We start from the raw sequence: 57,671 nt of genomic DNA, 5'->3' as shown, positions 1-57,671 counted from the left end.
TGCGGCTGAACTTCTTGCAATATTGATTTCTCTCGGTGCATCTACCAGCAAATGAATGTTATTTGCCGAACCCCCTGAAAATATCACCCGGACATTCTCACCAATATCAATAAACTCACCCGGTCTTAACGTAAGCTTTAACATACAAATCTCCTTGTTTTTCTGTTTTCCCTATTTTTGCTTTGTAAATGCAACATTTTATAAGATAGTGATGTATTTTCATTTATAGAGGAGGAAAAAACATTGAGTACAACAGAACCTATCAGAAACAAAACAGATTTACAGAAATTTATGGACTATTATGCCGCAATACAGCCCAATCCACGCAATCAGGCACTGATTTTGCTGGGACTTTATACTGCACTTAGAATTGGCGACATTTTACAGCTGAAATGGCGCATGGTTTATGATTTTAACAAACATCATTTTTTTGACCATATTTATGTCAATGAACAAAAAACACAAAAGCTGAATGTCATTGCACTAAACCAACACGTCAAAGCTTCTCTTATCGTATATTTTGAAATACGCAATCCTAAACCGGAAGATTATATTTTTACCAAACGGACTACACCGCATCGTCCAATCAACCGTTCACAGGCATTTAGAATTGTGCAGAAAGCTGCTGAATGTACTACGCATTCCCATAATATCAGCTGCCATTCCCTGCGCAAAACCTTTGGCTACCACGCATGGAAGCAAGGCACACAGCCTGCTATGCTCATGGATATTTATAATCATTCATCTTATACAATTACAAAACGTTATCTCGGAATTAACCAGGACGAAAAAGACGAAATTTTTGCAAATTTTGATTTTGGAATACAATGCCGCACAAAAAATAAAAAAAATATCAAAAAGGACTAAAGTATTTGTTCTTCTTTCCGATTTAATATATATAAATGCAACATTATCTTATAAAATGTTGCATTTTTATTATTCTTTATTTATATTTTATTCATTTTATCAGATTTTATTCACTCTCCATGCTGATTCATATTCTTATATTTTACATAAATTTCCTTGTTAGTAATGTCTAACTGTGTTATGATTAAGTTAGATATGTCGTGATAAATATCCTTATTCATTTAAAACATGAAACGATTTGTGTATATTTATGCGATTATCTAAAAATATTATATGAGGAGATTTAGGTTATGGGATTTTTAACAGGAAAAACCGCCATTATTACCGGTGCAGGACGTGCCGTATTAAGTGACGGAAGATGTGGTTCTATCGGTTACGGTATTGCTACCGCTTATGCAAAGGAAGGCGCAAATATTGTCATTACAGGACGTAATGAAGCAAAGCTTTCCGCCGCAAAGGAAGAACTTGAAAAACTTTACAATATCAAGGTTCTTACAATTCAGGCTGATGTCAACGCTTCTGCAGACAACGAAGCCGTTGTAGCCAACGTTGTAAAGCAGACGATTGATACTTTCGGTCAGATTGACGTTTTAATCAATAATGCACAGGCTTCTGCTTCAGGTGTTTCTTTAGCAGACCACACAACAGAGCAGTTTAACCTTGCACTGTATTCAGGACTTTATGCAGCATTCTATTATATGAAGGCCTGCTATCCATATCTTGCAAAGACAAAGGGTTCTGTCATCAACTTCGCATCCGGTGCCGGTTTATTCGGTAACTACGGACAGTGCGCTTATGCCGCTGCAAAGGAAGGTATCCGTGGACTGACACGTGTTGCCGCTACAGAATGGGCTAAAGACGGAATCAACGTCAACATCATCTGCCCGCTTGCATGGACTTCACAGTTAGAGCAGTTCCAGAATGCTTATCCGGAAGCTTTTGAAAAGAATGTACATACTCCACCGGCAGGACATTTCGGTGATGCTGAACTTGAAATCGGACGCGTATGCGTACAGCTTGCTTCTCCGGACTTCAAGTACATGACAGGCGAAACCCTGACATTAGAAGGCGGACTCGGACAGCGTCCATAATAAAAAAGGACAGGCACTGTATATTTACAGCCGCCTGTCCTTTCTTTAATCATTTTTCCGCTACTTTTTCGCTCTTAAAAAAATTTTCCATTTTAAATAAAAATTTTTGGCTTTTATCATATGTCCAAAGCTGATAAAGAAGTCTGCCACCATCACAATCCAAAGTACGGCGCAGATGATTTTTGCCCACTGCGTATTGATACGGCATATCCAGTCCATCAGAACCGGAAAAACATTTCCCATCAGAATTGTAATCATTGCCGCAAATGCTGTACTGGTCGGTATGGACGTATATTTTGTAATGTGCATCGGAATATTGGAATAATTCCAGTATTCAATATGACAAAGTGCCTCCACCACAATGCCCAGCACAATTTCACCTACACAGACAACGGCAAATGAACATAAAAAGTAAACCAGATACCGTTTCCAACGCACCTTTTCCTTTGCAAACATTCTAAGTGCTGCCGGTGTTCCAAACACCGCGTACATAAACAAAATCAGCAGCCCATAGCCCAGTAAAAAAGGCGCATTCATATTCCTGTTATTGATATACCCTTTTGTCATGGCAAGCCAGATATTTTCAACGACGAATCCAAGAAACGATACAACTGCCGCCATAATACCCAGTTGATAATATGTATATTTCATTTTTTCACCCTTTTTCATTTATTGAATGATTCAGCATATCCGGAACCTGTGCCAGAATCACCGCTGCAAACACAAGCATACAGCCGGTCAGTTCTCTCGGACTTAACACCTCATGTAATACAAGCCAGCCCGCAAGTACCGAAAAGACGGATTCAAGGCTCATTACAATCGAAGCTACCGAAGCCTGTGCGTACTTCTGTCCGATAATCTGTAAGGTATAGGCGATTCCGCTCGATAATACACCCGTATACAAAATCGGAAGTCCTGCCGCACATATTCCGGCAAAATCGACATTTTCGGTAAAAAGCATCATCACACCTGACAGTATAGCACATACCGCAAACTGAATACAGGATAATTTTATGCCGTCTTCCTTTGCAAAATGTTCAACTGTAAGAATATGACACATAAAACCGACTGCACACAAAAACTCGCACACATCGCCCATATAAATCCCTGCAAATCCGCCGGACATACACAAAAGATACATTCCGGCAATACAGCCGACAATGGATACCGCAATCAGCGGATGCAGCTTTTTGCCCATCCATACGGAACAGATGGCAACCAGCACCACATACGTTGCCGTAAGAAATCCTGCCCTTCCGGATGCCGCCACACCTGCCGGATAAATACCGATTCCATACTGCTGTAAGGACATTGCCACAAATAAAATTATGCCGCAGAGTACGCCACCCTTTACCGGCCACTTTGTCCGTGAATACGGCTCCTGTAGTGTGTCTTTTCCCCCGCCTGAGGTACGTTTTCCGTAACTGTCCAAAAGCACTATCACCAGCAGTAAAAAAAGCGCTCCAACCACTGAGCGGCAGGTATTAAATGTAAACGTCCCTACCGAATCCGCACCGCTTGTCTGGGCAACAAAGGCCGTTCCCCAGATAAACGCTGCCAGCAGAAGAATCAGGCTTCCTTTAATGTTTTTGATTTTATCCACCATTACTGTACCTTATCCTTCTTATCGCGCACACCGATATTTTTCATCAGATACTTTATGCCGAAAAGCGTGCCAACCATCAATACAATTCCGATTACAAGCGGCAGAACAGGACTCTGTACAAATCCTGCAATAATGTATGTAATACATGAAACAGCTGCTACAACCAACACATACGGCAGCTGTGTCGATACATGGTTGATATGGCTGCACTGTGCACCCGCCGATGCCATAATCGTTGTATCCGAAATCGGTGAACAGTGGTCGCCGCATACCGCACCCGCCATGCAGGCAGAAATGGAAATAATCATCATTGTATGATTCGTTCCCGAAAATGTACTAACTACAATTGGAATTAAAATACCAAAAGTTCCCCATGACGTACCTGTTGCAAACGCAAGGAACGCACCGACAACAAATACAACTGCCGGGAATAATGCCAGCCATGGTCCTGAAATACCGCCTACCAGTCCGGCAACATATTCTTTTGCACCAAGACTATCTGTCATACCCTTTAATGTCCATGCAAAGGTAAGAATCAAAATTGCAGGAACCATTGCTTTAAAACCTTCCGGCAGACAGCCGCAGCTTTCTGTAAAGGTAAGTACCTTACGCAGTGCATAAAATACAATCGTAATTACCAGTGCAAAAAAGCTTCCAAGCATCAGTCCGACAGAAGCATCACTTCCCGAAAATGCCTCTACAAAACCTGTTCCGCTAAAGAAACCGCCGGTGTAAATCATGCCGATAATACAGCAGATAATTAACGTAATAATTGGGAACAGCAGGTCTACTACCGTACCTCTGCCCTTTACCGTATCCGGTGCGGAATTGGCATACGGACGCTCCGGCGTTGTATATAAATCTCCCTTTGCCGCATTGGCTTCATGTACTGCCATTGCACCAAAATCAATTTTAAATAAAACCATTGTCAGCATTGCAATAATTGTAAGCAATGCATAATAGTTATATGGAATCGCATTCATAAAGACCGCAAATCCGTCCTCGCCTTCTACAAAGCCCGTAACTGCCGCCGCCCATGAAGAAATCGGCGCAATAATACAAATCGGTGCTGCCGTTGCATCAATAATATAAGCAAGCTTTGCTCTGGATACCTGATGCTTATCCGTGACCGGCCGCATAACACTTCCGACCGTCAGACAGTTAAAGTAATCATCAATAAAAATAAGCATCCCCAGCAGAACCGCTGAAAGCTGTGCACCGATTCTGGTCTTGATATGACGTCCCGCCCACTGTCCGAAGGCTGCCGAACCGCCTGCCTTGTTCATCATGCTGACCATAATGCCAAGCACTACAAGAAAGATTAAAATGCCGACGTTATACGGGTCTGATAAAACGCCGACCAGTCCGTCTTCAAAAATGTGCAGTACCGATTTTTCAAAACTGAATCCCTGCTGAAAAATGTTGCCGTAAAATAATCCGCCGATTACAATTCCGATAAAAAGGGAACTGTAAACTTCCTTTGTCACCAGTGCCAGAATAATTGCCACCAGCGGCGGTACCAATGCCCAAAATGTTGCATACATATTTGGGACATACTCCATCATCTGTTCCATAAAACTCCTCATTCCTTAGCGGTTTTGCCGCTATTTTTGTATTTCTGTATTATAATGATATCATATTTGTTTTTTCCCACGCATCACCGGCATGGTATAAATTCTTACAACCAGCGGTATGACCATAATAAACCACACCAGCGGCTCTGCAACGATAACGCCGTTGTAACCGATTCTCGGCACAAGTGCCGCTGCAATAACGATTTTTCCTATCATTTCAAGCGAACTCGACACCAGCGGGGTGATCCGCTCGCCAAGCCCCTGCATTGCATTTCTTAAAATGCAGATGACCGCCGTTACACAGTAAAATACGGTATTGAATTTCAGATACACCGTTGCCGTGTGTATCACGACTTCATTTTTACTTCCCGTAACCAGTCCAACCAGCCCTGCACCGATGGTATAACTTGCCACAACGGTCAGCATACACCAGATACAGGTATATAAAAGTGCCAGCCATATACCTTTTTTGACGCGGTCTATACGCCCGGCGCCCATATTTTGTCCGCAGTATGTCGCCATGGTTTGTCCGAATACCGAAAACATAATCATAAACATTTCAGATATTTTCCGCGCCGCCGTATGAGCCACGATAATGTCCTGTCCAAGCCTGTTAATCGCCGTCTGAAGGGTCAGCGACCCGATATTAACCAGTGAACTCATAAAGCCCATGGACAGACCGGAAGCCGCCATATTGCCAAGCATTTCTTTTTCCGGCTGCGTAAAATCCGTCTTTTTTAACTGTAAAATTTCATAGCGGCGGATCATGTAAATCCAGCAGATGACAAATGCCAGTACCTGTGACAGTACCGTTGCCACCGCCGCACCGTACACACCTGCATGTAGTACTAATATAAAAAATAAATCTCCCGCAATGTTTAATCCGACCGATACCGCCAGTATGATAAGCGGTGTGACCGTATCACCCAGCGCCCGCAGCGCCGCTGCACATGCATCATAAAGAAACGTTGCAAGCATGCCCGCCACAATTACTACGATATAAGAGCGCGCCGTCCCAAACAACGCCTCCGGTACATTTAAAAACTGTAATATCTGTTTTAAGAAAATCAGTCCTGCCGCCGTTAAAAGCACTGAAATTCCCGTTCCCATCATCAGAGAGGCGGCAAAGGATTTTTTCACACCGGCAATATCTTTTGCACCGTAACGCTGTGCCGTAATAATCGCAAAACCGTTGGCAAGTCCCAGCAGAAATCCGATAATCAGGTTACTAAGTGTACTGGTCGCCCCAACTGCCGCCAGTGCGTCTTCTCCCAGAAACGACCCGACAATCCGCGTATCCACAAGGCTGTACGTCAGCTGTAACAGATTGGCGAAAAATATCGGTATCGCAAATGACAAAATCAGCCGCGACGGACTGCCTTTCGTTAAATCTTTCATGTATTATTTATCCCGCTGCTTTCTTTTAATATGAATTTCCGGAATTGCTACATTTTCATAGGTAATTTCTTCTTCCGCTTCCGGTTTTTTTGTATCATGTGCCGCCGTATCATCCTCCCTGATATGCACCTCCGGCACCGCCAGGTTTTCACTTTCTACCTCATACACAGCCTTATGGGTCTTTTTCCATCTATCAAACATATTCCTCTCCATTCCGCAGGCATTTTATAAGAAATTAATAAAAAATGTTATCACCAGACTGTTTAAAAAATCCGCAAATAAACTTCCGATTAACGGTACAAGCAGATACGCTTTGACCGAAGGTTCGTACTTTTCACAGACTGCCTGCATATTTGCCATGGCATTCGGGGTTGCACCCATACCGAAACCACAGACACCGGATGAAAGTACTGCCGCATCATAATCCCTGCCCATGACATTAAATACCACAAAATACGTGTATAAAAAGATGAGCAGGCTCTGTCCTGCAAGCAGTACGATAAGCGGCAGTGCCAGATCTGCAAGCTGCCAGAGCTTTAATGTAATCATCGCTATTCCCAAAAACAGCGACAGGCTGATACCACCGATATCATTAATTTCACCCATATAAATAGTAAATTTTCCCGAATATTCCCCGATATTTCTGATACATGCGGCAACAATCATCGCACCGATGTATATCGGAAACGTCATACCGGTCAGCGATAACAGGTGGGATACGATTGTACCGAGTCCCATTGCAATAATTAACTGGAATACCGCTGACGGATACATGCTGGTATGACGTTCATGCTTCTTTTCATCTTCTACCAGAAGGCTGTCATCTTCCGGCACAACCGTATCTAACAGATTTTTCTTCTCAATCAGACGCTTGCCGACCGGTCCGCCCATGATACTGCCCATAATCAGACCAAATGTTGCACCTGCCGTACAAAGTGTTGTTGCACCCATAATACCAAAATCCTCCAGCACCGGGCCAAATGCACCTGCCGTACCGTGACCGCCAACCATCGGAATTGAACCGGTACATAGTCCGACCAGCGGACTAATGTGTAAAAGCTTTGCCAGTCCGACCGCTAAAAAGTTCTGTGAAAGAATCAGGCCGATGACCAGTCCCAGAAAAATAATCAGTGCCTTTCCACCACTTTTTAACACTTTTAAATTCGCCTGAAAGCCTACAGAAGTAAAGAAAAATACCATGCATACTTCCTTTAAAATATCATCAAACGAAAATTCCGCAATACCCGTCACATAACAAATACAGGTAAAAACGGCAAACACCACGCCGCCGATAACCGGTGCCGGAATACAGAACCGCTCTAAAATTCCGAATTTTTTCTTTAAAACTTTACCTAACATTAAGACAAGTACTGCTACAGTAATTGTCTGGTACATATCCAAATATATTTCCACTGATGTCCACCTGCTGCCTATCTGCTTCCTTTCCCTGTCACTACATCAATTCCACATTCCTTGTAATATGCCGCAGCACCCTTGTGAAACGGAATTGTAATTCCTTCTGTCGCCGTCTGCTCATTCATCACAATATTGACAGGCAGTGCATACTGTAACTCCTGCTTGTTTTCAAACAGTGTTTTTGTAAGCGCTTTCACCGTCTTTTCAGGCAACTTATCACTCACAAGCAGCACCGCTTTGACACCGACAGTATGTATATCCTCTGTCTGATTGTTGTACGTTCCCTTTGGAATCACGGATTCCGTATAAAAAGTGTAGGAATTTAAAAGTTTGTCTCTTGTACTTTCATCAAGCTCCAGCAGGCGGATTTCACACTGCTTAGACAGCTCTGAAATCACTGTTGTTTCTGCACCCGCCGTACAAAAAAAAGCATCGATCTTTCCGTCTGCAAGCCGCTCTGCCGCTTCTGTGTAATCCAGATGTACTTTATCAATCAGCTTATCTGTCAGTCCGCTGACAGCTAAAATCTGCTCAGCATTTAATTCCGTACCGGATTCGTTCTCACCGACACTGACTGTTTTCCCTTGCAAACCGTCCATGCTTTCAATGCCGGAGTCCGCACGCACCACAATCTGGCAGCTTTCCGTGTAAAGTGCCGCAACCGCGCTGTATCCGCGGTACTTCCTGCTGTTTTCAAATGTCCCGGCCGCATAGTATGCATCATTGGTTAAATCATTCTGCGCAACCGCCATCTGAATATATCCGTCTGATAAAAGCCGCAGATTCGCCGCCGACCCGGCAGTGGTCTTTACCTCAACCGTGCATTTTTCTTTTCCGGCTGTGATAAGCCCTGCAAATGTATCTGCAAAAGCATGATACGTTCCGCCAAGTCCTGCCGCACCGAACCGGATTCTCGTTCCGGTCAGTCCGCAGCCTGCAAAAACCGCCGCCGACAGAATCAGTACCGTCGCTCCTATTCCCAATATTTTCTTTTTCAAAAAATCACCTCGCTGTTATTCTTCCGCTTTTATGGCAAAAGCTATCATACCATATCTTTTGCCCGCTGGCTATATTACATTCCAATCTCTTTTATGACATGTTTTGCAAATTCCGCATCGTCAATCATGACACCGCCTTCAAACCAGAAATGATATCCCTGAAACATCTCTTTTTCACCGCCGTCATACGACAGTAAATTATAACTTCCAACCAGCGTATACCGTTCATCAATACACAGCACCTTCTCATGTGTGCCGATGTATGTCATGGAGAAATTTTCATATCGTGCAAAACGTTTTTTGAGTTTTTCCGCCATTAATTCGGTCTGCCAGTCTTTGTCCCTTCTCATCGCTGTATCATCATGATTTCTGCTGTACCGGCTTAACCCCGTCCTCATATTCGTGACAGATCTGTTCCAGCTTTTCCAGAAAAATGTCGTTGCAGATAGTTTCCGTAAGCGTTTTTACATATTCTTCAAATTCATTTTTGATATCACTGCTCATCTTTTATTCTCCTGTATCCATATTATGAAGTTTCTTCTCCAATGATTTTTCCGTTAATTTCTTTGACATTTCAGCATCACTTTTCCAGAAAAAATTTGTTTGATCATTTGTTACAACAAAATTTTATCATCATTCCAGCTGCTGTTCAACCAAAACTCTTCCCATTTATACAGTGTAAAAAAAGAAACTGGCCCGACATGATATTCTTACCGACAGCGGTCATATCAGCCATAAGCAGGTCATTGAAACTGTTTGTTGATGAAACAAGAGTTATTTTTTCACAGGAGGCAAATAACTAAAGAGATTAAAACATTCATATATGGCAGCATTGGTGCGGGATTCTTCGTACAAAATGCGATGAGGTCAACTACATCAGGTGTCAAACGATATCTTGTCACCTGTCTTTCATTATAAGGATTGCGAACAAGTACATACCCCTCTTTTATTCGATTCATAAACCATTGGGAATAAAATGCCGGAATATCTGTCCTCATTCCTGTCTGTATAATCATTTCCCCTCACTCCGTTAGAATAATGTTTAAATAAGCCATAAGCGCTAAATAAGATAGTATTATTAAAAAACTCCCTTTTCGGAAAAGTGTTCCTATATGTATTTAGCTTAAACTAACCTGTATATTTATTCATTTCATCACTTTTTATTCATTTTTCACTAAAGCTAGATGAATTTTTTATCATGGGAACACTAAGTGTTTGAGATGGGAATTTGAGAAAAGCCACACCAGATATGACTGATGTGGCTTTGGTTTTTATTTCTTATTTACCAAAAGTACTAGATGCAATCTCTATGTGACCTATTGATGTTCCGTTTGATAACTCCTTTGTAGGACAATATGTACAAGTTATAGAGCTATTTGTCTCATATCCTTCAATCATGTAATCTCCATCATTATTAGTGGTAAAATCAGCAATGGTCTTTTCTATTTCCTCATCAGTAGCACCTAATGTTTTTAAGCAATCAGTAAATACAGAATAGATTTCTTCCTCTGATAAACTGCCAAATGAATATGAAATGCAGAATGCTTCTGCACCAGCGTCTGTTGCATTTATCATTTCAAGATAACAATTATTTGCATATGCAAAGTACTTTGTGCGAATGTTTCCTTTGCTAATGTCCGTCATTTTGTACCCTGCGATTTCTTGGAACTCTGAAATGAATTTATTTACTATTTCATCGTCAGCATAATTTGTTTCTGTCTGCTCAACAACCTCACTATCTGTTTGACTTTCTACAATATTTGTTGTCACATCATCATTTATAGTTTCGTTTTCAGATACTATTGTTTCTGTATTATTTCCCGTTGTAGCTGTATTATCATTTGAATTACCAGATAAACCAATTATAAGATATACTATCCATGCAGCCGCAATAATACCATACTTTAATGCTGGTTTCATATCTTTCTTACGAAGCATTAAAATAGTTAATGGAACTGGAAATACAAATATCCAACCTAGTACCCACAGCCATGTCTTATTCTTTTTCTGTGGCTGTGTAGTGTTAGTGGTACTCCATGTATATCCACAATCTTTACATAAGCCTATTGTAGACCTTACAACAACAGTACCATTTTTCCCTTTAAGTTCTCCCTGCTTTTCTCGGTTAAATGTAACATTGGTGCTACCGCATTTAGGACAGCCAGATTTATTTAGCTGTTCACGTTCTTTTTGCATTTCTACTGTAATTTGTGAACCGCAAAATGTGCAAAATTTTGCATTATTTTCTATTTCTCCACCACAATTGGGACACTTCATTAGTGTAAACCTCCTCATACGTTGACACTACCATTGTACCACGCATGTAGATATTTTTGAACTGCTTATTTTAAAAATATCCTTTTATATCAATTGGAAGTTTTCTAGTAACTGTCCTTGACATTGGGTACACATTATCGGCAGACACTAATTACGCTCCAAATTTAAGATTTTTCATTTTCTGTTAGCAGGAGTTTTCAATGTGATGGCATATACTGTACCTACCTTTAAAGGGTCTGTTTCCATAACATTCCCATCGTAATATACAACAATTTCGTCACCAACAACAGGGTCTGCATAACTATCTTTGCTCTCCACAGTCAATGAAATTGACCACCTTGAACCGTTAGGATAACCCTCTGCCGTTTCTGAATACATAATTACATAATCATCATGCACTTCTTCTACAACACCTACTACGCTTGGCTCATTTTCAATAATGTAGTTCATACTTCTGTTATTGCACCCAGCCAATACCAACACGAATGTTAGCGATAAAATCAATGATATAAACCTTTTCATACCATCACGCTCCTTATCAAACTGCTTTTGCCTTATTTTTTGTCTTGGTTATCCAACACATAGATAATGCAGGCGATACCAGAAATCAAAACACCAAGGATACATCCACCAATAGCATTGTTAATGCGTGGCTCCAAGGAACAATCCTGCAACTCCGCACAAAATCATTATAATTACAGCCACAACCGTTCTAAACTCGCTCATATTCGCCCCTCCATTAAATGTCTTGTTTCTTCTGTTTGTTACGCTTCTTGTTAAACAACGAACCTATCAGCATACCTATTGCAGAAATTATTGCACCAACTACAATCATTCCCCAATCCGGTGCATTCAGTTTGTCAAAAGCAATGTTGTTTGCCATTTTGAATGTTCCGTATTCAGCAAGCATATACATTACTCCGAAGAAAAGGGTAAATGCCCATTTTCCTTTTTCCCAAAAGTCATTTTTGCCGATAACAATGGACACAACGAATGTAGTTACAGGAAGAATAATCCAAAGGAACATCAAACTATAACCCATAGCATCACTTCCGCTTGTAAAGAACCAGAACACAATCATGGCAACCGCCCAGATCAGCAGATAGGACAGTATTGTAATGATTTTATTTCTGTTAGTGTTGCTTTTCACAACATTTGTACTTTCTTCAAGATAATCATAATAGGTCTTCATTTTTTGTTCTCCCTTCAATAAATAGTCAAGAGAGACTTCGTAGCAATCGCTCATTTTAATGACACTGATGATATCTGGGTATGATTTTTCATTTTCCCAATTTGAGATGGTCTGACGACTTACTCCCAATATTTCGGCAACCTGTTCCTGTGTCAGTTTCTTCTCAAGTCTGGCTGCCTTGATTTTACTTCCAATATCATGCTCCATGCCATTGCACCTCCCTTGCACTTTTATTATAGGAAAACCACCACTTGTAGTCTACCAAACGGCTTTGACATCGCAGAAAATACGTGTCAAAATGCTTTTACATTTGCTTTTTTATTACTTCTTCGCCTTTTCCTCTAATTCAAGCAGATACCTGTCATAGTCCGACATGAACAATCTGTCTTGAATGATACGATATTTTTCAAACTCAGTTTCAGCGTGGAGTTTGGCTATTTCAGCAGAAACCTTTCCGGCATCCTGCAAAATGCATTTTGTTTTGAACGGTTGCATAGAACCTTTTCGTTGTTGCCGATGTTTTGTCATAATCTATCGCAGTAGCATACATATCTGTGATTTTCTGATAGAACTTTCTTTCGCTTGCACGAATTTCCCGGATGCGTTCTAACTGCTCATCGAAATACTTGTCCGTAAGATAAGTACCTCGTTTCAGACGCTCATCATCCATAACCCAGCCCTTGATGGTGTAGTCCTTTACGATACCGTTTGCCCACTTACGGAACTGCGCGGCACGTTCATTGTTTACCTTGAAGCCGACAGCAATAATCATCTGCAGGTTATAATGGTTCACTTCTCTCTGAACCTGGCGAGGGCCCTCGGTTTGAACTATCCGAAATTTTCGGATAGTTGCCGTTTCTTCCAACTCGCTATCTGAATACACCTTTTTGATATGGTCACTAATTGTACGCACATCAACATCATAAAGCGTAGCCATCATCTTCTGTGTCAGCCATATATTTTCATCTTCGTAGCGCATTTCAATGCTATCTTCCTGCTCTCCGACAGAAGCAATGTAGGTAAGATATTCTGCTGCACTTGAACGAATGCTTATTTCATTTTTCTTTTTTGCCAACGCAACCAACTCCGATTATTTAGATTGTATCACCAGTGGTGACACTTTTTCGATATGATAACATAGGTACAAACAGGAAGTTATCATACCGCCTTTATTATTTTCTCTACATCTTTTTTTCTTGATAGCCATATAACTTTATCATCATATCTATCTAAAATACTTCTTATTTCTTTCAGATTTTTATCCTGAAAAGTTTCAGTCCATTTCAAAAGGTTATAGACCGATTTCAAAGTTTCTCTTTTTCCTTTTTGTATTCCCAATTTTCTTTTTATAGAGCGCATAATAATTCTACTTTTATATAAATAACCAGGCATATCTAAAACATATATTTTATCAGCTTCATCAAAACTTTGCCGTACCCAGGCATAATATACCCCCTCAACTATCCACTCATCATTATTATATAATATTTCTTGTAATAACGCTTTTCGTTCATCAAGCGTTCTCTTTTTGCCATATTCTTTGGCGTTATTATCCCATTGAATATCATCTAAGTCGAAATGGGAAATATTATACTTTTTTGAAAGTGCATTTGCTAAATAGGTTTTTCCAGAACCACTGCAACCAATAATATGTATTTTCATAAGTCAGTATTCTCCACAATTCAAATTTATTTTACATCTCCAACTTTCAATTCTACAAGCTGGAATTTACTTTAACAAATATTTTTCAAACGCTTTATGATTATCAAAGTGGACTTCCCTAAAAAACAAAACTAACCAAATAATATAGATTGGTATAGCCATATATGGGGTTAAAAAGCAGGATAATAATGCGCCTGCCAACATTATAACAGCCCATATAAAGCACTGATTTCTTATATCACGAGAGATCTGAGCTTTATCATACAATGCCTGTTCTTCTTTAGAAAACGAATTAAATCCTGAAACAAATTTTGCTGCTTTTTCCTTAAAAATCGCAAACAACACACCTATAATTACAAATAGTATAGCCAAAATTATACATGACCAAAATCCTATATTCATAATAATCTCCATTCCGCCGCCTTCGGCTGGCGGCACAAATAGTAATGAAAGTGTTCCAACTCTCTACACTGTGCTGTAAAATAGTTTGCAAGAAGCTACACTACAAAGCATGGGAGGAGGAGTTGTAATAACTTTCTTCGTTTTAGACAGCATAATAATCAGTGTAAGTTCTGCCTTTTCAAGCACAAATAAGTGGCATCATGAATCCGTACACTAAGAATTGTTTAAGCACCTTAGTTTAATTGTGTGGCAGTTCAGTCAATGGCTTCTTGACAATGATTGCCATGATGTCTGTATGGAATCCACAGATAAATACTGGGTTCCTGTCTTTAATCTTCTGGAAGATGAAATCAATGTTGTGCTTGTTCCTACTATATAATGCAGGTGCACAGATTTTCCAATCGCCTCAAGACTTCGCTCTGAGGGAATAAGTCAAAATACCCGCGATTCCCCATCCACTCAACTCTATTGCTGCCGAATACGATTTCTTTTCCTAAAGCCTCTTGTAATTTGCGAACATGCGAAGCGGTCTTTGCTGTAAAATCCTCTTCAATGTTCACTTTTTTATTTTCAATGTTCACTTTTTCCAGAGTCAATGTTCACTTTTTCCGGTTCTTTAAAAGTGCCGCTGATGTGCAATATCCGGTTATGAAGAGGATGATTCTCGTTCAACAGGAGATTGCGAAGGAATACCGCTGTCGTTCCGGTGTTGCCCTCACCGAAAACATGGATCTGCCACAATCTTGAAATAAAAAACGCAAGATGGTGGATGATTTCATCCATCGAAAGGTTCTTATAAGAGAACTTCTTCTCCTCCGAAAAATCATAGTCCAATGTCGCCCGCAGCTCCGTGGCGCTGCCGTAGAGTACAGTCGCGCCATTTAAGACCCATTCCTTCTTCGTGATGTTGTAATCCCTGATACGTCCGGCGTGGGAATAGATACCGGTAAACAGCTTTCTGTGAATAGCAAGGGATTTTTCCCTTGAACCCTTTGTTTATTATATGTGGTGGCGCTTTCCGCCCCCAAATAATGAAAGTGGGGGCACTTTCTACCCCCACTAAGGAAATATTGCTAAAATACAGTTTAGATTTACCATACACACAAATCGTAAGTTGTACTTATGCACAGGCAATCAAGCATCCCGTTTAATCAAAGCGGCATCGGAGTCCGGGCAATCACAATGACTGCCAAAACAGCTCCCGCAAACGCTGCTGCGCCGATAACTGCCGCCGTTTTTTTGCTGAGGTTCTTCTTTACTGCCTTACAGATTAGCATGGCACAAACCACGCAAACAGCCGCAGCCGCAAGCGCAATGACCAGAGTCTCCCATAACCATGAAAGTTCGTATAATATTCTCATTCGCTCACCATACCTTTCTCTGGCAAACTGGGATTTGGAACGTGCTTTATAAATTTTTTCCGATCCCCTCAAGTTCGTTCATGGAATCCTTGTTTTTTTCAAGTTCATCTCTGGCTGTTGCGTAATATGATTTTTTGAAAAGCATATCCCATGAAAGATATTTTGCCATACAGTCAAACTGCTTATCAATCAGCTCATACTGGATACTGTCTACGGGAGAACCGCCTACAACAATCGTGCCAACTTTTTTATTTTTTAACTGCAATCCACGGCAGTAGCACTTATCAATGATAAGTTTCAATTGTGCTGACATTCCCCACCAATAAACTGGTGTAGCAAAAAGAATCATATCTGCGGCAGCAATTTTATCAATTGTAGGATTTGTATCATCCTTATCGACGCATCCCTTAGAGCATTGACAGACACCACATCCCTTGCATGGTGCAATGTTGAGTTTGTCAGGTTCAATGATTTCAATTTCATTCTTTTCTGATGCTCCTTTTATAAATGCATTGATTGCTGTCAGCGTGTTTCCTTTTCTGGCACTTCCATTAATGATTACAATTTTCATGCGTGTATCCTCCAACTTCCAATTTATCAAACTCCTTTTATTTCTGCTGAATCATCTTAAAATGCTTCAATGCCTCCACAATTGCACTTTCTTTATCTTCTGGGCACTGTGGCTGCCTGCTATCTTCTTTATCTCATCATATGTTGCCTTAGTCTCTGCAGATGTTATATCCACATCATCAAGTTCAATCGTGACATTAATATAATCATCCGGCGTTTATTTCAGTTGGGACAAAAGGACAACCGTCTCAATATGAACACTATGTCCAAACTGGTCTACCGGCTGGACTTTCTTTACGGCGTAGCCGTTGGCACTTAAAAATTTTAAATCACGCGCCAGTGTCGCCGAGTCGCAGCTTACGTAGACGATCCGCTGTGGCTGCATTTTCACAATCGTTTCAAGCAGTATTTCCTCGCAGCCCTTTCTTGGCGGGTCTACAACGACCACGTCCGGGTGGATACTCTTACCGGCTTCCGAATCCTGCACCTGCTTTAGGGCTTTTTCATAAAATGCCGGTACGACTTCTTCTGCCTTGCCCACGAAAAACTCTGCGTTGTCGATACCGTTGCGCTTTGCATTATTGCGGGCATCTTCAATTGCCTGCGGCACAATTTCCACGCCGTATACCTTGCGTGCATTTTTTGCAAGGAATAACGAAATCGTTCCGATACCGCAGTACAAATCCCACACTGTTTCATTTCCGGTCAGTCCCGCATATTCAAGTGCCTTTGCATACAGCTTTTCCGTCTGCATCGGATTTACCTGAAAGAAAGACTGCGGTGAAATCTGATATTTTACATCGCCGATAAAATCTTCAATATACGGCTGTCCCCACAGCACCTCGCTTTTTTTGCCGAGAATCACATTCGTCTTTTCCGTGTTGAAATTCACCATCACCGAAGTCATGCCGTCCATTTCACGCAGCGATTCTGTGAGCTGTTCTGCATTTTTTAAGCAGGAAGCCTTGGCCGCATTGACAATCAGACAGACCATAATCTCTTTAGTATGATAGCCGGTGCGGATTAAAATGTGGCGCACAATCCCGCTGTGGTGTTCCTCATTGTACGGGCGAATCTGATTTTTCTGCATATATGCCTTGACTTTGCGAAGCACTTCGCCGTTTTCCGGCGCACCAATACAGCAGTCTGTCTGCTCCACAATATGATGTGTTCTTCCGGCATAAAATCCGATGACAATATTGCCATCCTTATCTTCCCCGACCGGAAACTGTGCCTTATTACGGTATGCATACGGTGTTTCCATGCCGATTACAGGGTACATTTCAAAGTCCGAAAGTCCGCCGATACGCTCTAAATTGTTCTGTACCATTTTCTGCTTAAAAGCAAGCTGGGCTTCATAACGCATTTCCTGTATCTGACAGCCGCCGCACTGCCTTGCGACCGGACATTTCGGCTCTACACGGTCTTTAGATGGTGTAAGCACTTTCATCAGTCTTGCATAGCCATAATTTTTCTTTAATTTCATAATTTTGGCTTCGATAACATCGCCGACAATGGCATCTTTTACAAAAAATGTAAATCCGTCCGCTTTTCCGATGCCTTCGCCACCCGTTCCGATATCCTCAATGTGCAGTGTCACACAATCGTCTTTTTTAAATTCGCTTTTCACATTTACCTCTACAGTGTCTTTTTGATATTTGCATCCAGCCACCGGTTAAAACCAAGCCATTCGTTGGTGTCTTTGGCTTCCAGTGCCTCTTTAAACGTTTCCATTTTGGCATCCATATTATCTGCCATGGACAGTGCTACCGCTTCCATAATACAAGGTTTTTTCGGAGAACCGTATTCAAGCTCGCCGTGATGGGATAAAATACAGTGTCCGACTTCGGAAGCCAGCACCGGCGGAAAACCTTCAATGCCTGCAATCTTTTGCTGAATCATTTCATAACCCATTACAATATGTCCGAGGAAATTACCCTCGTCCGTATAATCGTTCTTTGGGAACGGTGCGAGTTCCTTTACTTTTCCGGCATCGTGAAGCGCCGCACATGTAATCAGTAAATCGCGGTTTAAAAACGGATAATTTTCCGCAATCTTTACACACAGTCTGGTTACACTTAAACTATGCTCTAATAATCCGCCCAAAAAGCCGTGGTGTACCGTCTTTCCTGCCGCAATGCTCTTAAACTTTGCAATAAAATCGGCATCGTCTGTAAAAAAGCTCTTTAACAGTGCCGAAAGATACTCATTCTTCACACTGCCTATATACTGCATGAGTTCTGTATACATTTCTTCGATATCATACTTAGAACATGGAATATAATCAGACGGAACATATTCTCCTTCGTCTGCCTTGCGGATTCTTTCAATCTTTAACTGTAATGCGCCGTTAAAGCTGATAACCTGTCCCGTTACTGCAACATAATCCATGGCATCAAAGTCACAGATACCGCCGGAAGACGGGTCCCATATTTTGGAATCCATTTGTCCGGTCTTATCCTGAAGCATCACATTTTCATATTCTTTTCCTGACTTTGTGAGTGCTGTTGATTTGGACTTACAAAGGTAAACATCGGAGATTCTGTCTCCGTCCTTAAATTTTTCAATAAAATGCATAATCTGCCCTTTCCTTTTCTCATTTCTCCTGCCGCCAGCCGGATTATATACTTTATTTCACCGCAATTACGGCGTTAAATGTCATATCCTTATATTCATCCCCGCCAAACCGTTTGGCTGTAATAGAAATCTGCTGACCGCTTTCACACTGATATAGTTTCTCACTAAATGCCTGAATTGTCAAAACCATATTTCCGTCAATCCCTGTAATAATATCCCCCGGCTGGATTCCCGCCGCATATGCCGGAGAGTCCAGTTCAATATCCGTTACGTAAATTCCCACCGGCAGTCCATAGCGCGTTGCCATTGTACCGGTTACATTCTGCCCTTTAATGCCGAAATATACCGGACTGTTCCCGTTGGATAATTCCTGTATCATTGATTTTAAATCCGAAATGCCAAGCACTGAAAATGTCGTCTTTGTATTCTTCATGGAAATGCCGACAACATTTCCCTTCATATTAAAAAGATAACCGTAATCGCCTTCTATGCCCGCAAGTCCCGTGCTGATAATCTCATAGCTGTTATCGACACCGCTTTTTGTTGAAATGCCTGAAACCATGCCGTAATCAACCGTCTTATTCTGTCCGTAAAGCCTGCCTGCCGCAACGACAATATCCCCCTGCTGTATGCTGTAAGAGTTGTCTAACTGCGCTGTTACAATCGAACTTCTTTCTTTGGACGGAATCTGCGATTCCTTGACACTGACAATCGCAATGCCGGTATCCGTATCGCTTCCAACCAGCTCGGCATCGACTTCTGTCGCTTTTGAAACCTTTACGACCAGTGACGACGAATCACGCACAACCTCCGCATTCGTCAAAATAATATATTCTGAATTGACCTGTCCGATTACAAGTCCGACCGTTTCTGTCGCACTCTGTGTTTCCGTCAGGATATTTCCCATATCGGTCTTATAGACGTCAATTAATACCAGTGATTTAATCGCCGCCGTAGCAACATTTTTTAAAGCTGCCGCATCGGTTGTCTGTAACACTGCCTCATAATTGTCATCGGCTGTCGTTTCTTTTGTTTCCGTATTATCCTGTTCTTCACTCGGATATTCATCCTTTTCAATGGTCAGAATTTCTTTGTCCGTATTCCTCTGAACCATTCTTTTTTCCAATGCCGGATATACGAGAAGCATCACACCGCTTGCAATCAAACCAAACAGCACTGCCGCCACAAAAAACTTTGCCGCGCGGATTAGTCTGCGGTACTTCACGGACGGCTTGGGTACGATTTTTTCCGTATATAAAGCAAAGGAGTCTTCTTCCTTATGTTCTGTGTTTCCCATTTTTTCTGTCACCATAACCTAACTTTTATTGAACTGCAAAATTAATTTTATTATAACGGACAGTTATGAACAATTTATGACCTACTTGTAAATTCTTATATCCATAGTAGAATTTTTGTTTCAAATGCGGTACAATAAAATGGAATCTGTGCCGGAAATGCCACAGATTCCGTGTCTGCAAGACCCTGCATTTCCGGATTGGAGAAATGAATGAATTACAAGTCTTTAACGACTCTTGAATATGATAAAATTATTGACCGCTTAGTATCTTTTGCGGCTTCCGATAAAGCAAAGGAACGCTTAAAAAAGCTGGTGCCGATGACGGACATCCACGATATTAACGCTGCTCTTTCAGAAACCAGTGATGCCCTTTCCCGTGTCTATGCAAAGGGGGCTGTTTCTTTTGGCGGTGTACATGATGTCGGCGCTTCCGTAAAACGTCTTGAAATCGGCAGCTCCTTAAATACGGTAGAGTTACTGCATATCAGTTCCCTGCTGACCGCGGCGGCAAGGGTAAAAAATTATTACGAAGATACCACCGATTCCTTAACGGGATATTTTCATGCACTTGAACCGCTGACACCGTTAAATACAGAAATTAAGCGCTGTATTCTCTCAGAAGATGAAATCAGCGATGATGCCAGTGCAAATCTGCGCAGTATCCGCCGTCAGAAGGTGCTTGCCGCTGAACGGATTCACACCGAATTAAATAAGATGTTAAATTCTTCTTCCGTGCGTAACTGCTTACAGGATTTTGTCATCACCTCACGCTCCGGCAGATACTGTCTTCCAGTCAAAGCCGAATACAAATCGCAGGTACCCGGCATGGTGCATGACCAGTCTGCAACCGGTTCAACTCTTTTTATCGAACCGGCGGCGGTTGTCAAATTAAACAATGATATCCGCGAGCTTGAATTAAAGGAACAGGCTGAAATTGAAGCCATTCTTGCAGAATTAAGCGCAAAGGCATCTGAATTTACCGATGAACTGTTAACGGATTTTCAGGTACTGACTACGCTGGATTTCATTTTTGCAAAGGCACAGATGTCCAAGCAATATAAATGCAGCTGCCCGGTTATGAATACCAACAATTATATCAATATTAAAAAGGGACGTCACCCGCTGATTGACCCGCATAAGGTTGTGCCAATCGACATTTATTTAGGAAAGGATTTTAATCTGCTTATTATCACCGGTCCGAATACCGGCGGTAAAACGGTTTCTTTAAAGACCGTGGGACTGCTGACCTTAATGGCGCAGTCCGGTCTGCACATTCCGGCTCTCGACCACTCCGAGCTTGCCGTATTTGACAATGTATTTGCCGATATCGGTGATGAACAGAGCATTGAGCAGAGTTTAAGTACATTTTCTTCCCATATGACAAACACCGTCAGCATTTTAAAGGAAGCCGATGCACACAGCCTGATTTTATTTGATGAAATCGGTGCGGGAACAGACCCGACAGAAGGTGCGGCACTTGCCATTTCCATTTTAAATGATTTGCACAAACGCGGCATTACAACCATGGCGACCACACATTACAGCGAGATTAAGGTGTATGCACTCACCACGGACGGCGTGGAAAATGCCTGCTGTGAATTTGACGTGGAATCCCTGCGTCCAACCTACCGCTTATTAATCGGTATTCCGGGAAAAAGTAACGCTTTTGCAATTTCCAAAAAGCTCGGTCTGCCCGATTATATTATTAAAGATGCTTCTGCCCGCATGGATGCCGATGACGTACAGTTTGAAGACCTGCTCTCCGATTTGGAGCATAGCCGCATTACGATTGAAAAAGAACGTGCCGAAATCAATGCCTATAAGCAGGAAATCCAGCAGTTAAAGGACGAATTAAAGACAAAATCCGACCGGTTAGATGAACGCCGCGACAAAATTTTGCGCAAAGCCAACGAAGAAGCGGCGGCGATTTTAAAAGATGCCAAAGAATATGCCGACCAGACAATTAAGACGATGAACAAGCACGGCATGACCGTAAAAGAACTGGAAAAACAGCGCAGTGCCATCCGTGACAAGATGAATAAACGTCAGGAAAAACTTTCCGTCCAGGCAGCAAAGCCGAAAGCACATAAGGCACACGACATTTCCGAATTTAAAGTCGGCACACATGTGCGCGTTCTAAGCATGAACTTAATCGGCACCGTGACCGCACCGCCAAGTCCGAAGGGCGAAATCACCGTACAGATGGGCAGTTTAAGCACCAAGACAAAAATCAATAACTTAGAGATTCTTGTCGGCTACAAAGACCCGGAAGAAGCTAAAAAAGCACCGAAGGGAGCTGGCGGCTCCGGCAAAATCAAGATGTCCAAGGCGGCTTCGATTTCCCATGAAATCAATCTTTTGGGACTGACCGTTGACGAAGCGGTTGCCAAACTGGACAAATATTTAGACGATGCGTACATTTCAAGAATTCCGCAGGTACGCATTGTACACGGAAAAGGCACCGGTGCGCTGCGAAACGGCGTTACCGCCTACCTGCGCGGTGTTCCTTATATCAAGTCGTTCCGTCTCGGCGAAATCGGCGAGGGCGACACCGGTGTAACCATTGTAGATTTTAAATAAAAGGGGGATTTTTACATGGCGACAAAACAAAAAATACTGATTGTTGACGATGACGAAAATATTGCAGAACTCATTTCTCTTTATCTGACAAAAGAATGTTTTGAAACAAAGATTGTTTATGACGGCGAAAGTGCCCTGCTCCAGCTTGACACTTTCCGCCCGAACCTCATTTTACTGGACTTAATGCTTCCGGGTATTGACGGCTATCAAGTCTGCCGTGAAATCCGCAAGTCCAACAATGTACCGATTATCATGCTATCCGCCAAGGGCGAAACCTTTGATAAGGTACTCGGACTGGAACTGGGGGCTGATGATTATATTATCAAGCCGTTTGAAACAAAGGAGCTGGTTGCCCGCGTCAAGGCAGTTTTACGCCGCTACCAGATGCCGGCGGAATCCGCGCCGGTCGGTGCAACTGTGCAGTGCGTGGAATACCCGGATCTGATTATCAATCTCAGCAATTATTCCGTACAATACTGCGGAAAGACGGTGGAAATGCCGCCGAAGGAACTGGAACTGCTCTACTTTCTGGCTTCTTCGCCGAATCAGGTCTTTACAAGGGAACAGCTTTTAGACCACATCTGGGGTTATGAATATATCGGAGATACCCGGACGGTCGATGTCCATATCAAGCGAATCCGTGAAAAAATCAAAGACCACGCAAACTGGTCGATTGAAACGGTATGGGGCATCGGTTACAAGTTCGTAACACGCCGGTAATCCACGAAGATGAAATAAAACCGTCATAACACCGGAAAGGATTGTTTTCAATTATGAAATTTAATCTTTTAACCAAATACCTTTTTGTCTATGCGGCAGTTGCCCTGCTCGGCTTTTTAGGCGTGACTTTTATCAGCTACCGCATCGACTATGCAAAGGTTTACAACTACTATACAGATGCCCTGTACAAGCAGGCACTGTCGATTTCAAGTGAATACGCCGATGACTATTTCAGTGAGGAACACCTGCGTATCGTTGAAACCGAATTACGGACCGTTGCCCTGCTCAACGATACACGCATTATGTTTATCGACACCGCAGGCAATATCATTCTGGATACAGCTTATGCACAGGAGCATAACACAAAAGATATTTTATACACCATTGATGGCTTTGATTATACCAGTCTGGGGACAAAACACACGCAGACCGGCGATTTTTACGGTATGCTTGACTGTACCTGTTTAAGTGTCTTCGCACCGATAACCAGCTCCTTTACGATGAAAGGCTATGTGGTTGTGCATTTAGATGAAAATGTGATTACCGATAATGTATACACAACCTTTAATACCAACTACATCACACTGGTTATGGTAATGCTTTTAAGCCTCAGCTTTATCGCACTGTACTTTGTCCAGATTCACAAACCGCTCAACGGCATTATCAAAGCGACAAAGGAATACGGAAAAGGAAATCTCGCCTATAAAATTGATGTCAAAAATGATATTGATGAAATCGGACGGCTGTCCGCTTCCTTAAATTATATGGCATCAAAGCTGGACGAATCCGACCAGTTCCAGCAGAAGTTCCTATCCAACATTTCCCACGATTTCCGCTCACCGCTGACATCGATTAAGGGATATCTGGAAGCCATTGCAGACGGTACGATTCCGCCGGAAATGACAAAAAAATATATTGATATTGTCCTGTTTGAAACGGACCGGCTGACGAAGCTGACAAGCAACATTTTAACGCTGAATGAATTAGACCCGAAAACCGTGCGGCTTGAATTGTCCGTATTTGATGTCAATTCGATTATCAAGCACACGATTGAAACCTTTGAGGGAACGTGTAAAAAGAAGCGGATTCAGTTCCAGCTGACCTTTTCCGCGGAAACCTGTTCCGTCAAAGCCGATAAAAGCAAAATCGGACAGGTTATTTATAACCTTGTCGACAACGCAATTAAATTCAGCCACGAAAATTCCGTGATTTACATTTCCGTGCGGGAAAAAGGTGAGAAAGCCTATATTTCCGTCAAGGACAATGGCTCCGGTATTTCAAAGGAAAGTCTTGATAAAATCTGGGACCGCTTTTACAAATCCGATGCATCCCGCGGCCGCGACAAAAAAGGCTCCGGCCTTGGCCTTTCTATCACTAAGGAAATTTTACAGGCACACAATGAAACGATTGATGTCGTCAGCACCGTCGGCGTCGGCACAGAGTTTATTTTTACACTGGCTTTAAGTAAATAAAAAATCATCCGCTTTCCTCAACGTTATCACTTGACTTCGGAAAGCGGATGATTTTTTTACCGGAAGTGTGGCGGGCGGGATGGGGTTGGCTTTAGAAAATATTACACTGTAAAAAGCCGACGTATAAAGTTTTGCTTTTCTGCTTACTTTATACGCCGGCTTTTATTTTCAGTCTTTTACAACTTTATATTTACTTTTGCTTCTAATTCTATTTTGTAAATAAATCTTTACGTTTTCTGATGACCAGAACGCCTGCACCGATAAACATGACTGCCATCAGCATTACATATAATCCTGCATTGGCGGTATCGCCTGTTTTTACAGTTTCATTCTTTGTATTTTCTGCTTTTGCAGCTTCGGTCTGTGCGGTTGAAACATTTTCATTCACAACCTTCGGTGCTTCCTCTGCCGTCTTTGCCTGTTCTGCAATAACATAGGTACTGAAATGGTTGGTTACAAAGACTGCTTTGCCGTCCTTGCAGACTGCCTGCATATCTGTTGCCGTTCCGTCTGCTTCCATACGGAATACCTTTGTATTGGCTTCCTCATAGCCTGCCGGAATGTCTAATGTTACTTCAACGCCGCCAGGGAACTGATGAACAAATTCCGTACCTCTTAAAATAGAGATGTCTACGACTACCATTTTTTCATGCTATTCTTATATTCATTCACTTTTCCAGTGCAATCTGTGCAGATGTCCTTCCAGATTCATTGTTTCAAAATTGTGCTGGCGCAAAGCCTCATACAGTACAATTGCAACGGAATTGGACAGATTCAGGGAACGGATATCGCCAATCATCGGGATACGGATACATGTTTCCTCATTATCGACCAGAATTTCTTCCGGAATTCCGGCACTTTCCTTGCCAAACATAATATAACAGTCATCCTCATAAGACACATCACAGTAAGTCTTTTGTGCCTTAGTCGTTGCCATATATATCTTTGCACCCGGATTTTTTTTCTGAAAATCCGCATAGTCATCGTACACGATTACGTCCAGCTTGTCCCAGTAATCCAGTCCGGCACGCTTTAACATCTTTTCATTTAACTTAAAGCCGAGCGGTTCAATCAAATGCAGTCTTGCGCCCGCCGCCACACACGTTCTTCCGATATTTCCGGTATTCGCCGGCATCTCCGGTTCATGTAATACAATATTTAACATCTTTTCCCCTTTCTGATCCTGCAATCAACCAGTTACACAACTGCACCGTCCTATCCGTCAATGCCTCCGCCGTGTATTATAATTAATTCACATTAATTGCAATATCCAGTTCCATATGAATCTCATCACTTGTCAGCGGAACACAGATATTCTGACTGTAAGACTGCTTTAAATAAACATTTCCGCGGCATAAAGTCGGCGGTGTGATATCCATGGCAATGCCTTTTGTCGAAAGAATCGTTGCCGCATTTCCCATCATCATATTGCCCAGCTCATTAATCGCACTGGCAGACATATCGTCGAGTGCCGTAACCGGCATCCCCATCATCATCTTGGAGGCTACATGGAGTGCATGTGCTTCCGGAAATGACATTAAAACCTGTCCGCGCACTTCTCCTGTCACACCAATCATAATAATCACGGAATCACTTGCAAACTCCGTTGTCTTTACATACGGTCTGCCAATTTTCATATCGACCTGGCAAATATCTTTAATCACGCTGGTTGCCGCCATTAAAAAAGGATTGATATATTCTACGCTAAATTCTGCCATCATTTCCTCCCAAGGACTCTATAAACTTCTGTATTCTTTCTAATCCCACCTTTAAATTTTCGATGGAGTACGCATAAGAAATGCGCACAAAGCCTTCACCTGATGCTCCGAAAGCTGTTCCCGGTACTACTGCCAGCTTCTGTTCACTCAGTAACCTTGTTGCAAATTCCTCTGATGTCATTCCAAATTTCTTAATTGACGGGAATACATAAAATGCACCATACGGCTCAAAACATTCCAGTCCCATCTCTTTAAAGGCATTGAGCAGAAAACGTCTTCTCTGATCATATGCCTCTACCATCATTTCAACCTCCATGTCACAATTTTTCAACGCTTCCACTGCCGCAAACTGGCTGTTCGTCGGTGCACACATAATCGCAAACTGGTGGAGTTTTACCATCTGTTCAATGACCGTGGCAGGTCCGCAGGCATAGCCTAAGCGCCATCCGGTCATTGCAAATGCTTTTGAAAAGCCGTTAATCACAATGGTCCGCTCCTTCATGCCAGGCAGTGAACCAATCGAACAGTGGCGCTTCCCTCCATATGTCAGTTCCGCATAAATTTCATCGGAAATCACATATAAATCCTTTTCAATAATCACCGGAACAAGTTCTTCCAGTTCTTCCTTCGTCATAATTGCACCGGTCGGATTGTTCGGATATGGCAGTACCAGTATCTTGGTCTTATCCGTAATGCTGTTTAAAAGCTGTTCTTTTGTCAGCTTAAAATCATTTTCCGCCTTTAATTCAATCGGCACCGGCACGGCATCCGCCATGACTGCACACGGCAGATACGACACATAACTCGGCTGCGGAATCAGCACCTCATCGCCGGGGTCTGTCATACAGCGCAGTGCCACATCAATCGCTTCACTACCGCCGACCGTGACAAAAATTTCATGCACCGGGTCATAGTGCAGATCATATTTGCGGTTTACATACCGGCTGATTTCTTCACGCAGTTCTTTTAAACCTGCATTGGATGTATAAAATGTTCTTCCCTTTTCCAGCGTATAAATGCCTTCTTCGCGGACATTCCACGGTGTATCAAAATCCGGTTCTCCGACACCTAAAGAAATCGCATCCGGCATTTCACTGACAATATCAAAAAATTTACGGATTCCTGACGGTTCAATACCGATTATTTTCTTTGACAATGGATTTCTCATGGTGTCACCAGCATCCTTTCATCTTTTTCTTCTGCATCCAATACCCTGCCGTAATCCTTATATTTTTTCAGTACAAAATGTGTGGATGTGCTGAGTACCGAATCCAGCGGTGAAAGCTTATTGGCTACAAACTGTGCCACTGATTTCATCGTCTTGCCTTCAATAATGACCGTAAAGTCAAATCCACCGGACATTAAATAAACCGATGTAATCTCATCGTATTTATAAATGCGCTCTGCAATGCTGTCAAATCCCAATCCGCGCTGCGGTGTGACTTTCACTTCAATCAGGGCTGTTACTTTTTCTTCACTTGTCTTGTCCCAGTTAATCAGGGTATTATAACCGCAGATGACATGCTCTTTTTCCATATCCGCGATTTCATTGGCGACTTCCACCTCTGTCATGCCAAGCATAACCGCCATGTCTTTTAAATCGATTCTGCTGTTTTTTTCCAGCATATTTAATATCTTTTCTCTCATACATTCATCCGCCTTTCGCTGTAATCCAAGACTTATATAAAACGATATACCTCGTCCCGGTTCGGTGTGTCCAAATACCGTACCTCATCGTCATTGCGCAAAATTTTATTGTGATCTGCCGTTGTCCTTCCAATGACAGATGCCTTAATTCCTGCATCAGACAATATTTTTATTATATCATGTCCGTTATCCGCTGTCATTAACAAAGCACCACAAGATTCCAATTCATATGGATTTACGTCAAAAATTTCACAAATCTCAATAATCTCCTGTCTGACCGGAATCTTTTTAAAATCAATATCCAATCCGACTTTTCCGGCTTCTGCCATATCCCACAGTGCTGCAAAAATGCCGCCCTCAGAAACATCGTGCATACCGGTCACGCCTGCCTGTGCAGCAAGAAACGCTTCTTCCCCAACGGACATATCCTGTGCATTTCCCTGTGCCTTTTCAATCACGTCTTCTCTGTAAAACCGTAAAATTTCCGGGCGGTTCTTTGCAATAATCTGCCGGATGCCGCTGATACCAATCCACTTTGTCAGAATCACGTCCTGTCCCGGATGAATATTTTTCGCCGATAAATTTTTCCCGTCACACAGCCCGATTACCGTCACCGTTACAACCGGTTCTAAAACCGCTGCACTGCCCTGCGTATGTCCGCCGGAAATCTGGATACCCAGCGGTTCGCACTGCTTTTGGAGCGTTTCCATGATTTCCCGCAGCTTCGCCTCCTCTGCGGACAGCGGTAAAAGCACCGTGCACTCCGCCGCCACGGGAATTCCGCCGCCTGCATAAATATTATTGGCGGCTCGCTGTACCGGATTTTTCGCTGCAATGTCCCCCGTTGCAGCCGCTGCCGCACTCACCACCGCAGGCTTGTCTTTCTTTTGCAGGCTGATATACGCACAGTCTACACCAATCTCCGGTTTCGCCGCATATTCTTCACGTTTTTTTATCTGCTTTAAAACAGAACGCTTCAAAATCGAATTTGATACTTTTCCCGGATTCATATACTCTCCATTCCGGCAGGTCTTTAAGTAAAACTTGCCACTTTGCCTTATTTAGGTTATGATTAGTAAAGCAGGGCTGATGCCACCATCGGCACAACCATTGCCAATACTAAAATAATAATGATAATTGCAGAAAAAATTTGCTTGTTTTTTTTATTGTTAAAATTAATCATTTTCTTCTCCATTCCGCAGGCATTTTAATGCCGGAGGAATCGCGGACTGAATTTATTCAGTTCTGCGATAAGCGCAGCTTTGTGACGCCTGCGGCACAAAACTGCCGTGTGAAAAATCTTGAATTTAAGGATTTTTCACACTTGCTCCATTTCTGTGATTATCCCAATGTAAAGGATAAATTATGAAACTGATACTGCCTTATTTTATACTAATATTATTTCTGCTTCAACATAATATGAAAAAAAATTCAAAAAAAGAGAAAATTAACAATGAAACCTTCTGGAAACGGGAGTCGGAAGCCAATTCTGTGCGGAAAAAAGATATTTCCGGACTGGATTACATCCGGATTCCGGATACACTGACCTGTCCGGATACGCAGGATGAACGTATCTTAAAGGAGTGGCATACAATTGAAGCTTTAAAAGAAAAAAAGATTTTAAATCTGTCAGGTTTTACTAACACCGATTTAAAGTTGGAATACGGTGTCGGCAACTTAACCGAGCTGACCGATTATGACAACAACTATGTCACACTGAGCCGCTCCCTTGCAAGAATTGCTGAACTACTGACAGAACAGGGGTTGAAAAAAGAGGCTACCGCATTTTTGGAATTCGGCATCGCAACCCATACCGACATCGGTAAAAACTATACCCTGCTTGCCGGATATTACATGGAATATGGAAAGCCTGAAAAAATCGACTTTTTAATCGCACAGGCAGAACAGCTTTCCTCGCTTTCCAAAGACCCGATTATTGCCCGGTTAAAAGCCATCCAGCGCGGAGAGGCTTCACCTGCCTAACTTTTTACTGCGCTTACGATTAAACAGACTTTTTATTTTTTATACGGCAGTTTCCCATGTTCCGAAATAATGCCATCAATGATTTTTGAAGCCCGGCTTTTTGTCAGGCTGTCAATGTCCTGCTCCAGTGTCAATCCGTGATAGGAAACCAGCGCCGCCAGATACCGTTTCTGCGCCGCCGTAACCGGTGTATCTTTCTTGACCGTGTAATTAAGCGGCAGGGTTTCTCTAAATCCTTCATCGTCCGGTTTCACCTCATACAGCCTGTAATAAAGCTGATGGGCGCTGACCGCATCGTCTAAGGCACGGTGCGAATTACCCGGATTAATCTGAAAATATGCGCAAAGCACATCCAGATTTTTATGTTCCACCTCAGGAAGCAGTCTTCTTGCAAGCTTTAAGGTATCAATTCCGTTCTTTTCAAAAGGAATCCCATGATTCACACACGCTTTTTTCAAAAATGAATAGTCAAATATAATATTATGTCCCAGAAGCGGCATATCCCCGATAAAACTTACAATTTCATCAATTACTTCCGAAACATGCGGCTGCCCTGCCACCATTTCATCGGTAATTCCGGTCAGTTCCACAATCCGCTGCGACAGCTTCTCCTTCGGATTTAACAGACGGCTGTAGGTTTCTGTAATCTCGCCGTCACAGACCTTTGCCATGCCGATTTCAATAATCTGATTTTCTGACGGATTCAGCCCCGAAGTTTCCAAATCCAGTGCCACATAGTCCCTTATCATAACCAATCCTCGTTTCCCGTTTACTTTCTATCTCTTATCCTTTGATTTACAGATATCCTGCAAAAAACACTCACTGCACTTTGGCGCACGCGCCGTACAGATTTCCCGTCCAAATGTAATAATCTGTATATTGTATACAATCCAGTGGTCTTTCGGCAGGACCTTCATTAAATCATATTCAATCTTTTCCGGTTCAGTTTCCTTTGTAAAACCCAGTCTTTGGGAAATACGCTTGACATGGGTATCCACTACGATACTCGGTTCATGAAAAATATTGCCGCGGATGACATTCGCCGTTTTTCTGCCAACCCCCGGAAGACTTGTAAGCTCCTCTAATGAAGACGGCACTTCTCCGCCAAAATCCACACAGACTCTTCTTGCCGTTTCAATCAGGTTCTTTGCCTTGCTGTGGTAAAATCCAATCGAGCGGATATCCTGCTCCATTTCCTTTACATCTGCATGTGCAACTGCCGATACGTCCGGGTACTTTACAAATAAATCCTTTGTCACGATATTGACCCGCTCATCGGTACACTGCGCCGACAGCATCGTTGCCGCAAGCAGCTCCCACGGTGTCGTGTAATTTAAACTACACCGGAATTCTGTCGTATACCGCTCATCTAACCGCTCTAAAATGCTTTTCGTTCTTTTTGTCATAATCTCACTAATCTCCATTCCGCAGGCATTTTAATGCCAAAGGAATCGCGAGCCAAATATCAGATTTGGCTCTGCGATAAAAGCTATTTGTTTTTGGGTACACAAAAAGCGGGTGATGGGAATCGAACCCACGTATCTAGCTTGGAAGGCTAGTGTTCTACCATTGAACTACACCCGCAAAAGTGCCTAGAACCGGAATCGAACCAGTGACACGAGGATTTTCAGTCCTCTGCTCTACCGACTGAGCTATCTAGGCAGAAATCTAAGATTTCTTATCTTTTATTATCACTGTGCCACCTTTACACGACAAGCACAGTGATAATTATACAATAATATTTTTTTTCAGTCAATCCCCAAAATTTATTTTTTATGCTTCTTTTTATCCTGCAGGGATTCCTGTTCCTTTACATAAGCTTCATACAAATCGGGGCGGTACTTCTTTGTCCGCTCAACAGACTTTTCAAGACGCCATGCGTCTACATTGCCGTGGTGTCCCGATAAAAGAATGTCGGGTACTCGCATTCCTTCAAATTCCACCGGACGGGTATACTGCGGATATTCAAGCAGTCCATTTTCAAAGCTTTCGGTTTCTGCCGATTCTTTGTTATTTAAAACACCCGGCACCAGTCTGGACACCGCATCAATCACAACCATTGCCGGCAGTTCTCCGCCGGTCAGCACATAATCTCCAATGGACACATAATCGGTCACGATCTTTTCCAGCGCACGCTCATCAATGCCCTCATAATGCCCGCACAGAATACACAAATCCTCTTCCTGTGCAAATTCCTGTGCCATCTGCTGTGTAAACGGATACCCCTGCGGTGTCATATACACCACTCTCGGCTTCTTTCCAATCCGCTCTGTCACGCTTTTATACGCGGAGCAGACAGGTCCCGGCTGCATAACCAGTCCGGCACCGCCGCCATACGGATAATCGTCCACCTTCATATATTTATTTTCTGCAAAATCACGGATATTTACCGCATCTACCGATAAAATTCCGTTCTGGATTGCACGTCCTGTAATACTTGTATTCAGTCCGTCCAGAATCATCTGCGGAAACAGGGTCAGTACGTGAAATCTCATTATTTTGCTACCTCTGCGATTGAATTTAACAGGAATGCATAGTAATCATGATGCAGGTTCATACCGTTGGTGCTGTAATCCGGATTTAAGTATCCGGCACCGTTTTTATATGCAGAAGCCACATCAATATAGGTGTATCCGGCAGAAGCTGCAAGAACACTTACCGTATCATTTACATCATCAATTGCAGACTGTGTGATTTTATTCGTATCACGTGCTTCAAATCCGCTTGTTACAGGAAGCAGGGATAAAATGTATACCTTTGCGGACGGACAGCTATCCTTTACGGCTCCTGCCAGTGTAATTAAATCTTCTGCTATCGCTTCAGCGCTCTTGCTTCCGAAATTGACATCATTTAAGCCGACCATGATAAATACCTTGGAAGGATTTAACTGTGCTACGCTGTCTACTTCTGCAACTGCCTTTGTCGTTGTCAGGTTATTTCCGGCAACCACATGTGCGCTGTTTAAGAAACCGTATTCCTGAATACCGCCGATAATGGAATCCCCGAACAATACAGCATCACTGTAATAATCCTGTGTTGTAAAATCTGCTTCTCCGGCAGGTCCGTCAATCGCAAGAATACCGCTGTTTGACGGTGCTGCCGTTGTAGCTTCTGTTGCAGGCTGTGTTGTCGGTGCTTCTGTTGCTGCCACTGTCGGTGCCTGTGTTACCGGCTGTGTTTCATTCTGTGTTGTCTGCTGTGCCGTTGTCGGCGGTACTGCCGCCTGCTGCTTATTGTCGGAAGATGATCTTCCCATAAACCGGATAACTGCCACGCAGATAACCAGTGCCACAAGCACACCTGCCGCTCCGAAGCAGTAATTTCTGTATTTATGCCACATTCTCATTTTCCGGTTCAGTTTCACTGAACTTTTTGTATCTTTTCCATTGTTATCCATTTCCTGTTACCAGCCTTTCTAACTATTGTTTTTCTACCATTTTACACGTTTTAACACGACTGCCGAAGTCTTTCTAAGACCGATATCTAACCAGCCGCCGTTTACTGTATACCAAAGCTGTTCCTCACCGAAACCGCCGTCAAATGTCACAAATATCTGTTCCATCTCATCTTTATCCGTAATGCCAAGTTCCCAGACCGGAACCCTGACCCTTCTTTCATCTTCAGAATTATTGACAATGACTACAACTGCATCCTTCTGATTAAATCTGCCATAAGCAATCAGATTATACTCTCCGACAAGCGGTTTATAAGAACCGGTCTTTAAAACTTCCTGTGACTTATGCATGGCAATTGCCGCCTTGTGAAATGCAATCAGTTCCTGATCTTCACTGCCCCACGGATACGTTCTTCTGTTATCCGGGTCTGTCCAGCCGCACACGCCTGCTTCATCACCGTAATAAATAGTCGGCGCTCCGGGCCATGTCATCTGAATGATGACAGCTTCCATAAAGACCGCTTTATTGATACCTTCGTTCGCAGCTTCTGCTCCAACGGATGCCGTTCTGCCGACACGGTGGTTCGTTCTGGTCAGAAAACGCGAGTGGTCGTGATTTGAAAGTTCATTCATGGAAATCGCAACTGCCTGTCCACCCATACGGGACATATTGTGATGCATCGCCCCGAAAAAATTGCCCGCATTGCCAAGCATATCCTGACGGAACTCATCACTGTGCTTCTGCATACCGGTTAAAAACCACGTCACCGGTTCCATAAACGCATCATAGTTCATAATGGTATCCCATTCATCCCCCTGGAGCCAGTCATAGGAATCGCCGTAATTTTCTGCAAGAATGACAGCTTCCGGATTTGCTTCCTTGACTGCCTTTCTGAACTTTTTCCAGAACTGGTGGTTGTATTCCCGGCTGTTGCCCAGATCTGCCGCAACATCCAGCCGCCAGCCGTCTACGCAGTACGGCTCGGATACCCATTTTTTACCAATACCTAAAATATACTGCTCCAGTGTATCCGCTTCCTCGTAGTTAAGCTTCGGCAGGGTGTCATTGCCCCACCAGCCGTCATACGAGTTGTTATCCGGCCACTGGTTACTGTAGAATTTAAAAAAGGTATGATACGGACTGTTAAAGCTCTCATACGCACCGGATGCATACTGTTCCGGGCTTGTACTGTAAATATGCTCTCTGTCAAGCCATTTATTAAACGAACCGCAGTGGTTAAATACGCCGTCAATAATGACCTTCATGCCTCTTTTGTGAATTTCTTCCACCAGCTTTGCAAAAAATTCATTGCTGGCTTCCAGATTCTTTTTATTCGTTACCCTGTCCATATACCGGGATGCATGTGTATTACACTGATCTCCCTCACTGAGCAGTTTTCCCTCATCCGATACAATCACACCGAAATGCGGGTCTATATAATCGTAGTCCTGTATATCATATTTATGATTGGACGGCGATACAAACAGCGGGTTAAAGTAAATAACCTCTACCCCTAAGTCCTGTAAATAATCCAGCTTGTCCCATACGCCTTTTAAGTCGCCGCCGTAGAAATTACGCACATCCATCTGCGCCGGATACCGGTTCCAGTCGTCCACCTGACAGACATGCTCTCCGATATAGCTGTATTCATCATTTAATACATCATTGCTTTTATCCCCATTGCAGAAGCGGTCTGTAAAAATCTGATACATCACCGCACCCTTTGCCCACTCCGGGGTCTGAAAGCCCGGCATAATCTGAAAATTATAAAAAGGATTTAATTCTTTTGCCGCGCCAATCTGATTATAAAAACAGACATTTTTGCCGGAAACGACTTTAAAATAGTAATAAAGCTTTTCTTCCGCCACTTCCACCGATGCCTCGTAGTAATCAAACAGTGTATTATTGGCAACACGGTACATCTCATACTCCTGATTGTTTACATACAGGTATGCCGTATCCACATTATACCTTCCTGTTCTTAAGCGAAGCTTTACCGTATCCCCCGGCTGCGGTTCTGCCGGTATTCTATATTCTTCTGTAACGTCACTGAATAACGCCCCTGTCTTTAATACCGGACGTGTATTACACATATACATCAGCTTCCGATTGCTGGCTGTCATATTTTCAATGGCTTTTACAATTCTCATGGACAGACTCCTCTTTTTAATTTCACATTCTTTATTATATAACGAAATTCAATAGATTTCAACAACATCATCATTTTGCCCTTGAATCTCCCTATAAGCAGTAAAAAGGACAGCCGGGGAAGGCTGTCCTTTTTGGAGAAGGTATTTCACTTATTATGGGGTGTAGCAAAAAATATATAATGTATTGGGGGGTTTTTACGTTAATTATAGTATCATGAACGCAAAGTGAAGTGTTCACAATCTTGACGAATTTTGTCGATTTTTTTTGTGCATATTTCACAACCGTTTCCCCACCCTTTGAATACAATCTAATTTTCAAACAACGCCTCAAACTCCTCACGGGTTACTTTTTCTTTTTCCAGAAGCAGCTGTGCGCTCTTTTCAAGCACATCCATATGCTCCTCAATCATCTTCTTGGCTTTGCCATAGCACTCGTCAATGATGTTCTTTACTTCCATATCAATCTGGGAAGCCACCTCTTCGCCATACGGTCTGGTATGTGCCAGATCCCTGCCAATAAAGACTTCATCACTGTCGTTATCATAATTAATCAATCCCAGCTTTGATGAAAAGCCGTATTTTGTAACCATTGACCGGGCAGTTTCCGTGGCCTGTTTAATATCCTGTGATGCTCCGGTGGTAATATCATCAAATACCAGTTCTTCCGCAATACGTCCGCCTAAGCTGACGATAATATTCTGAAGCATTTTTCCGCGTGTGTTAAACATTTCATCTCGTTCTGGCAACGGCATAGTATAACCTGCTGCCCCCATTCCCGTCGGAATAATGGAAATCGTATGCACCGGACCGACATCCGGAAGCAGATGAAATAAAATTGCATGTCCGGATTCGTGGTATGCCGTAATCTTCTTTTCTTTTTCAGAAATAATCTTACTGCGTTTTTCCACACCGATGCCAACCTTTACAAATGCGTAATTCACATCTGCATTGGTAATATATTTTTCTTTTCGCTTGGCTGCGTTAATTGCCGCCTCATTTAACAGATTTTCCAAATCCGCACCGGTAAATCCGGCTGTGGTTCTTGCAAGACTTTCTAAATCCACATCATCACCGAGCGGTTTCTTTGCCGCATGGACATTTAAAATTTCAAGACGTCCCTGTACATCCGGCCGTCCGACAACAACTTTTCTATCAAAACGTCCCGGTCTTAAAATCGCCGGGTCTAAAATATCAATACGGTTTGTTGCCGCCATCACGATAATACCTTCGTTGATACCAAAACCGTCCATCTCAACAAGCATCTGGTTTAACGTCTGCTCGCGCTCGTCATGTCCGCCGCCCATACCGGTACCACGGCGTCTTGCCACGGCATCGATTTCATCGATAAATACGATACACGGTGCGTTTTTCTTGGCTTCTTCAAATAAGTCACGCACACGGGAAGCACCGACACCGACAAACATTTCCACGAAATCCGAACCGGAAATGCTAAAGAAAGGCACACCCGCTTCTCCTGCTACTGCCTTTGCAAGCAGTGTCTTACCGGTTCCCGGAGGACCTGTTAAAATCACGCCTTTCGGGATTCTTGCGCCCAGTTCTGTATATTTCACCGGATTTTTTAAGAAATCCACAATTTCTTCAAGTTCTTCTTTTTCTTCCTGAAGACCGGCAACGTCTTTAAATGTAACAGGGTTTTGTGTACCGTTCATCAGCTTGGCACGGCTTTTTCCGAAGTTCATCATCTTCGCGCCGCCACCGCCGCCTGCCTGTCTGTTGGTCATCATCATAATTACAATAATAATCACCAGACAGATACCAAACGGAAGAATCGTTGTAATCCATACGCTGTCTCTTGTCACATCTTTTAACGTGTACCGGATATTGTTATCCAGCAGTAACTGTTCAATTTCATGCACATCGGAAACATTTAACAGTTCCTCGCCGTTGTCCGTCTTGGTAATAGAGAGTACACCGGTCGGCACTTCTGAATTCTGCTTGATTAACACGCTGGATACATATCCGTTCTGGACATCCCACAGGAAATTGCTGTAGCTGTATGATGATGACGATGGTGAAAGTCTTTCCAGTGCAAAATAAAGCACGGCAATCACCGCTATAACCACCAGATAAATGCCAACTCCTCCCATTTTATTTCTGTTTGTATTCATATATTCCTCCTTGTTTTGCGAAGCAAAATCCGAGCCTCTAAGGCGAGGAGAGGAATTTGCCTCCTGATTCTTTATTCACTTTCGATTACACCGACATATGGCAGATTTCTGTAATGCTGGTCATAATCGAGTCCATATCCGACTACAAATTTATCCGGAATTTCAAATCCGTTATAAGCAACATCTATTTCTACTTCGCGGCGTTCCGGCTTGCTAAGCAGTGTACAAATCCGCAAATCTTTCGGTCCGCGTTCCTGTAACATCGGAACAAGTCTTGACAATGTATTTCCGGAATCAATGATATCTTCAACAATGATAACATTTTCATCTTTTAACGGCTCGTCCAGGTCTTTTTTAATCTGAACTGTTCCGCTTGATACCGTGCCGCTTCCATAGCTGGATACCTGCATAAAATCAAGCATTACCGGTACGGTAATTCTTTTTGCGAGTTCACACGCAAAAAAAGCACTGCCCTTTAAAATGCAGATCAGTTTTACGGTTTCCCCTGCGAAATCACTGCTGATCTGGGCTGCCAGTTCACACACTCTCTTTTCAATTTCTTCCTCTGATATCATCACACTGATATGATGCTGTTCCATTTCATTTATCCTCCTGCATTACTACGCTTATTTTTAATATCCTTTGAGTCGAATCCGTAACCAGCCCGGCACTGCTTCGTCTGACACCTGCCGCCCACAGTATCTCATCGGATACGGCAAGCAGAAGAACCGCATCTCTTACCTGCCTTGGCACTTTCTTATCAATCAGTTCTTTTTTTAAGGTCTTTTTCGTGCCATTCCTGTCAATCCTTATAAAATCTGCCGTTTTCCGGAAACGAAAAGAAAAATTATCCTTTATTTTATCATAATCAAAGAGTTTCGTATAGTCGTTATTTCCATAAATTTCTGATAAGCTACCCTGTTCTAAAATGACCACTGCCTTACGGCATTCGTTTACCCGTGTAAAATACACCGGCTCATTGACAGGAATAGTTATTCTCTTCCCACGCCATATTTTTTCAAATTCCAGTAAATCCGGCATCTGCACCGCACTGTCAGCCGGATTTTGCGGCATACTTCCGCATTGCTCTGTACCGCCGTGTATACCGCCACACTGCTTTCTGCTGTCGAGGTGTGCCGTTTTGTTCCGCGCAATCGTAATTTCATCATATCCCCTTACCGCCACCAGCCCATACGGCAGGCTCACACATTTGCCGACAGAATGTTCAAGAAGCTCCTGCACTGCCCCGACATGTACCCTGTAAATATCTTTTGCACCATTGGCTGCCACTTCTATTGCCTGCCGGATAGCATACTGCTGTAAAACCGGCGGTGCAGAAACCAGCGCCTTTACAGACAACTTTACGGACGGTTTTGACGGATTTTCCTGCGGCTGTAAAATAACCGCCTTTTCATACAGCCCTGCCGCCTGCTGTTCAATATATTCTTCCGCCTGCAAAACGCTGTCTGCCAGTTCCGTCAGCTTCTGTACGGCATTGGGATTCAGATTCTTCTCAAGATACGGAATCAGTTCCCGGCGTATTTTATTTCTTGTATACACCAGTTCTTCATTGGTGCTGTCCGTCACATAAGAAAGTCCTTGCAATGTCAGATATTCCTCAATCTGTGCACGGCTCACACATAAGAGCGGACGGATAATATTGTCCCGCACCGGACGGATTCCACAAATTCCGCGCAGGCTGCTGCCCCGTACCAGATTCATCAGTACGGTTTCAGCCTGGTCATTCTGATGGTGTGCCACGGCGATTTTTACTTTTCTGCCTGTATGCTTTTCCTGCTGCGTGGCAATTTCCTTAAAAATGCGGTAGCGCAGGATTCTTCCCGCCTCTTCCTCTGACAGCTTCTCCTGGTGTGCCACAGACGGCACATCCACCCTGCGGCTTATATATTCCACCGATAACTGTCTGCAAAGCTGCTTCGCAAACTGCTCATCCCGTTCTGCCTCTGTTCCGCGGATTCCGTGATTGACATGCACCGCCAGAAGACGGATATCCAGTTGTTCTTTTTCTATAATTTCTTTTAAAACAGCCACCAGACATACCGAATCCGCACCGCCGGACAAGCCGGCAACAAGGATGCCTGTATTTTCTAACATCCGGTGTTCCTGTATATATTTGTATATTTTCTTTACCATAAAACAATTATATTCTCATTTTTCATAGGTGTCAAACAGTCCCAGTACCAAAACCGTACAGTCATCCGATGCTTTCATATCATTATAGGCAAGCGACTGTTCCAGAAGTTTCTCTGCCATTGCGGACGGTTCCCGTATCGTCAGGGCATGAATCATCTGTGCCATGCGTTCCTCTTTATTCACACACGGAATATTATCCAGTACTCCGTCACTGACCATAACAATATAATCGCCGTCATAGAGTTTCTTTGTCGTGCAGTCATAATCGACCTGTTCTAACACCCCCATCGGCAGTGTCGTTGACTGGATAATCTCCACCCACTTGTCCCGCCTGATAAAGGTGGATACCGCACCCAGCTTCATACAGTGCATATACCCCGACTGGCAGTCTATCACACTCATGTCCATTGTTACCGGATTTCCCGTTCCGCCGCCTGCAATATACGCAGAATTAATCAGATCAATGGATGCTTTTTCATCAAACCCGGCATCAATGCAGTTTTCCATCAGTTCAATGACCATACGGCTTTCAATGTAAGCGCGTTTTCCGCTGCCCATGCCGTCTGCAATCGCAGCGATGGCTTTTCCACATTCTAACCGCGAAATCAGAAAGTTATCCCCATTAAAATGACTTTTCCCCTTATTCATTCTTGCCACACCACTGAGCAGTTTAAACCGGTCTTCCTGAATAAAAATGTACTGATGATATTCTTCATTGATAATCCGGCGGTTGGAATCATCCGGATAATATCCGCTCCGCAGCACTTCTGTAAGCACCGGAACAACTTTTTTTGCTGCCACACAGCTTCTGCCCACAGTCCTTGCCTGAAACACAATGGCATTTCTGCCATTTTTTTTTGACAAATGCTGTACGTTTTTTATGCGTATCCCGTTCACGAAACATTTGCGTGTCAGTTCCCTGACAAAATCTTTTTTTCCGTCTTCCGTATGCACATACATGGTCATACATTCTTCCAGTACATCCGCAACTAAAAAAAGCTGTTTGGAAATTCCGGTACCGCTTTTTTGCGGTTCCGAAGCGTTTTCATACGCTTCGCCAAGACGTCTGAATGTCCTGGCAGTTTCCTCCAGCTTTGTTACGGAATAGTCCACTACATAATCCTGCACCCTTTCACTCATACAGCCCCTCCTGCTTCTGGCATTTTTCTGCCTATTATAGACGCTGTTTTGTGCAGTTTTTGTCAGGTAGTGTAACCTGTCACAATATTTTATTAGTTTTCCGGTTTAAATACCAGTTCATCCGGATAAATCATGCCGAATTTATCCTTTGCAACTTCTTCAGCAAATTTTTTGGTCTGGATATACTTTTTATATTCATCAATCTCATCAGACCGGTTCTGCTGTTCTTCCACCTGCTCCTGCAACTGTGCCACGCGTGCCTGATATTCTTTATTCTGCTTTTCCAGTGTCCGCTTGCCGCTCCAGATCACAGCGCCCATAATCATGACAAGGGCAAATGCAAGCACCATGCCTAAAATTGCTGACTGTTTCTGCCGCTTTCTTCTTGTTTCTCTTTCCCTGCGTGTTTCAAACTTCATTGCCCTGCCCCCTTTTCCTTACAGCCGCCGCTTTGATGCAGCCTGTTATTTTATGTACTCCTATTTTAATCAAACAGAGTGCTTTTTTCAATGGCTTTAAACATAAATTTATGAATTTTGTAGTGTATTTTACAAAAAATGTGCCAAATGCATACCGGTATAAAACCGCCCCTGCCAAAAAACCTGTCACCAGAAAACCTCTTAAAATACCGTCATTTACTTCATAGGTCATGCAAAATACGGTAACTGCCGCATATATCCAGTACAAAATATCTTCTGCCGACATCACCCATATATTTTTATGACGGATTACGCGTCTGAAGATACGGATACAGTCATATTCTAATGCCAGCACCATTCCTAAAAAGAGTGCCGACAATAATGTCCTGCCCTCCCACCAGATTAGTTTTGCAATCATCGAAACAGCCTTCCAAGCATGGATTCTCCCTTTTTGGCATAGGAATTTACCTCGGAATAGGCATAGCTTTCAATCGTACCGTCAATATCCAGTTCTCCTTTTTCCACGGACAGCCGGCTGACATGCAGATTTGCACCTTTAATCGTAATCATGCCGCAGTCGGATTCCAGAATAACTTTATTTAAATCAAAAGAAATGACATCGACGATACCCGTCATTTCCAGCTTATTGCGGTTTTCCATGTGCATTTTATGCAGACGCTTCTGTTTTACTTTTTCTTCCATAACGGCCTCCATCCTGATACTTGATTGTATCAGTATATGTCTGCCCGCATGATTTCAGAACCGCCTACAGATATTCAAACATATCTGCTGCTTCTTCTTTTTTGACAGTATCCTTTACATCGGTTACACGGACTTTCACAGACTTATTGCCAAATGCGATTTCAATCACGTCACCGGCTTTTACATCTGCCGATGCTTTTGCCACTTTTCCGTTAATCACAACCCTGCCCGCATCACACGCCTCATTTGCCACGGTACGGCGCTTAATCAGTCTGGATACCTTTAAATATTTATCTAATCTCATCGCTGCTCCTTTTTGCTGTATCCCGGCGGCAGCCCCGCCAGGCGCACATATGAAAAAACTGCCGCACCCGCGATTATACAATCGGCGGCACGGCAGCCTTAGATTCTCTTTTGCCTTAAATTAAGCGTTTACAGCATCCTTTAAAGCCTTACCAGCCTTAAACTTAGGTGCCTTGCAGGCTGCAATCTTAATTTCCTTGCCTGTCTGTGGGTTCTTACCTGTTCTTGCTGCTCTTTCAGTTACTTCAAAAGTACCGAAACCAACTAACTGGATTTTTTCGCCCTTCTTTAATTCTTCGCCTACAACATCGATAAATGCCTTTAATGCCTTTTCGCTGTCTTTTTTAGATAATTCAGTCTTGTCAGCAATTGCTGCAACTAACTCAGTCTTATTCATGTGAATTTCTCTCCTCAATCAGTATATTTCTATTGGATTTCCCCAACAAAATCATTTATAAACTTTTTTACAGCTTTTGTCAATACAAACCGCCTATTTTAGGCATTTTCACGGCATTTCAAGGGTTTTGTAATGAAATCCCGTCAAAAATTTAGTAAAAATGCCAACGCACGCCTACTCTGCGCCTTCCTGTGCCTCTAAAATACGGCATTTCTCCCGCTGTTTTTCAAGTGCCTTTAAAGGGATTTTCCCCTGTTCATACATCTTTTCGTACTCTTTTAACCGTCCCAGCTTTTCTTCTTTTTTTACGCGTTTCCACACGCTTAATCCTTCACCGGGTGTCCTTGACATTTCTTCATCGCCAAATACATTCGGATGTCTTCTGACCAGTTTCTTTGCCAGCTCGTCAATAACATCATCCAATGTAAATTCCTGCCGTTCCTGCGCAATTTCCGCATACATCAGCACCTGAAGCATTAAATCGCCGAGTTCTTCCCTCAGATTGATAAAATCCTCGTTGTCTACGGCTTCCACAACCTCTGCGGCTTCATCGGCCACACATTTTTTCATGCTCTCATAGGTCTGCGTGCTGTCCCACGGACAGCCGTCCGGCTGGCGCAGCTTATGCACAATTGCCAGCAGGTCCTTCCATTCATACGTTTCTTTTAAATACTCTTGATTTTTCATCTGTTTTTTATACTCCCTTAAATTCCACAATCAAGATTCCATCTGTCTTCCTAAAAAATCAGCTGCTGCAACAGCCAGTGCTTTTTCGGTATCCGTAAAATGTATTTTACCGTCTTTTGTCGTAATAATCACTGCTCCGAGTACATCCCCGGCACAGATAATCGGACTTAATGCCTGTTCCTTATATTCTTCTTCCAGATTCTCCGCAACCGGCACAAACTCCCTGTCCCCGCTTGCCGCAACAAGTGTGCTTCTGTTATCTAAAAGCTGCTCCATTTTTTTCGTGATATTCTTTTTTATCATGTCCTTTTTATCCGGACCTGCTGCCGCAATAATCTGGTCGCGGTCCGAAACGCAGACGGTATGCCCTGTTGTCTGCGCAAGCGACTCCGCATACTCTTTGGCAAAAGCCCCCAGCTCTCCGATGGGTGAATATTTTTTTAAGATTATCTCACCCTCTTTATCGGTAAATATTTCAAGCGGGTCTGTCTCCCGGATGCGAAGCGTTCTTCTGATTTCTTTGGGAATGACAATTCTCCCCAAATCATCGATTCTTCTTACAATGCCTGTCGCTTTCATAATCTGCTTTCCTCCAATGCTATATTTGGGCCGGCAGCTTTATTAATCTATGTCTGTTCAAATCAATAAAGCCGCTCTTTTTGCTATATATTAGCTTTGGAGTTAGTATGTGGAAAATGTGAATATTTATACAAACCTAAGCCATCTGTTCACACTAGTTTTTTATAAACCAATATCTGTAAACAGAGGGTTATCCTGCTTGTACTGCATCTTATTCGCAGTAATTCTTACTTACATAATCCTTAATTGCTTCGCTGTCTTCCGGCATTCTGCAGCCGATAATATATTCTCCATCATTATTAGAACAGCGGATAACACAGCCTTCCAGCGGTTTATCGCCTAACACATCAAAGCCCTGAACGTCCAGTGTAACATTTTTGCCCTTCGCACGCTCAAATACAGAATCGTTTACTGAAAATGCGAAACCATTGGCACTGATATTGACCATCTTGCCGTCATAAGCTGTATCCTGTCCGCTGATACGGATTGTACATCTGTTATCCAGCGGCATACGCGGATATTTTCTTCTGTTAAATACCTGTGGATTGGTTTCAATGCTCAGCTTAAACTGACCCTTTTCGCCATGTCTGCTGTATTGTACTGCTACGTGCTCCCAGCAGTACAATACATTATCCACAACAATATTTAACCGGCAGAACGCATTTCTGTCACGCTTATCAACTGCCTGTCCGCTCTTACTATCCAGTGTTACAAAAATATCTTTATCAATACAGTCTACGACTTCACCCAGATATTCATCTTTCTTACCGCCAGCATCCCCAAAAGCAATAGAAATCTTCATGCCCTGTTTAATATCCTGAACACCCATAAATCCGCCAACACCCAGTTCACGCATCAGCTTACCAACTACACCTTCAATATCCATGGCACTCTTTGCGCTGGCTTCGTACTTGCTTAACATTGTCTTTGTCGTCAGTTCTGCACCGCTGATGCTCTGTGTCATGACTTCCATGACTTCACCGACCTGATTCATATTCTCTGTCAGTGTGCGGTTAGAACTTTCCACTTCTTTAACGGCACTATCCACAACCTTAATATTCTCTCCAAGACTGGTAGCGTCCTGTGTAATATTGGTTACACTTACATTGACATTCGATACCTTTTCAATATTAACCTGTATCAGTTCAATGGTTTCTGCAATGGATTCAAGCATCTTCTGGGATGTTTCTTCCAGATGGGAAAGCGCTTCCATGATACTGTTAGAAGATGCCTGTGTGCCGCTGCTCAAATTACGGATTTCATTGGCTACAACCGCAAAGCCCTTTCCGGCTTCTCCGGCTCTTGCCGCTTCAATGGAAGCATTTAACGCCAGTAAATTGGTCTTTGAGGTAATGCCCTCAATTGTACTGGTTTCTTCTTTTACATTTTCAAATTCTTTCTTAAAATCTTCCAGAATCTGTTCAACCTGTTTTGAAAGGTCTGCCATCTTATTGGTTGTTTCCACAACCTCTACCAGTTCACCCGCACTCACATTGGCATGTTCAACCGATGCCCCGATCAGGTCTACTACCTGTTCCATCAGGTCAGCCACACCTTTGACCTGTGTATCAATGACCTTTGTCATCTCCATGGAAGAAAGGGTCTTTTCATTTAAGACACCGTTGTTGGCATCGAGATTCTGCATATCCTTCATAACATCATTGGCACCCGTTCTGTTCTCGTCTGCCAGTTCACGGACAACCGTTACACCGTCTACAACGGCATTACTTGCATCCTTAACCTGTTCTACGGTACGGACAACGCGCTCTAAGTTGCTTTTAATAGACTGCGTAAGCGCCCCATCGGATTCTACCAGATGTTTGATTGCCATATTGGTACAAACATAACAACCAATTACAATGACCAGCTGTAATGCACATTCAGGACTTGCCATATAATCCATCATGCCCTTTGCCAGCCCCTTATAAGCATTACTTGAAATCAGTACAAAAAGTGTAATCCACATCATCGTGCGGATAAACTTCGGGTCTTTGTATAAAATCAGAATTGAAATTAACGGCAGGATAAACACATATGAAATCTGGTCGAGTGCCGTCCATGCAATAACTGAATAAAATGCAAGATATCCCAGTCCCACAATCCATTTATACGGTTTAAAATCCATTCCTTTAATAAATAGCAGTGCCTGTCCGACAATATAGACTGCCCAGCCCGCAATCGCAAATGCTGCGTAATAGCCCGGTGTCAGTGTTCCGGTGCCGACTTTGATGCCATAATAAATGCACGCAACGATCAGCAGAAGCACCCATGTTATGCTTGCTCTTTTGTTCGTCTTTGCCCTGAAAAAGGCTTCATTATAATTTTCCATAAACATTTCTCCTTTTAGTAAGTCAGCCATAGTTCTTTATTAAGAAGTATACCATAATTTATCAAAAAAGACTACTACTTCCCGCAGACACCATCAAAAGATATCATTTTCATTATTTTGTTGAAAAGGCCTCAAAAATATCTTAAAATAGTGATATGATGCCATGGTAAAAGCCGCTGGCCATGATAGGAGACTGCTATGAGTGACTTTATGATAAGAAATTTTTATAAACAGCGAAAAGACTTTGAGAAATCATCTGCCGAACGGAATTTAACGCTTACTTTTCCGGATACTGTCACGGAGATAAAAAACATTCCTTATATGACAGACGCCTCTGCCGCAAAAGACAACACTTCTTTGAACACGGACTGCCCACCGCAAAGCAGTAAATCACACATCCGCGATTCGCACCGTCTGGACTGTTACCGTCCGAAAAAACGGGACGGCGAACTTCTCCCGGTAATTGTAAATGTGCACGGCGGCGGACTTTTACTTGGCAGCAAAGAATTTAACCGGTTATTTTGCATGCGGTTAAGCGAACTTGGTTTTTTAGTCTACAGCGTGGAATACCGTCTGATACCGGACTGTTCATTTTTCGACCAGTGTCAGGATTTAGCCTGTGCCATGGACTTTTTAAAAACGCGGATTTCTTCCGATAACGGTGATCTGTCCCATGTATATGCAGTCGGGGACAGTGGCGGTGCGTGTCTTTTAACCTACACTGCTGCCCTGCAGCATGCCCCTGCCGCAGCAAAAGCTGCCAAAGTCACTCCGTCTTCTTTACATATCAATGCGCTGGGACTCATCAGTGGCATGTTTTATACAACAAAAAAGGATAAAATCGGATTGTTTCTTCCAAAGTATCTTTACGGAAAGAATTACAAAAAGAGTGCCTTTGCGCCGTTTGTAAATCCCGAACACCCTGATATTGTAAAGGCACTTCCGCCGTGTTTTCTGGTAACCAGCCACAACGATTACTTAAAACGCTACACGTTACAATTTGAAAAAGCACTGGCACGTTACCAGGTGCCGCATGATTTATTGAATTTTCCGGAAAATCCGAAGCTTACACACGCTTTCAGCGTATTTGAACCGGAACTTGACGAAAGTTTACAGACAATGAAATCCATGATTGATTTCCTTCAAAAATACTAGAACAGGAGATGACACTTATGAACTATGATGAAAATGTTTTCAAAGAAAAAGCCAACATCAAAGCCCGCAGAATCTGGCTGGTCTTTGCACTTTTACTCACAGCCAACTATGGCTCCGATGCCGCAAACGGCCTGTATCCGGTTTCTAATTACATTATTTTTGTAGTACTATGCTGGGTTCCTTTCTTTATCGGCGATATTCTGCTGCGGCTAAAAGGAAAATCAACTGATTTGTACAAATATGATCTTGTTATCGGATACGGTATCTTTTATACCTTTGTATCCTGCACAACAGCTTCACCAATTGCATTTACCTATGTGCTTCCTGTTACAAGCCTTCTGGTCCTTTACAAGAACCGCAGCTTTATGATTCGTTGCGGCATCGCCAATACGCTTGTCATCATCGGCAGCGCCTTATACCGCGGTGTCGTACTTGGCTGCAACTCTGCGGCTGATATAAAAAATTACCAGTTACAGGTATCCTGCATTGTTTTATGTTATATCTGCTACGTGCTGTCTATCCGCCATTTAAACGAATCTGATGGGGCTTTAACCGACAGTATCAAGGCTGACTTACAGCGTGTCATCTCAACCGTTGAAAAGGTAAAAACCGCCAGCAATACCATTATGAACGGTATTACCGTTGTCCGTGAACTGGCTTCTGAAAACAAACACGGCTCTGACGTTGTTTTACTTAGCATGAATGAATTAACTGACAACAACGGAAAATTACAGCAGCATACCACCTCCTCCACCGATATGACTGGTGATATTAATGCACAGGTGGAACACGTTGTTGCATTAATCAACGAAATGGTTTCCTTAACAGCTGAATCCGTTACACATGCACAGACCAGTTCCGCAGACCTTGACGAACTGGTAAAAACTGCCGGAACGATGTCTGAACTGTCTGGCGAAGTTGAAAATGTTTTACAGGAATTCAAATCAGAATTTGAAAAAGTAAAAGAAGAAACCGGTACGATTGACAGCATTTCAAGCCAGACCAATCTGCTTGCCTTAAATGCTTCGATTGAAGCCGCACGCGCCGGCGAAGCCGGAAAAGGCTTTGCGGTCGTTGCCGAACAGATTCGCACATTAAGTACCGAAACCAAATCTTCATCCGGTCAGATTCAGGATGCCTTAACCCGTCTGGATGAGATTTCAGAAAAAATGACATCTTCTATCGAACAGACCTTGAAACTGATTCAGCTGACCCTTGAAAAAGTAACCTTAACCGGCGAAAATGTCGGTAAAATTACTGCGGATTCTTCACAGCTGGGTGAACATATCCAGGTTATTGACACCGCTATTAAAGAAGTGGAAAATTCCAACCGCCAGCTGGTTTCCAACATGGAAAACGTTACTGATATTGTAAATGTCATGACCAACTGCATTTCCGACTCTGACGAAACGACCAAACGCATGAGCAGTAAATATGAAGAAACGGCTCTGAATATCAACAACATTGAAGATGTTATCCAGGATTTAATGTGCGAACTGGGTATCGGCGGTTTCATGGGCATTGATGATGTAAAACGCGGCATGAAGATGACCGTAACCGTTCATGATGATGCTTCTTCTAAAGACATTGAATACCACGGTGAATTACTGGAACAGGTTGAAAATACGCTTTTTGCCTCTCTTGAAAAGAAGCTCAGCCTGCCAAAACCGGCAGCATGTACCGTACAGGTTACTGTCGGTAATGTTCTTTACTGCTGGAGCCATGCCAAGATTCAGTCTGACAGCGGTAAAACAGCTGCGGAAGAAACTTACCGTATTCAGATTACCAGCCGTCCGCAGATTATAAACCGCCGGAAATATCCACGCATGGATATTTCCAACACCTGTACGATTACCGTGAAAAATTCCGGTGAAACCTTTAAGGGTCAGTTAGACAATATCAGTGCAAACGGTTTTGCCCTTCTGGTAAATGACCCGTTCTTTGCCTCTGCCAAGGGCCGTGACATTTCCATTGCCATTGATAACTTTGCACTGACCGCCCATTCCGTACTGGAAGGCCGAATTATCCGTTCTTCTGAAAATGAAGGCACGTATATCGTCGGCTGCCAGATGCCGGAGGACAACTACTACATTATGGAATATGTAGAAAGTGCCCTGCGCGAAAATCCGAAACATGTGTAAAATATAAGATAACTACGATAAAACAGCTTGAACCAAACGCCACCGTAACCGAAGGCTTATCCGTTATGCAGAATGAAGTGACCGGTTCCGCTTCTGACATCGCCGCTATTTCAGCCGGTCCGCCATGGTATAGAACTGGTAGTAAATGCCTTTCTTTTCCATAAGTGCTTCGTGGTTTCCTTCTTCGGCAATGCCTTCCTGCGTAAGCACTAAGATTCTGTCCGAATTGCGGATACTGGATAAGCGGTGTGCAATGGTAATCGTTGTTCTGCCCTTTGACAGCTTCTCTAACGACTTAGCAACCTCATACTCGCTTTCATTGTCCAGCGCCGAGGTCGCTTCATCCAGAATCAGTATCGCCGGGTTCTTTAAAAATACCCTTGCGATGCTGATTCTTTGTTTTTGTCCGCCGGAAAGCTTCACACCTCGTTCTCCGATATAGGTCTGATAGCCGTCTTTTAGTTCCCTGATAAATCCATCTGCCCCGGCAAGCTTTGCGGCTTCAATAACCTGTTCCTTTGTCGCATTTAAGCTGCCGTATACAATATTGTCATACACCGTGCCCGAAAACAGATAGACGTCCTGCTGTACAATGCCAATCTGCTGGCGCAGGCTCTTTAACGTAAATGATTTAATATTTTTACCGTCAATGCTGATTTCGCCGGAATCAATATCATAAAAACGCGGAATCAGGTTACAAAGTGTCGTCTTTCCACCGCCTGACGGTCCGACAATGGCAACCTTTTCGCCCGGACGAATCGTCAGATTCAGATTTTCAAAGACCTGATTGTGGTCATCCGGATACTCAAAGCTTACATCTTTAAATGTAATATCTCCTGTTACATCTTTTAATTCGACTGCACCCGGCTCGTCAAAAATGTCGATTTTGGCGTCCATAATCTGTAAAAAGCGTTCAATTCCCGTCATACCGCGCTGGAACTGCTCGGCAAATTCAATGATTCTGCGGATTGTTGCAATAAATGTCGTTACATACAGCATATACGCAACCAGATCGCCCGGCAGAATCATGCCTCTAACCATAAAAATACCGCCGGCAACCACAACTGCCAGATACATCACACCGTCAAACATTCTGGTTGTGGTCTGGAATGCGCCCATATATTTATACGTTTCTTTTTTAATCCCAAAGAAGCTGTGGTTATCCACATCAAACTTCTGATTTTCCATATCTTCATTTGTGAAAGCCTTCACAACCTTCTGACCCAGCAAGGTATCTTCAATACGCGCATTTAATTCACCAATCTGATACCGCTGTGCCGCAAATGCCTTTTTCATTTTGCGGTTCAGCTTCATACAGGATAGAACCATAACCGGCACAATCACAAAAATAATCAGTGTCAGCCACAGATTAATCATTGCAAGAATTGCAAAGCCTGCAATGCCTTTAATCGCCGCAATAAAGAATTCCTCTGGACAGTGATGCGCAAATTCGGTAACATCAAATAAATCGTTGGTAATCCGCCCCATAATCTGACCGACTTTCGTATTGTTATAATACGTATCAGACAGCTTCTGCAAATGCGCATATGCATCTTTACGCATACCGGTTTCAATCTTTGCACCCATAACATGCCCCGTATATGCCATATAATAATTGGCAATACCATCAATAATACGCAGTACCAGATACAATGCACCCAACATCAGAATGGTCTTTACGGACAACGCCGCAAGATCCCGGATTCCTTCGTTGGTAATATAACGCATAATCAGCGGAAGCACAAGCTCGCAGATTGTTGTCAGCGCCGCACAGAATAAATCCATGCAGAGCGTCCCCATATGCGGCTTATAATACGGTGCAAACCGTGAAAGCAGCTCCTTTGTTTCATACTCTTTCGTATTCACGTTTCGTTTCCTCCCATTTTTCTTCATCTTACTCTCTTTCTTTGTCTGTACACGCATAAATCTATATCTTTACACGTTTCACCCGGCTTCGCCAAACATTTTTCCTAAAGTTTTGTCAAACAATACATTTATTATGTGTCATGTTGCTGCGCCAGCCAGTTCTGTCAACGGTTTTATAGTATATCCCATTTCTTCCCACTTGGTCAACAATTCGTCTAAAATCTGCGCATTTGTCGAGGACGTGGAATGTAACAGCACGATTGCGCCGGGGTGTATTCTTTTAAGCAGCTTGCCAAACGCTTCGTCTTTTGTCGGCTGTTTATCCTGATACCAGTCCACATAAGCAAGACTCCAGAAAAACGTGTGGTAGCCAAGCTCCTGCGCCATTTTTAAGTTTTCAATATTGTATTTGCCCTGCGGCGGACGGTAAAATTTTGTTATCGGTGTCCCTGTAATCTGCTCAAACAGATTTTCAACGTCCTGCGTTTCCTTTTTAAAGGCATCCATGCTTGAAATGGATGACATATCCAGATGATGATAGGTATGATTGCCGACCGTATGCCCCTCCGCAATCATCCGTCTGACTATCTCCGGGCTGGTTTCCAGAAAATTTCCGACCACAAAAAAGGTCGCCTTTACATCATGTTTTTTCAACGCATCTAAAATCGGCTCTGTATTGCCGTTTTCATAGCCGCAGTCAAATGTCAGATAAATCGTATTCTGTGTTGTATCCCCGATAAAATACGCATTGTATTTTTTTAATTCCTCTGCACTCGCATTTCCTGTCGGCGGCTTTCCTTCCGTGCCAAAACCCAGTCCCCAGTTTTCACTTTTTTCATGCAGTAATGCCGACACACCGACACTCTCCGCCTTTTTTGCTGTCAGCGCTCCCAGCGCATACATTACTAAAAACAGCACTGCCACGATACTTACTTTCTGTGCCGTTATCCCCGACCACGGTTTCCTGCTTTCCCTAATGTCTTTTTCCTTTTCTTTGCCATCAGCTTTACCGCGCCTGCGTCCCGACCTCCACAGCAGTTTCATACACCTCTCCAATCCACAAATACTAGATTTTTACCGCGCAGATTTGTTTCATAAGAACCAAATTCCAATGCAAAAAATAATTACACCGGCATTTTTTCACGCTATATACTATATTCCCGCCGTTTTGGCACTATTCCTTTTTCATGCTTTTTAATGCAAAATGAGCAAAATGAACGACCGTCATACCAACTACGAATGTTTGATACAACGGCCGTTCTAAGACTCTGCGTTATCCAATTTTAAACTCCTTTTTCTTCGATTCTTCATTGATTTTATGAATTTTACTTCATTTTTCAATTTCTTCGATGAAATCTGTTCTGATTGTACAAAGGCAACATCACCTTTTTATTCCCTGCTCGTAAGTTTTCTTTTTGGAATCTTTTCTTTAAAAAATCTTCCTTTTTGTTTTCTTACTTAGAACATTGATACATTTTTTTGAATGATACCTGATTCCTTGAAATTGCTTTCATTGAATCTGTTTCATTCGGATAATATGAAGCTTCTTTCTGTCATCTTTCACGGGTTCTGACAGTTTCAAGATATCTGAAATATAGTTTCCTTTTACTTCTGCATCTTCATTGACTTTGATTTCGTTGATAACCAAAATCTTTTACTGGTATCAGAAGTGTTCCGGTCGTATATTTTTGATACCTTTTCAGTATTTGTTTCTTTACACAAATCTGAAATCTTTCATATTATTGTTGTGGTAAATCTTCAATATGAGTGCCAGCCTGTATTACCTTTTCCTTCTTTTCCTATCTCTTTATAGGAATCTTCCATTTGTTATATCGGTAAAGGTATTCTTGCGAGGGAACTGCTATGCCTTACCACTCTCATATTGTAGGTGTATTCCTTCGTTCTGCATTGGAATCAACCTCCTTTTAAGAACTCTTATGTTTGAAGTTCTTGTTTGTTTGTGATTGTATATTAACACGCAGGTTATTATTTGTCAATACTTTTTTCAAATAAATTTTAATTATTTTCATTCTTTTCTATAAATTGTATATTTTATTATGAATATTCTGACATTTTATACTGGCAGCTGTTCTATCGTTTCATATGCCTGCATCAGCATTTCCTTTGTCACTACATACGGATAATGGCGGATATCGGACATCTGCGGAATCCTGTCCATGGTTTCAAAGAACTGCTCCTCGGTAATGCCGATATCGGCAATGCGCACCGGAAGTCCCAGCTCTTTATTTAACGCATAGATTTTTTCAAATTCCTCCTGTTGTCCGTCTACAAGCAGGGCATACAGTACACCGAATCCGACAACCTCGCCGTGCAGATGTTCTTTTTCAATGACCGGATACGCCGTCAGCGCATAAAAGCAGGCATGTGCCAGACCACTGTTGTAATCCGGTGTAAAGTCCCTTGTAAGGAAAATGGATACAATCGCTGTCGTAACCACAATCGCTAAAGCTACCTGCTCCAGTGCTTCGGTTGCAACACCCTTTTTATTATCCTCCAATGCCTGTCTGCCGTATTCAAGCATCGGTGTCAGGCACATTTTGGAAAATCCGACCCCGACCTCCGTATAATGCGGCAGTTTTTCACCGCGTGAAGAAATCTCAGCTTCGTAATTTTTCGCATACGTGTCGCCGATACCCGCCCACAGATAACGGTACGGTGCTGCGGCAATAATCTGTGTATCGATAAATGCGTGAGCTGCCGGATGTGTAAAGAAATGTGGTTTGAAAAATATGCCGTCTTCATGATACATAATTGAAACAGAAGTACATGCCGCACAGTTGGAAGCGATTGTCGGGAATGTAAACACCGGCTTTTCACACTCGATACACAGACATTTGCAGGTATCAATTGCCTTTCCACCGCCCACGGCAAACACCATATCGGCTTCTTGAAATGACGTCAGTGCGGCAAGGCGTTCTACTGCCTCATACGTGCAGTCTGTTCCGTAAATTTCTTTTCCGATAATATCCAGCCCGCCGTCCGCCGCATTTTTACTGATTTTGTCAAATGCCGCAGAAAGCGCCTTTTTACCGCCGATTACAAGCACCTTTGCGCCGTATGGTTTACAGATTTTTCCAATCTGGTTATAGACCTCTTTTCCTACAGAATAACTCGGTAAATGTAATTCATAATTTTCTAATTTCATGATTCTATCCTTTCCGCAGACATTTTCATGCCCGCAAAACACGTATCAGTTTTTTAATTTTCAGCTGCTTCGCTGCCCATGACCGGCTGTTTTTTCACGCAGCCTACAATCATATGGACAATAAACGGTATCACAATCAGCGTTGCATAACCGATATAAGAATAACCCGTCTTAACCAGCGGAATTAAGCCAAACCGTGTTGTGAATCCGACAAATGCAACACCCATTGCAAGGGATGCGCCTCTGCCTGCGTTTTGTGTCTTTTCCTTCATGGTCTTTCCTCTTTTCTTTTTGTTACAAACCGAAATAAAAAAAAGATTTCCGTTCCCTAAAGGAACAGAAATCTTTTCTGCACGCCACCTGTATGGAAATCTCACATACGGTCTTTCTATAGTCCGTCAAAACGGCGATTACTACAGTCAGACGATATGCTCTCATCATAACGGTTAGAGTTTCCGTCAGCTCCTACTATCATTTCAGGCTGCCCTCATAAGTCCATTCACATGAACCGGAAATACTGCTTTCTCACCACATGCAGTTCTCTGTAATCTCTTACGCTCATGCTACTACTCTTATTCAACGGTTTGTCTTTTTTATTTATTGCCGAGTTTAGCACATTACTGTGTGAAATTCAACCTCTTTTTTACATTTTGAAATAATCAATGCTCTGTACAAGCTGTTCGGCAATCTGACGGAGCTGTTCGGCACTTTCATAGACCTGTTTAAATGTTCCTGCAACCGCTTCTGTTTCATTATATGTCTTTTTCGTGCCTTCCATGTTGTTTCCGGCAATTTCAGAGAGCGCCGACACGGCTTCCACGACTTCACTGCGGGAGCTGTCAAGCCGCTGTGTACTGCTTTTAATCTGTCCGATACTCTGCATGGATTCCCCAATACCCGAAAGCACCTCTTCCACAATATTTTGGGTTGCCTGCATGCTTTCACTCTGATTCTGTAGAATCTGCTGCATCTGCTGCATATTTTCCACGGCTTTTGCGGAATCCTCCATAAGTACCTGCGTAGTTTCACCGATTTCACGGCTCGATTCGTTGGACTGGTCTGCCAGCTTTTTAATCTGATCGGCAACCACGGCAAAGCCCCTGCCGCTTTCTCCTGCCCTTGCCGCCTCAATCGAAGCATTCAGGCTTAACAGATTGGTTTCTTCCGCAATCGACGTAATCAGTGCCGTTGCCTCGTAAATTTTATTGACGGAGTCATTCGTTCTGTTCGTCTGCTCCTGTACCTCTTTTATTGTATGCTCCACTTCGTCATTGATTTTCATGAGATTTAACAGCGTTTCTGCCGCCCTGCGGCCGGACTGCTGCATTGCCTGTGCATTTTCGTCTAACACGCCGACTTCCTGTGTCGTCTGCGTGATATTTTCACCCATAATCTGCATCTGTGCTGAAGTATTCTTGGAATTTTCTGCCTGCTGTGCTGAATTATCCACAATCATTGCCACAGTATCTTTTACCTGTGTCATCGTGCCGTTGGTGGTGTCTGCTGCCATCCCCAGCACATCCGATGCCTCTGACAAATGCTTGGCATTTTCCGAAATTTCACAGATAACGGACTGCATGGCATCACGGAGTGTAATCGTTACTTTCGAGAGTGCACCAATTTCATCTTTTCTTGCAAGCAGTTTTTCATCGACCCATACTTTTAAGTTGCCCTGTGCCAGCTCCTCAACAACCTGGATGCTGCTTTGGATATTACTGCTCATAGACAATGCCATTTTCATGGCAAATGCAATACACACAAGCATAATCACAATCACCGCCATAACAATACTGCCAAGAATCCTGTTGATGACCGCATCTTTTTGCGCCTTATCCGTACCGACAAAGACCATGCCGATAATCTCACTGTCCGAACCATTCTGATAAACCGGCATGTAATAGCCATAATTTATATTTCCTTCTAATGATACGTTTTCGCTGAAATATTCTTCGCCGTTTTGCAGAACCTTTGTAATAATCACATCGCCCGCCGGTGAACCTAAAATGCGGTTTCCATCCGAGTCCGCAGCCGAAGTCATAATCCGTTCGTTTCCATAGAAAAATGTGACATCCATATCCGTGTTCTTTTTGATACGGTCTACCAGACTTTCCGACTTGGAAATGTTATAGCTGCCCTTCCAGATATCGCCATTGCTGGTCTGTATGTAATCGCCCGTATTCTGGTCATATGCCGCCAGTGTCGCCGCCGCAGTGCCTTTTAGCGCTTCCTCAATCTGATTGATTAATGCACCTTTTACCGTGGTAAAGGTTAAAAAAATGGATACAATGCCTAAAAGCAGCACCGGTATAATGGTAATGGATAAAATTTTCTTTTTAATACTCATCTGTAATTCCCCCTATTCGACAACGTGAACAGTTTTAAAGTACCAGTTGATTTTGCCGGTAATCGTTGCGGCATCAAGTGTTTTACCCTGTTCGCCTACGGTTTCTCCCGTATTGGTTTCAATGACACCGTCAAACACACCGTTTTTCCCGGATAAAATCTGCTGTTTGGCTTCGTCCACCTTCTGTTTTGTCCCTGCCGCACAAAA

Annotated in this window: 57 protein-coding genes, 2 tRNA genes and 3 pseudogenes (2 of these 62 only partly in view); 8 read left to right on the top strand and 54 right to left on the bottom strand. The window is 42.9% G+C overall.

Annotated features, from left to right (window positions below; genetic code table 11):
• A protein-coding gene (locus WMO37_RS11760; RefSeq protein WP_349155103.1) for a carbon storage regulator crosses the window boundary here: on the bottom strand, positions 1-144 show its 5' portion. 144 nt of this gene lie to the left of the window's left edge; 144 of the gene's 288 nt are visible here — the first part of the coding sequence; it begins with the start codon at positions 142-144; the stop codon falls past the left edge of the window.
• Positions 145-243: 99 nt separating this feature from the next.
• On the opposite strand from WMO37_RS11760, the gene WMO37_RS11755 reads away from it, so the two are divergent.
• Positions 244-867 (top strand): tyrosine-type recombinase/integrase, encoded by a 624-nt coding sequence (locus WMO37_RS11755; RefSeq protein WP_349155102.1) that lies wholly within the window; start codon positions 244-246, stop codon positions 865-867.
• Between the two features lie 290 nt (positions 868-1,157).
• Entirely contained in the window at positions 1,158-1,958 is an 801-nt protein-coding gene (locus WMO37_RS11750) for an SDR family NAD(P)-dependent oxidoreductase (protein ID WP_022432939.1), read from the top strand.
• Between the two features lie 60 nt (positions 1,959-2,018).
• Here WMO37_RS11750 and WMO37_RS11745 read toward each other — a convergent pair whose 3' ends face one another.
• The 22 genes and pseudogenes from WMO37_RS11745 to WMO37_RS11635 all read right to left on the bottom strand — a co-directional run bounded on the left by WMO37_RS11745 (position 2,019) and on the right by WMO37_RS11635 (position 20,288).
• Positions 2,019-2,609, bottom strand: a complete 591-nt coding sequence (locus WMO37_RS11745) for a putative ABC transporter permease (RefSeq protein ID WP_227089984.1) — start codon at positions 2,607-2,609, stop codon at positions 2,019-2,021.
• 4 nt (positions 2,610-2,613) lie between these two features.
• Positions 2,614-3,564, bottom strand: coding sequence for a DMT family transporter (locus WMO37_RS11740; RefSeq protein WP_349155101.1), 951 nt, complete (start codon positions 3,562-3,564; stop codon positions 2,614-2,616).
• Positions 3,564-5,138, bottom strand: coding sequence for a Na+/H+ antiporter NhaC family protein (locus WMO37_RS11735; protein WP_022432937.1), 1,575 nt, complete (start codon positions 5,136-5,138; stop codon positions 3,564-3,566). Before WMO37_RS11735 ends, WMO37_RS11740 begins: the two co-directional genes overlap by 1 nt.
• 60 nt (positions 5,139-5,198) lie before the next feature.
• Positions 5,199-6,536 carry an MATE family efflux transporter gene (locus WMO37_RS11730; RefSeq protein WP_022432936.1) on the bottom strand — a complete coding sequence of 446 codons (1,338 nt, stop codon included), beginning with the start codon at positions 6,534-6,536 and terminating at the stop codon, positions 5,199-5,201.
• Positions 6,537-6,539: 3 nt separating this feature from the next.
• On the bottom strand, positions 6,540-6,737 hold the full coding sequence (locus tag WMO37_RS11725) for a hypothetical protein (protein WP_022432935.1): 198 nt from the start codon (positions 6,735-6,737) through the stop codon (positions 6,540-6,542).
• Between the two features lie 24 nt (positions 6,738-6,761).
• Entirely contained in the window at positions 6,762-7,949 is a 1,188-nt protein-coding gene (gene gltS / locus WMO37_RS11720) for a sodium/glutamate symporter (RefSeq protein ID WP_022432934.1), read from the bottom strand.
• A gap of 17 nt (positions 7,950-7,966) precedes the next feature.
• On the bottom strand, positions 7,967-8,950 hold the full coding sequence (locus tag WMO37_RS11715; RefSeq protein WP_349155100.1) for a TAXI family TRAP transporter solute-binding subunit: 984 nt from the start codon (positions 8,948-8,950) through the stop codon (positions 7,967-7,969).
• Positions 8,951-9,024: 74 nt separating this feature from the next.
• Positions 9,025-9,300 carry a hypothetical protein gene (locus tag WMO37_RS11710; protein WP_349155099.1) on the bottom strand — a complete coding sequence of 92 codons (276 nt, stop codon included), beginning with the start codon at positions 9,298-9,300 and terminating at the stop codon, positions 9,025-9,027.
• Between the two features lie 10 nt (positions 9,301-9,310).
• Positions 9,311-9,454: a hypothetical protein gene (locus WMO37_RS11705; protein WP_022432931.1), complete on the bottom strand. Its 144-nt coding sequence runs from the start codon at positions 9,452-9,454 to the stop codon at positions 9,311-9,313.
• 299 nt (positions 9,455-9,753) lie between these two features.
• Positions 9,754-9,966, bottom strand: a pseudogene (locus tag WMO37_RS11700) (DUF1848 family protein); the annotation flags it as partial.
• Between the two features lie 262 nt (positions 9,967-10,228).
• Complete coding sequence (locus tag WMO37_RS11695) at positions 10,229-11,227, bottom strand: zinc ribbon domain-containing protein (RefSeq protein WP_022432929.1); 999 nt, start codon at positions 11,225-11,227, stop codon at positions 10,229-10,231.
• A 174-nt stretch (positions 11,228-11,401) separates the two neighbouring features.
• Positions 11,402-11,749, bottom strand: coding sequence for a hypothetical protein (locus tag WMO37_RS11690; protein ID WP_022432928.1), 348 nt, complete (start codon positions 11,747-11,749; stop codon positions 11,402-11,404).
• Between the two features lie 217 nt (positions 11,750-11,966).
• The gene (locus WMO37_RS11685) at positions 11,967-12,626 is read right to left on the bottom strand and encodes a helix-turn-helix transcriptional regulator (protein ID WP_022432927.1); all 660 of its coding nucleotides are present in this window, start codon (positions 12,624-12,626) and stop codon (positions 11,967-11,969) included.
• A 114-nt stretch (positions 12,627-12,740) separates the two neighbouring features.
• Positions 12,741-13,494 (bottom strand): annotated as a pseudogene (gene rhuM / locus WMO37_RS11680) (RhuM family protein).
• A gap of 83 nt (positions 13,495-13,577) precedes the next feature.
• A complete protein-coding gene (locus tag WMO37_RS11675) occupies positions 13,578-14,081 on the bottom strand; it encodes an AAA family ATPase (RefSeq protein WP_022432925.1) in 504 nt (167 codons plus the stop codon).
• A 66-nt stretch (positions 14,082-14,147) separates the two neighbouring features.
• Complete coding sequence (locus WMO37_RS11670; protein ID WP_227089982.1) at positions 14,148-14,483, bottom strand: DUF3784 domain-containing protein; 336 nt, start codon at positions 14,481-14,483, stop codon at positions 14,148-14,150.
• Between the two features lie 371 nt (positions 14,484-14,854).
• Positions 14,855-15,455 (bottom strand): annotated as a pseudogene (locus tag WMO37_RS11660) (Fic family protein); the annotation flags it as partial.
• Between the two features lie 179 nt (positions 15,456-15,634).
• Entirely contained in the window at positions 15,635-15,844 is a 210-nt protein-coding gene (locus tag WMO37_RS11655; protein WP_227089981.1) for a hypothetical protein, read from the bottom strand.
• Positions 15,845-15,890: 46 nt separating this feature from the next.
• On the bottom strand, positions 15,891-16,415 hold the full coding sequence (locus WMO37_RS11650) for a flavodoxin family protein (RefSeq protein WP_008119059.1): 525 nt from the start codon (positions 16,413-16,415) through the stop codon (positions 15,891-15,893).
• Between the two features lie 216 nt (positions 16,416-16,631).
• The gene (gene rlmD / locus WMO37_RS11645) at positions 16,632-18,044 is read right to left on the bottom strand and encodes a 23S rRNA (uracil(1939)-C(5))-methyltransferase RlmD (RefSeq protein WP_349155098.1); all 1,413 of its coding nucleotides are present in this window, start codon (positions 18,042-18,044) and stop codon (positions 16,632-16,634) included.
• Positions 18,045-18,052: 8 nt separating this feature from the next.
• Positions 18,053-18,991 carry a 3'-5' exoribonuclease YhaM family protein gene (locus WMO37_RS11640; RefSeq protein WP_227089980.1) on the bottom strand — a complete coding sequence of 313 codons (939 nt, stop codon included), beginning with the start codon at positions 18,989-18,991 and terminating at the stop codon, positions 18,053-18,055.
• 52 nt (positions 18,992-19,043) lie between these two features.
• Complete coding sequence (locus WMO37_RS11635) at positions 19,044-20,288, bottom strand: S1C family serine protease (RefSeq protein ID WP_349155097.1); 1,245 nt, start codon at positions 20,286-20,288, stop codon at positions 19,044-19,046.
• Between the two features lie 210 nt (positions 20,289-20,498).
• Between WMO37_RS11635 and WMO37_RS11630 the strand changes: the two genes are divergently transcribed.
• From WMO37_RS11630 to WMO37_RS11620, 3 genes are read left to right on the top strand one after another with little or no spacing between them, the layout of a single operon-like run.
• Positions 20,499-22,868: an endonuclease MutS2 gene (locus WMO37_RS11630; RefSeq protein ID WP_349155096.1), complete on the top strand. Its 2,370-nt coding sequence runs from the start codon at positions 20,499-20,501 to the stop codon at positions 22,866-22,868.
• A 15-nt stretch (positions 22,869-22,883) separates the two neighbouring features.
• Positions 22,884-23,588 carry a response regulator gene (locus WMO37_RS11625; protein WP_022431841.1) on the top strand — a complete coding sequence of 235 codons (705 nt, stop codon included), beginning with the start codon at positions 22,884-22,886 and terminating at the stop codon, positions 23,586-23,588.
• 53 nt (positions 23,589-23,641) lie between these two features.
• The gene (locus WMO37_RS11620) at positions 23,642-25,060 is read left to right on the top strand and encodes a HAMP domain-containing sensor histidine kinase (RefSeq protein WP_349155095.1); all 1,419 of its coding nucleotides are present in this window, start codon (positions 23,642-23,644) and stop codon (positions 25,058-25,060) included.
• 208 nt (positions 25,061-25,268) lie between these two features.
• Here the strand turns inward: WMO37_RS11620 and WMO37_RS11615 are convergent, their stop codons facing one another.
• The 6 genes from WMO37_RS11615 to WMO37_RS11590 form a co-directional block, all read right to left on the bottom strand.
• Complete coding sequence (locus tag WMO37_RS11615; protein WP_349155094.1) at positions 25,269-25,703, bottom strand: sortase B protein-sorting domain-containing protein; 435 nt, start codon at positions 25,701-25,703, stop codon at positions 25,269-25,271.
• Positions 25,704-25,724: 21 nt separating this feature from the next.
• Positions 25,725-26,225 carry a tRNA (cytidine(34)-2'-O)-methyltransferase gene (locus WMO37_RS11610; protein ID WP_349155093.1) on the bottom strand — a complete coding sequence of 167 codons (501 nt, stop codon included), beginning with the start codon at positions 26,223-26,225 and terminating at the stop codon, positions 25,725-25,727.
• Positions 26,226-26,307: 82 nt separating this feature from the next.
• Positions 26,308-26,778: a chemotaxis protein CheX gene (locus WMO37_RS11605; protein ID WP_022431837.1), complete on the bottom strand. Its 471-nt coding sequence runs from the start codon at positions 26,776-26,778 to the stop codon at positions 26,308-26,310.
• Positions 26,765-27,946, bottom strand: a complete 1,182-nt coding sequence (locus WMO37_RS11600; protein WP_022431836.1) for a pyridoxal phosphate-dependent aminotransferase — start codon at positions 27,944-27,946, stop codon at positions 26,765-26,767. The genes WMO37_RS11605 and WMO37_RS11600 overlap by 14 nt, the downstream gene beginning before the upstream one ends.
• The gene (locus WMO37_RS11595) at positions 27,943-28,425 is read right to left on the bottom strand and encodes an Lrp/AsnC family transcriptional regulator (protein WP_022431835.1); all 483 of its coding nucleotides are present in this window, start codon (positions 28,423-28,425) and stop codon (positions 27,943-27,945) included. Before WMO37_RS11595 ends, WMO37_RS11600 begins: the two co-directional genes overlap by 4 nt.
• 32 nt (positions 28,426-28,457) lie before the next feature.
• Entirely contained in the window at positions 28,458-29,435 is a 978-nt protein-coding gene (locus tag WMO37_RS11590; protein ID WP_349155092.1) for an AIR synthase-related protein, read from the bottom strand.
• Positions 29,436-29,844: 409 nt separating this feature from the next.
• Here WMO37_RS11590 and WMO37_RS11585 point away from each other — a divergent pair, with 409 nt between their 5' ends.
• The gene (locus WMO37_RS11585) at positions 29,845-30,408 is read left to right on the top strand and encodes a hypothetical protein (protein WP_349155091.1); all 564 of its coding nucleotides are present in this window, start codon (positions 29,845-29,847) and stop codon (positions 30,406-30,408) included.
• Positions 30,409-30,440: 32 nt separating this feature from the next.
• Here the strand turns inward: WMO37_RS11585 and WMO37_RS11580 are convergent, their stop codons facing one another.
• The 19 genes from WMO37_RS11580 to WMO37_RS11490 form a co-directional block, all read right to left on the bottom strand.
• Complete coding sequence (locus WMO37_RS11580; RefSeq protein ID WP_349155090.1) at positions 30,441-31,157, bottom strand: exonuclease domain-containing protein; 717 nt, start codon at positions 31,155-31,157, stop codon at positions 30,441-30,443.
• A 27-nt stretch (positions 31,158-31,184) separates the two neighbouring features.
• Positions 31,185-31,814 (bottom strand): endonuclease III, encoded by a 630-nt coding sequence (gene nth, locus WMO37_RS11575; protein WP_349155089.1) that lies wholly within the window; start codon positions 31,812-31,814, stop codon positions 31,185-31,187.
• A gap of 107 nt (positions 31,815-31,921) precedes the next feature.
• Positions 31,922-31,992, bottom strand: a tRNA-Gly gene (locus tag WMO37_RS11570).
• A gap of 5 nt (positions 31,993-31,997) precedes the next feature.
• A tRNA-Phe gene (locus tag WMO37_RS11565) sits at positions 31,998-32,070 on the bottom strand.
• Between the two features lie 104 nt (positions 32,071-32,174).
• Positions 32,175-32,903, bottom strand: coding sequence for a tRNA (guanosine(37)-N1)-methyltransferase TrmD (gene trmD / locus WMO37_RS11560; protein WP_022431829.1), 729 nt, complete (start codon positions 32,901-32,903; stop codon positions 32,175-32,177).
• A complete protein-coding gene (locus tag WMO37_RS11555) occupies positions 32,903-33,748 on the bottom strand; it encodes a GDSL-type esterase/lipase family protein (protein ID WP_349155088.1) in 846 nt (281 codons plus the stop codon). The genes trmD and WMO37_RS11555 overlap by 1 nt, the downstream gene beginning before the upstream one ends.
• 90 nt (positions 33,749-33,838) lie before the next feature.
• Positions 33,839-35,896 (bottom strand): glycoside hydrolase family 13 protein, encoded by a 2,058-nt coding sequence (locus WMO37_RS11550; protein WP_436970289.1) that lies wholly within the window; start codon positions 35,894-35,896, stop codon positions 33,839-33,841.
• Positions 35,897-36,261: 365 nt separating this feature from the next.
• Positions 36,262-38,082, bottom strand: coding sequence for an ATP-dependent zinc metalloprotease FtsH (ftsH, locus tag WMO37_RS11545; RefSeq protein WP_349155087.1), 1,821 nt, complete (start codon positions 38,080-38,082; stop codon positions 36,262-36,264).
• Between the two features lie 71 nt (positions 38,083-38,153).
• Positions 38,154-38,681 (bottom strand): hypoxanthine phosphoribosyltransferase, encoded by a 528-nt coding sequence (gene hpt, locus WMO37_RS11540; RefSeq protein WP_349155086.1) that lies wholly within the window; start codon positions 38,679-38,681, stop codon positions 38,154-38,156.
• A gap of 1 nt (position 38,682) precedes the next feature.
• Positions 38,683-40,236 (bottom strand): tRNA lysidine(34) synthetase TilS, encoded by a 1,554-nt coding sequence (gene tilS, locus WMO37_RS11535; protein ID WP_349155085.1) that lies wholly within the window; start codon positions 40,234-40,236, stop codon positions 38,683-38,685.
• 15 nt (positions 40,237-40,251) lie between these two features.
• Positions 40,252-41,376 (bottom strand): SpoIIE family protein phosphatase, encoded by a 1,125-nt coding sequence (locus tag WMO37_RS11530; protein WP_022431823.1) that lies wholly within the window; start codon positions 41,374-41,376, stop codon positions 40,252-40,254.
• A 92-nt stretch (positions 41,377-41,468) separates the two neighbouring features.
• A complete protein-coding gene (locus WMO37_RS11525; RefSeq protein ID WP_227089965.1) occupies positions 41,469-41,795 on the bottom strand; it encodes a septum formation initiator family protein in 327 nt (108 codons plus the stop codon).
• A complete protein-coding gene (yabQ, locus tag WMO37_RS11520; RefSeq protein WP_022431821.1) occupies positions 41,785-42,213 on the bottom strand; it encodes a spore cortex biosynthesis protein YabQ in 429 nt (142 codons plus the stop codon). Before yabQ ends, WMO37_RS11525 begins: the two co-directional genes overlap by 11 nt.
• Positions 42,210-42,497 carry a sporulation protein YabP gene (yabP, locus tag WMO37_RS11515; RefSeq protein WP_022431820.1) on the bottom strand — a complete coding sequence of 96 codons (288 nt, stop codon included), beginning with the start codon at positions 42,495-42,497 and terminating at the stop codon, positions 42,210-42,212. Before yabP ends, yabQ begins: the two co-directional genes overlap by 4 nt.
• Positions 42,498-42,561: 64 nt before the next feature.
• Positions 42,562-42,801 (bottom strand): RNA-binding S4 domain-containing protein, encoded by a 240-nt coding sequence (locus WMO37_RS11510; RefSeq protein WP_022431819.1) that lies wholly within the window; start codon positions 42,799-42,801, stop codon positions 42,562-42,564.
• Positions 42,802-42,921: 120 nt separating this feature from the next.
• On the bottom strand, positions 42,922-43,197 hold the full coding sequence (locus WMO37_RS11505; RefSeq protein ID WP_022431818.1) for an HU family DNA-binding protein: 276 nt from the start codon (positions 43,195-43,197) through the stop codon (positions 42,922-42,924).
• 174 nt (positions 43,198-43,371) lie between these two features.
• A complete protein-coding gene (locus WMO37_RS11500) occupies positions 43,372-43,884 on the bottom strand; it encodes a MazG nucleotide pyrophosphohydrolase domain-containing protein (protein WP_022431817.1) in 513 nt (170 codons plus the stop codon).
• Positions 43,885-43,914: 30 nt separating this feature from the next.
• Complete coding sequence (gene spoVT / locus WMO37_RS11495; protein ID WP_349155084.1) at positions 43,915-44,463, bottom strand: stage V sporulation protein T; 549 nt, start codon at positions 44,461-44,463, stop codon at positions 43,915-43,917.
• A gap of 211 nt (positions 44,464-44,674) precedes the next feature.
• Positions 44,675-46,792: a methyl-accepting chemotaxis protein gene (locus WMO37_RS11490; RefSeq protein ID WP_349155083.1), complete on the bottom strand. Its 2,118-nt coding sequence runs from the start codon at positions 46,790-46,792 to the stop codon at positions 44,675-44,677.
• A gap of 198 nt (positions 46,793-46,990) precedes the next feature.
• On the opposite strand from WMO37_RS11490, the gene WMO37_RS11485 reads away from it, so the two are divergent.
• Positions 46,991-47,947: an alpha/beta hydrolase gene (locus tag WMO37_RS11485; protein ID WP_349155082.1), complete on the top strand. Its 957-nt coding sequence runs from the start codon at positions 46,991-46,993 to the stop codon at positions 47,945-47,947.
• Between the two features lie 17 nt (positions 47,948-47,964).
• A complete protein-coding gene (locus tag WMO37_RS11480) occupies positions 47,965-50,088 on the top strand; it encodes a methyl-accepting chemotaxis protein (protein ID WP_349155081.1) in 2,124 nt (707 codons plus the stop codon).
• A 105-nt stretch (positions 50,089-50,193) separates the two neighbouring features.
• Here the strand turns inward: WMO37_RS11480 and WMO37_RS11475 are convergent, their stop codons facing one another.
• From WMO37_RS11475 to WMO37_RS11450, 6 genes are all read right to left on the bottom strand, one after another.
• Positions 50,194-51,981, bottom strand: a complete 1,788-nt coding sequence (locus tag WMO37_RS11475; RefSeq protein WP_369426216.1) for an ABC transporter ATP-binding protein — start codon at positions 51,979-51,981, stop codon at positions 50,194-50,196.
• A gap of 111 nt (positions 51,982-52,092) precedes the next feature.
• A complete protein-coding gene (locus WMO37_RS11470; protein ID WP_436970288.1) occupies positions 52,093-52,857 on the bottom strand; it encodes a delta-lactam-biosynthetic de-N-acetylase in 765 nt (254 codons plus the stop codon).
• 1,171 nt (positions 52,858-54,028) lie between these two features.
• A complete protein-coding gene (locus WMO37_RS11465) occupies positions 54,029-55,120 on the bottom strand; it encodes an iron-containing alcohol dehydrogenase family protein (protein ID WP_349155079.1) in 1,092 nt (363 codons plus the stop codon).
• A 53-nt stretch (positions 55,121-55,173) separates the two neighbouring features.
• Positions 55,174-55,392, bottom strand: a complete 219-nt coding sequence (locus tag WMO37_RS11460) for a hypothetical protein (protein WP_349155078.1) — start codon at positions 55,390-55,392, stop codon at positions 55,174-55,176.
• A 371-nt stretch (positions 55,393-55,763) separates the two neighbouring features.
• Complete coding sequence (locus WMO37_RS11455) at positions 55,764-57,464, bottom strand: methyl-accepting chemotaxis protein (protein ID WP_349155077.1); 1,701 nt, start codon at positions 57,462-57,464, stop codon at positions 55,764-55,766.
• Positions 57,465-57,476: 12 nt separating this feature from the next.
• Positions 57,477-57,671: the 3' portion of a BMP family ABC transporter substrate-binding protein gene (locus WMO37_RS11450; protein ID WP_349155076.1), read on the bottom strand. The gene runs 1,002 nt beyond the window's last position; only the last 195 of its 1,197 coding nucleotides appear in the window; its start codon lies off the right edge, out of view; its stop codon occupies positions 57,477-57,479.

The sequence above is a fragment of the Lachnospira intestinalis genome (assembly GCF_040095895.1).
In the GTDB taxonomy this organism is placed as follows: Bacteria; Bacillota; Clostridia; order Lachnospirales; family Lachnospiraceae; genus Lachnospira; species Lachnospira intestinalis.
Note: the sequence above shows the minus strand (reverse complement) of the source record. Positions and strands in the feature narration are given on the sequence as shown.

Bases quoted from the DNA above. Each gene is read 5' to 3' on its own strand.
- WMO37_RS11750 (WP_022432939.1), top strand. From the start codon at position 1,158: ATGGGATTTTTAACAGGAAAAACCGCCATTATTACCGGTGCAGGACGT.
- WMO37_RS11745 (WP_227089984.1), bottom strand. From the start codon at position 2,609: ATGAAATATACATATTATCAACTGGGTATTATGGCGGCAGTTGTATCG.
- WMO37_RS11740 (WP_349155101.1), bottom strand. From the start codon at position 3,564: ATGGTGGATAAAATCAAAAACATTAAAGGAAGCCTGATTCTTCTGCTG.
- WMO37_RS11735 (WP_022432937.1), bottom strand. From the start codon at position 5,138: ATGGAACAGATGATGGAGTATGTCCCAAATATGTATGCAACATTTTGG.
- WMO37_RS11730 (WP_022432936.1), bottom strand. From the start codon at position 6,536: ATGAAAGATTTAACGAAAGGCAGTCCGTCGCGGCTGATTTTGTCATTT.
- WMO37_RS11725 (WP_022432935.1), bottom strand. From the start codon at position 6,737: ATGTTTGATAGATGGAAAAAGACCCATAAGGCTGTGTATGAGGTAGAA.
- WMO37_RS11710 (WP_349155099.1), bottom strand. From the start codon at position 9,300: ATGAGAAGGGACAAAGACTGGCAGACCGAATTAATGGCGGAAAAACTC.
- WMO37_RS11705 (WP_022432931.1), bottom strand. From the start codon at position 9,454: ATGAGCAGTGATATCAAAAATGAATTTGAAGAATATGTAAAAACGCTT.
- WMO37_RS11695 (WP_022432929.1), bottom strand. From the start codon at position 11,227: ATGAAGTGTCCCAATTGTGGTGGAGAAATAGAAAATAATGCAAAATTT.
- WMO37_RS11690 (WP_022432928.1), bottom strand. From the start codon at position 11,749: ATGAAAAGGTTTATATCATTGATTTTATCGCTAACATTCGTGTTGGTA.
- WMO37_RS11685 (WP_022432927.1), bottom strand. From the start codon at position 12,626: ATGGAGCATGATATTGGAAGTAAAATCAAGGCAGCCAGACTTGAGAAG.
- WMO37_RS11675 (WP_022432925.1), bottom strand. From the start codon at position 14,081: ATGAAAATACATATTATTGGTTGCAGTGGTTCTGGAAAAACCTATTTA.
- WMO37_RS11670 (WP_227089982.1), bottom strand. From the start codon at position 14,483: ATGAATATAGGATTTTGGTCATGTATAATTTTGGCTATACTATTTGTA.
- WMO37_RS11655 (WP_227089981.1), bottom strand. From the start codon at position 15,844: ATGAGAATATTATACGAACTTTCATGGTTATGGGAGACTCTGGTCATT.
- WMO37_RS11650 (WP_008119059.1), bottom strand. From the start codon at position 16,415: ATGAAAATTGTAATCATTAATGGAAGTGCCAGAAAAGGAAACACGCTG.
- WMO37_RS11640 (WP_227089980.1), bottom strand. From the start codon at position 18,991: ATGCATTTTATTGAAAAATTTAAGGACGGAGACAGAATCTCCGATGTT.
- WMO37_RS11635 (WP_349155097.1), bottom strand. From the start codon at position 20,288: ATGGGAAACACAGAACATAAGGAAGAAGACTCCTTTGCTTTATATACG.
- WMO37_RS11630 (WP_349155096.1), top strand. From the start codon at position 20,499: ATGAATTACAAGTCTTTAACGACTCTTGAATATGATAAAATTATTGAC.
- WMO37_RS11625 (WP_022431841.1), top strand. From the start codon at position 22,884: ATGGCGACAAAACAAAAAATACTGATTGTTGACGATGACGAAAATATT.
- WMO37_RS11620 (WP_349155095.1), top strand. From the start codon at position 23,642: ATGAAATTTAATCTTTTAACCAAATACCTTTTTGTCTATGCGGCAGTT.
- WMO37_RS11615 (WP_349155094.1), bottom strand. From the start codon at position 25,703: ATGGTAGTCGTAGACATCTCTATTTTAAGAGGTACGGAATTTGTTCAT.
- WMO37_RS11610 (WP_349155093.1), bottom strand. From the start codon at position 26,225: ATGTTAAATATTGTATTACATGAACCGGAGATGCCGGCGAATACCGGA.
- WMO37_RS11605 (WP_022431837.1), bottom strand. From the start codon at position 26,778: ATGGCAGAATTTAGCGTAGAATATATCAATCCTTTTTTAATGGCGGCA.
- WMO37_RS11600 (WP_022431836.1), bottom strand. From the start codon at position 27,946: ATGAGAAATCCATTGTCAAAGAAAATAATCGGTATTGAACCGTCAGGA.
- WMO37_RS11595 (WP_022431835.1), bottom strand. From the start codon at position 28,425: ATGAGAGAAAAGATATTAAATATGCTGGAAAAAAACAGCAGAATCGAT.
- WMO37_RS11590 (WP_349155092.1), bottom strand. From the start codon at position 29,435: ATGAATCCGGGAAAAGTATCAAATTCGATTTTGAAGCGTTCTGTTTTA.
- WMO37_RS11585 (WP_349155091.1), top strand. From the start codon at position 29,845: ATGAAAAAAAATTCAAAAAAAGAGAAAATTAACAATGAAACCTTCTGG.
- WMO37_RS11580 (WP_349155090.1), bottom strand. From the start codon at position 31,157: ATGATAAGGGACTATGTGGCACTGGATTTGGAAACTTCGGGGCTGAAT.
- nth (WP_349155089.1), bottom strand. From the start codon at position 31,814: ATGACAAAAAGAACGAAAAGCATTTTAGAGCGGTTAGATGAGCGGTAT.
- trmD (WP_022431829.1), bottom strand. From the start codon at position 32,903: ATGAGATTTCACGTACTGACCCTGTTTCCGCAGATGATTCTGGACGGA.
- WMO37_RS11555 (WP_349155088.1), bottom strand. From the start codon at position 33,748: ATGTGGCATAAATACAGAAATTACTGCTTCGGAGCGGCAGGTGTGCTT.
- WMO37_RS11550 (WP_436970289.1), bottom strand. From the start codon at position 35,896: ATGTGTAATACACGTCCGGTATTAAAGACAGGGGCGTTATTCAGTGAC.
- ftsH (WP_349155087.1), bottom strand. From the start codon at position 38,082: ATGAATACAAACAGAAATAAAATGGGAGGAGTTGGCATTTATCTGGTG.
- hpt (WP_349155086.1), bottom strand. From the start codon at position 38,681: ATGGAACAGCATCATATCAGTGTGATGATATCAGAGGAAGAAATTGAA.
- tilS (WP_349155085.1), bottom strand. From the start codon at position 40,236: ATGGTAAAGAAAATATACAAATATATACAGGAACACCGGATGTTAGAA.
- WMO37_RS11530 (WP_022431823.1), bottom strand. From the start codon at position 41,376: ATGAGTGAAAGGGTGCAGGATTATGTAGTGGACTATTCCGTAACAAAG.
- WMO37_RS11525 (WP_227089965.1), bottom strand. From the start codon at position 41,795: ATGAAGTTTGAAACACGCAGGGAAAGAGAAACAAGAAGAAAGCGGCAG.
- yabQ (WP_022431821.1), bottom strand. From the start codon at position 42,213: ATGATTGCAAAACTAATCTGGTGGGAGGGCAGGACATTATTGTCGGCA.
- yabP (WP_022431820.1), bottom strand. From the start codon at position 42,497: ATGGAAGAAAAAGTAAAACAGAAGCGTCTGCATAAAATGCACATGGAA.
- WMO37_RS11510 (WP_022431819.1), bottom strand. From the start codon at position 42,801: ATGAGATTAGATAAATATTTAAAGGTATCCAGACTGATTAAGCGCCGT.
- WMO37_RS11505 (WP_022431818.1), bottom strand. From the start codon at position 43,197: ATGAATAAGACTGAGTTAGTTGCAGCAATTGCTGACAAGACTGAATTA.
- WMO37_RS11500 (WP_022431817.1), bottom strand. From the start codon at position 43,884: ATGAAAAATCAAGAGTATTTAAAAGAAACGTATGAATGGAAGGACCTG.
- spoVT (WP_349155084.1), bottom strand. From the start codon at position 44,463: ATGAAAGCGACAGGCATTGTAAGAAGAATCGATGATTTGGGGAGAATT.
- WMO37_RS11490 (WP_349155083.1), bottom strand. From the start codon at position 46,792: ATGGAAAATTATAATGAAGCCTTTTTCAGGGCAAAGACGAACAAAAGA.
- WMO37_RS11485 (WP_349155082.1), top strand. From the start codon at position 46,991: ATGAGTGACTTTATGATAAGAAATTTTTATAAACAGCGAAAAGACTTT.
- WMO37_RS11480 (WP_349155081.1), top strand. From the start codon at position 47,965: ATGAACTATGATGAAAATGTTTTCAAAGAAAAAGCCAACATCAAAGCC.
- WMO37_RS11475 (WP_369426216.1), bottom strand. From the start codon at position 51,981: ATGAAGAAAAATGGGAGGAAACGAAACGTGAATACGAAAGAGTATGAA.
- WMO37_RS11470 (WP_436970288.1), bottom strand. From the start codon at position 52,857: ATGTATGCGCTGGGAGCGCTGACAGCAAAAAAGGCGGAGAGTGTCGGT.
- WMO37_RS11465 (WP_349155079.1), bottom strand. From the start codon at position 55,120: ATGAAATTAGAAAATTATGAATTACATTTACCGAGTTATTCTGTAGGA.
- WMO37_RS11460 (WP_349155078.1), bottom strand. From the start codon at position 55,392: ATGAAGGAAAAGACACAAAACGCAGGCAGAGGCGCATCCCTTGCAATG.
- WMO37_RS11455 (WP_349155077.1), bottom strand. From the start codon at position 57,464: ATGAGTATTAAAAAGAAAATTTTATCCATTACCATTATACCGGTGCTG.